General features: G+C 44.7%; 63 protein-coding genes and 4 pseudogenes (1 of these 67 only partly in view). 41 read left to right on the top strand and 26 right to left on the bottom strand.

Annotation, left to right across the window (positions count from 1 at the left end; translation table 11 throughout):
* The 8 genes from urtC to LNN34_RS18820 form a co-directional block, all read left to right on the top strand.
* A protein-coding gene (gene urtC / locus LNN34_RS18855) for an urea ABC transporter permease subunit UrtC (RefSeq protein WP_229044171.1) crosses the window boundary here: on the top strand, nt 1–375 show its final stretch. It extends 696 nt beyond the left edge of the window; only the last 375 of its 1,071 coding nucleotides appear in the window; the start codon falls outside the window, past its left edge; its stop codon occupies nt 373–375.
* Nucleotides 350–1,099, top strand: coding sequence for an urea ABC transporter ATP-binding protein UrtD (gene urtD, locus LNN34_RS18850; RefSeq protein WP_229044169.1), 750 nt, complete (start codon nt 350–352; stop codon nt 1,097–1,099). Before urtC ends, urtD begins: the two co-directional genes overlap by 26 nt.
* A complete protein-coding gene (gene urtE, locus LNN34_RS18845) occupies nt 1,096–1,797 on the top strand; it encodes an urea ABC transporter ATP-binding subunit UrtE (RefSeq protein ID WP_229044167.1) in 702 nt (233 codons plus the stop codon). Before urtD ends, urtE begins: the two co-directional genes overlap by 4 nt.
* A 98-nt stretch (nt 1,798–1,895) precedes the next feature.
* Nucleotides 1,896–2,213, top strand: coding sequence for an urease subunit gamma (gene ureA, locus LNN34_RS18840; protein WP_099043776.1), 318 nt, complete (start codon nt 1,896–1,898; stop codon nt 2,211–2,213).
* Nucleotides 2,210–2,584: an urease subunit beta gene (gene ureB, locus LNN34_RS18835; RefSeq protein WP_024123139.1), complete on the top strand. Its 375-nt coding sequence runs from the start codon at nt 2,210–2,212 to the stop codon at nt 2,582–2,584. The genes ureA and ureB overlap by 4 nt, the downstream gene beginning before the upstream one ends.
* Nucleotides 2,581–4,290, top strand: a complete 1,710-nt coding sequence (gene ureC, locus LNN34_RS18830) for an urease subunit alpha (protein ID WP_229044165.1) — start codon at nt 2,581–2,583, stop codon at nt 4,288–4,290. Before ureB ends, ureC begins: the two co-directional genes overlap by 4 nt.
* A 133-nt stretch (nt 4,291–4,423) precedes the next feature.
* A complete protein-coding gene (locus tag LNN34_RS18825) occupies nt 4,424–4,825 on the top strand; it encodes an Rrf2 family transcriptional regulator (protein WP_106295298.1) in 402 nt (133 codons plus the stop codon).
* 67 nt (nt 4,826–4,892) lie between these two features.
* Nucleotides 4,893–5,534 carry an NAD(P)-dependent oxidoreductase gene (locus LNN34_RS18820; RefSeq protein ID WP_229044163.1) on the top strand — a complete coding sequence of 214 codons (642 nt, stop codon included), beginning with the start codon at nt 4,893–4,895 and terminating at the stop codon, nt 5,532–5,534.
* Between the two features lie 37 nt (nt 5,535–5,571).
* Here LNN34_RS18820 and LNN34_RS18815 read toward each other — a convergent pair whose 3' ends face one another.
* Nucleotides 5,572–5,961, bottom strand: coding sequence for a DUF5362 family protein (locus LNN34_RS18815; RefSeq protein WP_044159693.1), 390 nt, complete (start codon nt 5,959–5,961; stop codon nt 5,572–5,574).
* Nucleotides 5,962–6,245: 284 nt separating this feature from the next.
* Nucleotides 6,246–7,694, bottom strand: a complete 1,449-nt coding sequence (gene cls / locus LNN34_RS18810) for a cardiolipin synthase (RefSeq protein WP_024123134.1) — start codon at nt 7,692–7,694, stop codon at nt 6,246–6,248.
* A gap of 243 nt (nt 7,695–7,937) precedes the next feature.
* Here cls and LNN34_RS18805 point away from each other — a divergent pair, with 243 nt between their 5' ends.
* Complete coding sequence (locus LNN34_RS18805) at nt 7,938–8,375, top strand: DUF5392 family protein (RefSeq protein ID WP_024123133.1); 438 nt, start codon at nt 7,938–7,940, stop codon at nt 8,373–8,375.
* Between the two features lie 27 nt (nt 8,376–8,402).
* Here the strand turns inward: LNN34_RS18805 and LNN34_RS18800 are convergent, their stop codons facing one another.
* Both LNN34_RS18800 and LNN34_RS18795 read right to left on the bottom strand, forming a co-directional pair.
* On the bottom strand, nt 8,403–8,921 hold the full coding sequence (locus tag LNN34_RS18800) for a DUF5362 family protein (RefSeq protein ID WP_229044161.1): 519 nt from the start codon (nt 8,919–8,921) through the stop codon (nt 8,403–8,405).
* Complete coding sequence (locus tag LNN34_RS18795; RefSeq protein ID WP_024123131.1) at nt 8,918–9,415, bottom strand: GNAT family N-acetyltransferase; 498 nt, start codon at nt 9,413–9,415, stop codon at nt 8,918–8,920. Before LNN34_RS18795 ends, LNN34_RS18800 begins: the two co-directional genes overlap by 4 nt.
* Before the next feature lie 133 nt (nt 9,416–9,548).
* Here LNN34_RS18795 and LNN34_RS18790 point away from each other — a divergent pair, with 133 nt between their 5' ends.
* Both LNN34_RS18790 and LNN34_RS18785 read left to right on the top strand, forming a co-directional pair.
* Nucleotides 9,549–10,421 (top strand): M23 family metallopeptidase, encoded by an 873-nt coding sequence (locus tag LNN34_RS18790; protein WP_044159685.1) that lies wholly within the window; start codon nt 9,549–9,551, stop codon nt 10,419–10,421.
* Between the two features lie 110 nt (nt 10,422–10,531).
* Nucleotides 10,532–10,954, top strand: a pseudogene (locus LNN34_RS18785) (VanZ family protein).
* A 36-nt stretch (nt 10,955–10,990) separates the two neighbouring features.
* Here LNN34_RS18785 and bcrC read toward each other — a convergent pair.
* The 3 genes from bcrC to amtB form a co-directional block, all read right to left on the bottom strand.
* On the bottom strand, nt 10,991–11,572 hold the full coding sequence (bcrC, locus tag LNN34_RS18780; protein WP_044159681.1) for an undecaprenyl-diphosphate phosphatase BcrC: 582 nt from the start codon (nt 11,570–11,572) through the stop codon (nt 10,991–10,993).
* A 180-nt stretch (nt 11,573–11,752) separates the two neighbouring features.
* Nucleotides 11,753–12,103 (bottom strand): P-II family nitrogen regulator, encoded by a 351-nt coding sequence (locus LNN34_RS18775; protein WP_010332189.1) that lies wholly within the window; start codon nt 12,101–12,103, stop codon nt 11,753–11,755.
* 11 nt (nt 12,104–12,114) lie between these two features.
* Nucleotides 12,115–13,329, bottom strand: a complete 1,215-nt coding sequence (gene amtB, locus LNN34_RS18770) for an ammonium transporter AmtB (RefSeq protein ID WP_229044159.1) — start codon at nt 13,327–13,329, stop codon at nt 12,115–12,117.
* Nucleotides 13,330–13,610: 281 nt separating this feature from the next.
* Between amtB and LNN34_RS18765 the strand changes: the two genes are divergently transcribed.
* From LNN34_RS18765 to LNN34_RS18745, 5 genes are all read left to right on the top strand, one after another.
* Nucleotides 13,611–14,072: a hypothetical protein gene (locus LNN34_RS18765; RefSeq protein WP_229044157.1), complete on the top strand. Its 462-nt coding sequence runs from the start codon at nt 13,611–13,613 to the stop codon at nt 14,070–14,072.
* A 188-nt stretch (nt 14,073–14,260) separates the two neighbouring features.
* Nucleotides 14,261–14,827, top strand: a complete 567-nt coding sequence (locus LNN34_RS18760) for a hydrolase (RefSeq protein WP_229044155.1) — start codon at nt 14,261–14,263, stop codon at nt 14,825–14,827.
* Entirely contained in the window at nt 14,824–16,185 is a 1,362-nt protein-coding gene (locus LNN34_RS18755; protein ID WP_229044153.1) for an MFS transporter, read from the top strand. Before LNN34_RS18760 ends, LNN34_RS18755 begins: the two co-directional genes overlap by 4 nt.
* 181 nt (nt 16,186–16,366) lie before the next feature.
* Nucleotides 16,367–17,839, top strand: a complete 1,473-nt coding sequence (pucI, locus tag LNN34_RS18750) for an allantoin permease (RefSeq protein WP_193659824.1) — start codon at nt 16,367–16,369, stop codon at nt 17,837–17,839.
* 100 nt (nt 17,840–17,939) lie between these two features.
* Entirely contained in the window at nt 17,940–19,346 is a 1,407-nt protein-coding gene (locus LNN34_RS18745; protein ID WP_229044151.1) for a right-handed parallel beta-helix repeat-containing protein, read from the top strand.
* 98 nt (nt 19,347–19,444) lie between these two features.
* On the opposite strand, the gene LNN34_RS18740 is transcribed toward LNN34_RS18745, so the two are convergent.
* Nucleotides 19,445–20,641: an MFS transporter gene (locus LNN34_RS18740; RefSeq protein WP_044159669.1), complete on the bottom strand. Its 1,197-nt coding sequence runs from the start codon at nt 20,639–20,641 to the stop codon at nt 19,445–19,447.
* 21 nt (nt 20,642–20,662) lie between these two features.
* Entirely contained in the window at nt 20,663–21,076 is a 414-nt protein-coding gene (locus LNN34_RS18735; RefSeq protein ID WP_059292374.1) for a MarR family winged helix-turn-helix transcriptional regulator, read from the bottom strand.
* A gap of 224 nt (nt 21,077–21,300) precedes the next feature.
* Here LNN34_RS18735 and LNN34_RS18730 point away from each other — a divergent pair, with 224 nt between their 5' ends.
* The 5 genes from LNN34_RS18730 (at nt 21,301) to LNN34_RS18710 (ending at nt 24,701) form a co-directional block, all read left to right on the top strand.
* Nucleotides 21,301–21,411 (top strand): protein usd, encoded by a 111-nt coding sequence (locus tag LNN34_RS18730; RefSeq protein WP_082687840.1) that lies wholly within the window; start codon nt 21,301–21,303, stop codon nt 21,409–21,411.
* A gap of 14 nt (nt 21,412–21,425) precedes the next feature.
* Entirely contained in the window at nt 21,426–21,707 is a 282-nt protein-coding gene (spoIIID, locus tag LNN34_RS18725) for a sporulation transcriptional regulator SpoIIID (protein WP_010332180.1), read from the top strand.
* 178 nt (nt 21,708–21,885) lie between these two features.
* A complete protein-coding gene (gene mbl, locus LNN34_RS18720; protein ID WP_010332179.1) occupies nt 21,886–22,887 on the top strand; it encodes a cell shape-determining protein Mbl in 1,002 nt (333 codons plus the stop codon).
* A gap of 159 nt (nt 22,888–23,046) precedes the next feature.
* Entirely contained in the window at nt 23,047–23,859 is an 813-nt protein-coding gene (gene flhO, locus LNN34_RS18715; RefSeq protein WP_024123119.1) for a flagellar hook-basal body complex protein FlhO, read from the top strand.
* A 32-nt stretch (nt 23,860–23,891) separates the two neighbouring features.
* On the top strand, nt 23,892–24,701 hold the full coding sequence (locus LNN34_RS18710; protein ID WP_024123118.1) for a flagellar hook-basal body protein: 810 nt from the start codon (nt 23,892–23,894) through the stop codon (nt 24,699–24,701).
* A gap of 21 nt (nt 24,702–24,722) precedes the next feature.
* On the opposite strand, the gene LNN34_RS18705 is transcribed toward LNN34_RS18710, so the two are convergent.
* On the bottom strand, nt 24,723–25,787 hold the full coding sequence (locus tag LNN34_RS18705) for a tetratricopeptide repeat protein (RefSeq protein ID WP_044159660.1): 1,065 nt from the start codon (nt 25,785–25,787) through the stop codon (nt 24,723–24,725).
* 193 nt (nt 25,788–25,980) lie between these two features.
* On the opposite strand from LNN34_RS18705, the gene fabZ reads away from it, so the two are divergent.
* Nucleotides 25,981–26,406, top strand: coding sequence for a 3-hydroxyacyl-ACP dehydratase FabZ (fabZ, locus tag LNN34_RS18700; RefSeq protein ID WP_024123116.1), 426 nt, complete (start codon nt 25,981–25,983; stop codon nt 26,404–26,406).
* Nucleotides 26,407–26,478: 72 nt separating this feature from the next.
* On the top strand, nt 26,479–26,871 hold the full coding sequence (gene mscL / locus LNN34_RS18695) for a large conductance mechanosensitive channel protein MscL (RefSeq protein WP_044159658.1): 393 nt from the start codon (nt 26,479–26,481) through the stop codon (nt 26,869–26,871).
* Between the two features lie 32 nt (nt 26,872–26,903).
* On the opposite strand, the gene blaOXA is transcribed toward mscL, so the two are convergent.
* The gene (gene blaOXA / locus LNN34_RS18690) at nt 26,904–27,707 is read right to left on the bottom strand and encodes a class D beta-lactamase (RefSeq protein WP_106295320.1); all 804 of its coding nucleotides are present in this window, start codon (nt 27,705–27,707) and stop codon (nt 26,904–26,906) included.
* A gap of 53 nt (nt 27,708–27,760) precedes the next feature.
* On the bottom strand, nt 27,761–28,171 hold the full coding sequence (locus LNN34_RS18685; RefSeq protein WP_044159655.1) for a YwpF-like family protein: 411 nt from the start codon (nt 28,169–28,171) through the stop codon (nt 27,761–27,763).
* A 175-nt stretch (nt 28,172–28,346) separates the two neighbouring features.
* Between LNN34_RS18685 and LNN34_RS18680 the strand changes: the two genes are divergently transcribed.
* The 4 genes from LNN34_RS18680 (at nt 28,347) to LNN34_RS18665 (ending at nt 31,015) form a co-directional block, all read left to right on the top strand.
* Entirely contained in the window at nt 28,347–28,730 is a 384-nt protein-coding gene (locus tag LNN34_RS18680) for a hypothetical protein (RefSeq protein ID WP_044159653.1), read from the top strand.
* 77 nt (nt 28,731–28,807) lie between these two features.
* The gene (ssbB, locus tag LNN34_RS18675; protein WP_044159651.1) at nt 28,808–29,149 is read left to right on the top strand and encodes a single-stranded DNA-binding protein SsbB; all 342 of its coding nucleotides are present in this window, start codon (nt 28,808–28,810) and stop codon (nt 29,147–29,149) included.
* A 226-nt stretch (nt 29,150–29,375) separates the two neighbouring features.
* On the top strand, nt 29,376–30,152 hold the full coding sequence (locus tag LNN34_RS18670; RefSeq protein ID WP_044160375.1) for a DeoR/GlpR family DNA-binding transcription regulator: 777 nt from the start codon (nt 29,376–29,378) through the stop codon (nt 30,150–30,152).
* Nucleotides 30,153–30,157: 5 nt separating this feature from the next.
* Nucleotides 30,158–31,015 (top strand): Cof-type HAD-IIB family hydrolase, encoded by an 858-nt coding sequence (locus tag LNN34_RS18665; protein WP_229044149.1) that lies wholly within the window; start codon nt 30,158–30,160, stop codon nt 31,013–31,015.
* 122 nt (nt 31,016–31,137) lie between these two features.
* Here LNN34_RS18665 and LNN34_RS18660 read toward each other — a convergent pair whose 3' ends face one another.
* Both LNN34_RS18660 and LNN34_RS18655 read right to left on the bottom strand, forming a co-directional pair.
* Nucleotides 31,138–33,912, bottom strand: coding sequence for a DEAD/DEAH box helicase (locus LNN34_RS18660; protein ID WP_229044147.1), 2,775 nt, complete (start codon nt 33,910–33,912; stop codon nt 31,138–31,140).
* The gene (locus LNN34_RS18655; RefSeq protein WP_059292382.1) at nt 33,899–35,509 is read right to left on the bottom strand and encodes an SWIM zinc finger family protein; all 1,611 of its coding nucleotides are present in this window, start codon (nt 35,507–35,509) and stop codon (nt 33,899–33,901) included. The genes LNN34_RS18660 and LNN34_RS18655 overlap by 14 nt, the downstream gene beginning before the upstream one ends.
* A 203-nt stretch (nt 35,510–35,712) precedes the next feature.
* Between LNN34_RS18655 and LNN34_RS18650 the strand changes: the two genes are divergently transcribed.
* From LNN34_RS18650 to LNN34_RS18625, 6 genes and pseudogenes are all read left to right on the top strand, one after another.
* On the top strand, nt 35,713–35,856 hold the full coding sequence (locus LNN34_RS18650; RefSeq protein ID WP_010332161.1) for a hypothetical protein: 144 nt from the start codon (nt 35,713–35,715) through the stop codon (nt 35,854–35,856).
* A gap of 223 nt (nt 35,857–36,079) precedes the next feature.
* Nucleotides 36,080–36,826: a YveK family protein gene (locus tag LNN34_RS18645; protein WP_024123106.1), complete on the top strand. Its 747-nt coding sequence runs from the start codon at nt 36,080–36,082 to the stop codon at nt 36,824–36,826.
* A complete protein-coding gene (locus tag LNN34_RS18640; RefSeq protein ID WP_044159636.1) occupies nt 36,816–37,529 on the top strand; it encodes a CpsD/CapB family tyrosine-protein kinase in 714 nt (237 codons plus the stop codon). The genes LNN34_RS18645 and LNN34_RS18640 overlap by 11 nt, the downstream gene beginning before the upstream one ends.
* 52 nt (nt 37,530–37,581) lie before the next feature.
* The gene (locus tag LNN34_RS18635; RefSeq protein ID WP_229044145.1) at nt 37,582–38,346 is read left to right on the top strand and encodes a tyrosine-protein phosphatase; all 765 of its coding nucleotides are present in this window, start codon (nt 37,582–37,584) and stop codon (nt 38,344–38,346) included.
* Between the two features lie 182 nt (nt 38,347–38,528).
* On the top strand, nt 38,529–39,851 hold the full coding sequence (locus LNN34_RS18630; RefSeq protein ID WP_229044143.1) for a UDP-glucose dehydrogenase family protein: 1,323 nt from the start codon (nt 38,529–38,531) through the stop codon (nt 39,849–39,851).
* Between the two features lie 161 nt (nt 39,852–40,012).
* Nucleotides 40,013–40,177: pseudogene (locus LNN34_RS18625) on the top strand (DUF1963 domain-containing protein); the annotation flags it as partial.
* 13 nt (nt 40,178–40,190) lie between these two features.
* Here LNN34_RS18625 and LNN34_RS18620 read toward each other — a convergent pair.
* Nucleotides 40,191–40,421 (bottom strand): hypothetical protein, encoded by a 231-nt coding sequence (locus tag LNN34_RS18620; RefSeq protein ID WP_229044142.1) that lies wholly within the window; start codon nt 40,419–40,421, stop codon nt 40,191–40,193.
* 329 nt (nt 40,422–40,750) lie between these two features.
* Here LNN34_RS18620 and LNN34_RS18615 point away from each other — a divergent pair, with 329 nt between their 5' ends.
* The 5 genes and pseudogenes from LNN34_RS18615 (at nt 40,751) to LNN34_RS18595 (ending at nt 44,540) form a co-directional block, all read left to right on the top strand.
* Nucleotides 40,751–41,173, top strand: coding sequence for a YwqH-like family protein (locus tag LNN34_RS18615; protein WP_101859834.1), 423 nt, complete (start codon nt 40,751–40,753; stop codon nt 41,171–41,173).
* A gap of 9 nt (nt 41,174–41,182) precedes the next feature.
* Complete coding sequence (locus tag LNN34_RS18610; protein ID WP_044159631.1) at nt 41,183–41,443, top strand: YwqI/YxiC family protein; 261 nt, start codon at nt 41,183–41,185, stop codon at nt 41,441–41,443.
* Nucleotides 41,444–41,461: 18 nt separating this feature from the next.
* The gene (locus LNN34_RS18605) at nt 41,462–43,327 is read left to right on the top strand and encodes a ribonuclease YeeF family protein (RefSeq protein ID WP_229044141.1); all 1,866 of its coding nucleotides are present in this window, start codon (nt 41,462–41,464) and stop codon (nt 43,325–43,327) included.
* A 12-nt stretch (nt 43,328–43,339) separates the two neighbouring features.
* Nucleotides 43,340–43,693: a hypothetical protein gene (locus LNN34_RS18600; protein ID WP_044159626.1), complete on the top strand. Its 354-nt coding sequence runs from the start codon at nt 43,340–43,342 to the stop codon at nt 43,691–43,693.
* Nucleotides 43,694–43,825: 132 nt separating this feature from the next.
* Nucleotides 43,826–44,540: pseudogene (locus LNN34_RS18595) on the top strand (endonuclease V).
* Between the two features lie 88 nt (nt 44,541–44,628).
* Here LNN34_RS18595 and LNN34_RS18590 read toward each other — a convergent pair.
* Complete coding sequence (locus tag LNN34_RS18590) at nt 44,629–45,510, bottom strand: LysR family transcriptional regulator (RefSeq protein WP_059335104.1); 882 nt, start codon at nt 45,508–45,510, stop codon at nt 44,629–44,631.
* 122 nt (nt 45,511–45,632) lie between these two features.
* On the opposite strand from LNN34_RS18590, the gene LNN34_RS18585 reads away from it, so the two are divergent.
* Together LNN34_RS18585 and LNN34_RS18580 are read left to right on the top strand one after the other, a co-directional pair.
* The gene (locus LNN34_RS18585; protein ID WP_106021934.1) at nt 45,633–46,178 is read left to right on the top strand and encodes a flavodoxin family protein; all 546 of its coding nucleotides are present in this window, start codon (nt 45,633–45,635) and stop codon (nt 46,176–46,178) included.
* The gene (locus LNN34_RS18580; protein ID WP_059292391.1) at nt 46,175–46,399 is read left to right on the top strand and encodes a hypothetical protein; all 225 of its coding nucleotides are present in this window, start codon (nt 46,175–46,177) and stop codon (nt 46,397–46,399) included. Before LNN34_RS18585 ends, LNN34_RS18580 begins: the two co-directional genes overlap by 4 nt.
* Nucleotides 46,400–46,424: 25 nt before the next feature.
* Here LNN34_RS18580 and LNN34_RS18575 read toward each other — a convergent pair whose 3' ends face one another.
* From LNN34_RS18575 to chrS, 3 genes are read right to left on the bottom strand one after another with little or no spacing between them, the layout of a single operon-like run.
* A complete protein-coding gene (locus LNN34_RS18575) occupies nt 46,425–46,961 on the bottom strand; it encodes a chromate transporter (RefSeq protein WP_069486818.1) in 537 nt (178 codons plus the stop codon).
* A complete protein-coding gene (gene chrB, locus LNN34_RS18570; protein ID WP_024123093.1) occupies nt 46,958–47,551 on the bottom strand; it encodes a chromate efflux transporter subunit ChrB in 594 nt (197 codons plus the stop codon). The genes LNN34_RS18575 and chrB overlap by 4 nt, the downstream gene beginning before the upstream one ends.
* A gap of 13 nt (nt 47,552–47,564) precedes the next feature.
* Nucleotides 47,565–48,041: a chromate efflux transcriptional regulator ChrS gene (gene chrS / locus LNN34_RS18565; protein WP_024123092.1), complete on the bottom strand. Its 477-nt coding sequence runs from the start codon at nt 48,039–48,041 to the stop codon at nt 47,565–47,567.
* A 213-nt stretch (nt 48,042–48,254) separates the two neighbouring features.
* Between chrS and ggt the strand changes: the two genes are divergently transcribed.
* Complete coding sequence (ggt, locus tag LNN34_RS18560; RefSeq protein WP_229044139.1) at nt 48,255–49,832, top strand: gamma-glutamyltransferase; 1,578 nt, start codon at nt 48,255–48,257, stop codon at nt 49,830–49,832.
* A 4-nt stretch (nt 49,833–49,836) separates the two neighbouring features.
* On the opposite strand, the gene LNN34_RS18555 is transcribed toward ggt, so the two are convergent.
* The 7 genes and pseudogenes from LNN34_RS18555 to LNN34_RS18525 all read right to left on the bottom strand — a co-directional run.
* Complete coding sequence (locus LNN34_RS18555) at nt 49,837–50,178, bottom strand: DUF4181 domain-containing protein (RefSeq protein WP_044159611.1); 342 nt, start codon at nt 50,176–50,178, stop codon at nt 49,837–49,839.
* Nucleotides 50,179–50,251: 73 nt separating this feature from the next.
* Nucleotides 50,252–50,950 carry a D-allulose 6-phosphate 3-epimerase gene (gene alsE, locus LNN34_RS18550; RefSeq protein ID WP_199397872.1) on the bottom strand — a complete coding sequence of 233 codons (699 nt, stop codon included), beginning with the start codon at nt 50,948–50,950 and terminating at the stop codon, nt 50,252–50,254.
* Nucleotides 50,951–50,965: 15 nt separating this feature from the next.
* Nucleotides 50,966–52,228 carry a PTS ascorbate transporter subunit IIC gene (locus LNN34_RS18545; RefSeq protein WP_059353674.1) on the bottom strand — a complete coding sequence of 421 codons (1,263 nt, stop codon included), beginning with the start codon at nt 52,226–52,228 and terminating at the stop codon, nt 50,966–50,968.
* Between the two features lie 33 nt (nt 52,229–52,261).
* Nucleotides 52,262–52,531, bottom strand: coding sequence for a PTS sugar transporter subunit IIB (locus LNN34_RS18540; protein ID WP_044159604.1), 270 nt, complete (start codon nt 52,529–52,531; stop codon nt 52,262–52,264).
* An 11-nt stretch (nt 52,532–52,542) separates the two neighbouring features.
* Nucleotides 52,543–54,630: a BglG family transcription antiterminator gene (locus tag LNN34_RS18535; RefSeq protein WP_229044137.1), complete on the bottom strand. Its 2,088-nt coding sequence runs from the start codon at nt 54,628–54,630 to the stop codon at nt 52,543–52,545.
* A 222-nt stretch (nt 54,631–54,852) separates the two neighbouring features.
* Nucleotides 54,853–55,473 (bottom strand): flavin reductase family protein, encoded by a 621-nt coding sequence (locus LNN34_RS18530; RefSeq protein WP_229044135.1) that lies wholly within the window; start codon nt 55,471–55,473, stop codon nt 54,853–54,855.
* 163 nt (nt 55,474–55,636) lie between these two features.
* A pseudogene (locus LNN34_RS18525) lies at nt 55,637–55,929 on the bottom strand (spore gernimation protein GerQ); the annotation flags it as partial.

Below are 55,929 nucleotides of genomic sequence, written 5' to 3'. Positions count from 1 at the left end.
AAAGTGTTTATTTACTGTGTGTCCGCTGCGATGGCGGGAATTGCCGGGATGCTGTTTGTGCTTCAGGACGGGATGATCTCGCCGGAAATGATGGGCATCATCCCTTCAGTGGAAATGGTGCTGTGGGTGGCGATCGGCGGCAGGCACTCCATTTTCGGAGCTGTGCTGGGCGCGCTGTTAACGAACGGCATGAAAAGCTATTTAAGCGAATATTATCCTGACATTTGGCTGTATTTCCTCGGTGCGCTGTTTATGATCGTCGTGCTTTACTTGCCAAGAGGGATTGTCGGACTGTTTGAAAAGCTTGGAACCCAGCTTTCCTTCTCTAAAAAGAAAGGAGTGGCTGCATATGAAACCGATACTTATCTGCCGTGACGTGAAGGTTCAGTTTGACGGGTTTTGGGCGCTGCAGGGGGCAGATATCAGTGTGCAGGAACGTGATATTCACTTTTTGATTGGGCCGAATGGCGCCGGGAAAACAACCATGCTGGATATCATTTGCGGGAAAACAAAGCCGCATTCGGGCGAGATTGTGTTTCAGGAAACGGCTGAACTGACAAAGGTTCCGGAATATCAGATCGCCAAAATGGGCGTCGCCAGAAAGTTTCAGGCTCCGAATGTCTTTTCGCAGCTGACCGTGTTTGAAAATATAGAGCTTGCCATGAAGCAGAAAAAAACGATTCTCTCTCTGCTGATGGCTCGTATGACAAGAGAGCAGCGTGGCAGGGTGACAGACATCCTGAAGCTGATCGGATTAGAAGAGAAGCGGGATGCAGAAGCCGGCAGCCTGTCACACGGGCAGAAACAATGGCTCGAAATCGGCATGCAGCTCGCCATGGAGCCGAAGCTTTTGCTGCTGGATGAACCGATCGCCGGTATGACAGGAAAAGAGCGTGATAAAACCGGGGCTCTCCTTGAGGAGATTGCCAAAACGTGTTCCGTTTTAATTGTGGAGCACGATATGGAATTTGTCCGCTCGTTTTCCAAAAAAGTCACGGTGATGCATGAAGGGAGAGTGCTTTGTGAAGGATCGATGGATGAGATTACAAGCAATGAAGAGGTGGCAGCGGTGTATCTAGGAAGGAGCGGGGCGTCATGATAGCGGTCAGTAATGTGACATCCGGTTACGATCAATCCATGGTTTTGCATAACCTCAGCATGGAGGTCCGCCCCGGGCAGATCGTCGCTGTATTAGGCCGAAACGGAGTCGGCAAATCCACTTTGCTGAAAACGATCATCGGCCTGATCCCGGCCAAACAGGGGCAGATCCGTTTTCATCAAACGTTTGTTCAAAACGAAAAGACGGAAAAACGGGCAAGAGCTGGAATTGCGTACGTGCCCCAAGGAAGAGACATCTTCCCCGCTTTAACCGTTCGCGACAATCTTTTGCTCGGAGAAGAACCGCTTCCTAAGAAGGAGCGGAGAGGGCGGATCAAGGAAGAGATTTTTCAGTGGTTTCCTGTTTTGAAGGATATGCTCGACCGGAAAGGCGGCGATTTAAGCGGAGGACAGCAGCAGCAGCTTGCGATTGCCAGAGCGCTGATGGGGAATCCGAAAATTATTTTACTTGATGAACCAATGGAAGGAATTCAGCCCTCAATTATCGAACTAATCAGACAAGTTATCGTAGAAATTTCCAGAAAAAAAGACATTTCTGTTGTTTTAGTCGAGCACAGTCTGGAAAACGCGTTAACATGTGCTGACTACCTTTATGTGATCGACAGGGGAACGGTTGTCGACCATGGAAAGGCCGATGAAGAAACGGCTCGCCGTTTTGAAAGGCATCTCACCGTATGATCAGCATCGTGAGAAAGGGAGGTGATGGCCCGCCTGCATGTTCCGCAAATTCGCAGTAACCGCATCCGCTTTATACGACAAAAGAAGGAGGACCTAAGATGAAACTGACACCGGTTGAACAAGAGAAATTGCTCATTTTTGCAGCGGGGGAATTAGCCAAACAGCGAAAGGCGCGCGGCGTTCTGCTGAACTATCCCGAGGCTGCCGCTTATCTCACCTGTTTTATCATGGAAGGCGCGCGTGATGGAAAGGGAGTGGCGGAGCTGATGGAAGCCGGCCGCCATGTATTGACTGAAAAAGATGTCATGGAGGGCGTGCTTGAGATGCTGGACAGCATTCAGGTGGAAGCTACATTCCCTGACGGAGTGAAGCTTGTCACAGTACACCAGCCGATTTCTACGGAGGTGAAGTCATGAAGCCGGGAGCATTTCAGATTGCTGAGGGGACCATTACGATTAACGAAGGCCGCCAGACACGGGAGATAGCGGTGAAAAACACCGGATCACGTTCCATTCAGGTCGGTTCACATTTTCATTTTGCAGAAGCCAATGGCGCGCTATCGTTTGACCGCGAACAAGCCATCGGCATGCGTATCGACATTCCGTCAGGCACATCGGTCCGTTTTGAGCCAGGTGAGGAGAAAACGGTCACGCTTGTTGAATTCAGCGGACGAAAAACAGTAAGAGGACTGAACGGAATGGCCGATACGTATATCGATGAACGCGGGAAAGAAAAAACGTTAGCCAACTTAAAGAAAGCCGGCTGGATGGAGGGTGTGATTCGATGAAAATGTCACGGGAGCAATACGCGGAGCTGTTTGGTCCGACAACGGGCGATAAAATCAGATTGGGCGATACGGACTTATGGATCGAAGTTGAAAAGGACTTCACTGTTTATGGTGAAGAAATGATCTTTGGAGGCGGAAAAACGATCCGTGACGGCATGGGCCAAAACGGCAGCATCACAGGAAAAGACGGCGCTTTGGATTTGGTGATCACCAACGTCGTGTTATTGGATTACACAGGCATTGTTAAAGCGGATGTCGGTGTAAAGGACGGCCGGATCGTGGGTGTCGGAAAAAGCGGCAACCCCGATATCATGGACGGGGTCGATCCGCATATGGTCATTGGTGCGGGTACAGAGGTGATCTCCGGTGAAGGCAAAATTTTAACGGCTGGAGGAGTGGATACGCACATTCACTTTATTTGTCCTCAGCAGATGGAAGTTGCGCTTTCTTCAGGAGTCACGACTCTTCTTGGAGGCGGAACGGGACCTGCTACAGGAAGCAAAGCGACAACATGTACGTCAGGTGCATGGTATATGACAAGGATGCTGGAAGCGGCTGAGGAATTTCCGATCAATGTCGGCTTCTTAGGAAAAGGGAATGCATCTGATAAAGCGCCGCTGATCGAACAGGTGGAAGCCGGCGCCATCGGCCTGAAGCTTCATGAAGACTGGGGCACGACGCCAAGCGCTATCAAAACGTGTATGGAAGTTGTGGACGAAGCCGATATTCAAGTCGCAATCCATACGGATACGATCAATGAAGCGGGCTTTCTGGAAAACACGCTTGACGCAATCGGAGACCGGGTGATTCATACATATCACATTGAAGGAGCAGGCGGGGGCCACGCTCCGGATATTATGAAGCTCGCCTCTTACGCGAACATTCTGCCGTCATCCACAACGCCGACAATTCCTTACACCGTCAATACGATGGATGAGCACCTTGACATGATGATGGTCTGTCACCATTTAGATGCTAAGGTGCCCGAGGACGTGGCGTTCAGCCATTCCAGAATCAGGGCTGCGACGATTGCGGCAGAGGACATTCTCCATGATATCGGCGCGATCAGCATGACATCATCGGATTCCCAAGCGATGGGACGTGTTGGCGAAGTCATTATCCGCACTTGGCAGGTGGCTGACAAAATGAAAAAACAGCGCGGCGCTCTCATTGGAGAAAACGGAAACGATAACGTACGTGCGAAACGCTACATTGCCAAATATACAATTAATCCGGCAATTACTCACGGCCTCAGCCATGAAGTCGGTTCTGTAGAAAAAGGAAAGCTCGCTGACCTTGTCCTGTGGGATCCTGTATTTTTCGGCGTGAAACCGGAATTGGTCTTAAAGGGAGGCATGATAGCACGCGCGCAAATGGGGGATCCCAACGCGTCTATCCCGACTCCGGAACCGGTATTCATGCGCCAAATGTATGCTTCCTATGGTAAAGCCAACCGCTCAACTTCCATCACATTTATGTCCCAGGCGGGCATTGAAAGCGGTGTGGCGGAAAGGTTAGGGCTGGAAAAAAGAATTTCTCCTGTGAAAAACATCCGCAAGCTGAGCAAGCTGGATATGAAATTAAACGCTGCTTTGCCGAAGATTGAAGTCGATCCGAAAACGTATCAGGTCTTTGCAGACGGAGAAGAATTGTCCTGTCAGCCTGTCGATTATGTTCCGCTGGGACAGCGATATTTCTTATTCTGACAAGACACGGCCGGAGTGCATCCGGCCGTTTTATTGACTAAACGGATGCGCAAGGAGCGCAAATTTAGTGTATATTATATGTTGACAAACGAATTTAATGTAACTATTATAGTTACAACGGTGGTGAAAAAACATGATTAACAGCCGTCTTGCTGTCGCCATTCATATTTTATCTCTCATTTCGATGGATGAAAAAGCGTCTTCGGAAATCATCGCTGACAGTGTCAACACCAACCCGGTTGTTGTAAGAAGGATGATCAGCCTGCTGAAAAAGGGCAATATTCTCACATCACGCGCCGGGGTGCCGGGCGCGAGCCTCAAAAAAGATCCGGCTGATATTTCTCTTTTAGAAGTATATCGGGCTGTTCAAAACCAAGAGGAACTATTTGCGGTTCATGAAAACCCGAACCCGAAGTGTCCGGTAGGCAAAAAAATTCAGTGCGCGCTGGATGAGACATTTGAAAGTGTGCAAAAAGCGATGGAAAATGAGCTGGCAAGCAAGTCATTAAAAGATGTAATGAATCATCTCTTTTGATCAAAAGGGATGACTTCTCACCACTAACATGTAACTGAAATTGTTACAAATAAGGAGGAAATCAAAAATGAAAATAGGAATTATCGGTGCAAGCGGAAAAGCGGGAAGCCAGATTTTGAAAGAAGCGAAAACAAGAGGCCATGAAGTGACTGCCATCGTTCGGACCGCTTCAAAAGTACAGGAACAGGACATAGCGATTTTGGAGAAAGATGTGTTTGAACTGGCTGCAGAAGACATTAAGCCTTTCGACGTGGTCGTAAACGCATTTGGAGCAGCACCTGGCCAGGAACATCTTCATGTTGAAGCAGGCAGAGCCCTAATCAGCATCTTAAAGGATGCAAAAAACACAAGATTGCTTGTCGTCGGCGGAGCAGGAAGCCTGTTTGTTGATGAAGCCAAAACAACACGTTTAATGGATACACCGGAATTCCCGAAAGAATATCTTCCGACTGCATCAAATCAAGGAGAGAACCTGAAAGACCTGCAAAAGGCAGACTCTATTTCCTGGACGTTCCTCAGCCCGGCGGCGTTTTTTGATCCGGCAGGAAAGCGGACGGGATCTTACCAAAAAGGAAAAGACAATGTGATCGTAAACGCAAATGGCGACAGTTATATCAGCTATGCCGATTATGCGATTGCTGTTTTGGATGAGCTTGAACATCCGTCACACAAAAATGAACGCTTTACAGTAGTAAGCGAAGCGGAATAACAAGAAAAAACCCGGAGGATGCTCCGGGTTTTTCTGATTAATAGGTGCTGTACGTATCATAATCGCTGAATATGCCGTCGGCAATTCCAAGCATTAGAAAGATGAAGAATGCGATGATCGCCAGAATCGATACAGCGATGCTCACGATTAAATAAATCCCTTGCATCTTTACAAATTTCGCATAGTTCTCCAGCATTAAATCCTCAGATTGCCCGCTATGTTTTTCAGCCATTAAGCCTGCTTCTTTTGCTGACCGCATCAAAAAGATGCCTGAAATGATTTGCAGTACGCCCGGCACTGCGCCGATAAGAAAAACGAACGCGCCTGAAAGCGCAGTAAAAGCGCCCATAATAATAAATAAGATGCCTGTTGCTTTTCCCCATTTTGAAATACTGATGAGGGTTTTGTTGACCGTTTCCGGATTCATTGACACGGATCCCCTTTACAAAAAAATACTCACTTTTCTTTTATACACTATTTGTGAGAAGTTTTGTATACAGAAATAAAAATAGTGAATTGATTTTGCCGCGGTGTGAATGGAGTTTGGCCTGACGGTCCGGAGGTGCAAGCCGCTGTGATCATATTCGTGATTTTTTATTACGGTTGCACGCTATATGAGAAAGGCCACGCGCGTTTTTACGGGGTGCGTGATGATAGATTATGACCATGCTGAAAAACCCCGGCCATAAAGGCCGGGGGGATTGGCGCATCTTATAAAATCGGCGACAATAGCCGTGAGACGGATTCCTTGATGCGGATCCATAAAGATCGCTGCTGATATTCCTCGTAGGTGTATTTTCTGGATACGAGCAAATCTTCTTTAAATGTAGAAACCAGTTTTTTGGCAATGTTGATATCATAAATAAATGCATTCACCTCAAAATTCAGCCTGAAGCTTCGGACGTCAATATTCGCTGTACCGACCGATGCAATTTCGTCATCCACAACAATTGTTTTCGCATGGATAAAGCCATTATCGTAAATGTAGACGGTGGCTCCGGCTTTTAAAAGATCCCCGATATACGAAAGCGTGGCCCAGTATACAAAAGCATGATCAGGCTTGTTCGGTATCATAATGTTGACATCAATGCCTGACAGGCACGCGATTCTCAATGCATCCAGCAGGCTTGCGTCCGGAATAAAATAAGGTGTTTGTATCAAAATGTTCCGCTTGGCGTTTGAAATCATTTTGATGTAGCCGTTTTTAATTTGTTCCCATTCGGAATCGGGCCCGCTCGTAACAATCTGCATCCCGACGTTTCCCTTTGGGCTGCAATCGGGAAAGTGGTTCGGGATATAGGTGAGCGTATGATGATGTGAAGCTTGGTTCCAGTCAAGGATGAAACGTGTCTGAATGGCGTGAACGGCCGTTCCCTGCAATCGAATATGGGTATCGCGCCAATAGCCGAACTTCGGATTGAGGCCAAGATATTCATCCCCGACATTAAACCCTCCGACATAACCGGTTATGCCGTCTATGATAACAAGCTTTCGGTGGTTGCGGTAATTCAGCCGAAGGTTAATCGGCCTGAGCTTTGAAGGGAAAAAGACCTCCACGTGCCCGCCGGCCTCACGCAGTTCTTTAAAAAACTTTTTGCGCAGCGTTCTGGACCCGAGTTCATCATACAAAACCCTGACCTGAACACCTTCTTTCGCTTTTTGAATGAGGGCGTCCCGCAATTTTTTTCCTAATTCATCACCTTTGTAAATATAATATTGTAGATGGATATGATCCTTTGCCTTTGATATGTCATGTAAAAGCCGCTGAAACTTATCACGTCCGTCTGTTATGACATCAACTGAATTATCCTCTGTAAAGACAGCGTGATTATTCATGATGAGCATATATATTAAATCCTTATTATCAAAGGTTGCCCGGTTGTTGAACTGAAATTGCCTGTTTTCTAATTCTTCAAGCTGATGCTGCAGCAGCTTTTCGATTCCGATTTTCTTTCGATCCTCCCATTGAAACAAATGCTTGCGTCTGAGATTATGACCGAATAATAGGTATAAAATAAAGCCTAAAACGGGAATAAAGAAAAGAACAAGCAGCCAAGCCCATGATGCACTGGCATCGCGCCGTTCTTTGAATATGACAATGATGGCCAAAAGAATATTCAAAATGAAAAAAAGTGATAAAAGGATGGAAGAAATACTCACTTTGTAACCCCGCTAATTCATATTTATCAAGAAGATTGCCATTAGTATTCCATGAATAACAGCAATCTGATTCCCATTACAAATTATAACACTGACTTTTTAAAAGAATAAAGTGTGTTGATCCAGATTCTTCGCGAAAAACACGGGCAGATTTCTTTAAAACCAGCTTGCACCTGCGTTAAAATAAACTCATATGATAACGTTCGTGAAGCCTTGCAAAATCAAATAAAGGGGGAGAATTACATGAACTTTTACAGAATTGAACAAATGCCGGGGTTCATTAAAACAGAAATGCAAAAAATTCAAAAGGCTGTACAGCCTTTAATGAAGAAAACTGTCATCTACCGTTTTCTTGCAGTTCCGCTTGCTGCATTCTCTCTCTTTAATTTGGCTGCTTTCCTTTTTCATGCTTCAGCAGACAGAGAGTCTCTGATCAGCGCCGGACTTTTTGCGCTTCTTGCTGCACTTGGATTAGCATTTTTTAAAGAAGCGGGCTATCAGCATAAGCAAATTCAAAAGACCGTTCATATTTATATGCTGAACAGAATCAAAAAGAGCGAAATTCTTTCAGAAGAGCGCAAAAACACGTATACGCGCCAGATCAAGGAAGAACCGTTTGCGATGCGGAGCTTTGTTGAGTTTTTGACTGAAGAAGACAGACGCAAGAAAATGCTGTACTAAAAAAGAGCTGACATGGGTCAGCTCTTTTTATTCAAATACGGGCTCATCTTCATAATAATAGGAATCCGGGTCTTCATACGTATCCATATCCTCAAAAGCGGCGATGCCGACAAATACGAGGAAGAAAATGAGCAAAATGATTCCGATAAGGCCTGCGGCGATACTTGATGCAGCGTAGAATAATTGCATTTTAATAAATTTTCCGTAGTTCTCCAGCATGCTTTCACCCGCACTGCCGGTCAGATTTCCGCTCGCCTCTTTTGCTGATTTTGCTGACCGCATCAGAAATACGCCTGAAATAATGAGCAGAACGCCTGGAATAGCGCCTATGACTGTCATTAAAGCCGACAGGGCAGCCAGCGCGCCCATGACAATCAAAAGAATTCCTGTTATTTTGCCCCACTTTGCAATGTCTGAAAGCGATTTGACAGCAGCAGCGCTCAGCTCCCGTTTTTCGCCCTCTGTGCTGTTGTTCTCCTGCTCGATCACGCTGTTTTCTTCGTGGTGATTATCAATATGGTTTTCATCTTTATCAAGACTAATCATGATAGCTCTCTCCCTAATATTTTTAAGTCATATCGCTTGCCGTCCATTTCGGCAATGCCGGGGAATAACCCCCATTCCTTGAAACCGTGCTTTTCAAACAGCTTCAGGCTAGGCTTGTTATGTCCGAAAATGAAGGCCATAAGCGAGCGGATGCCAAGCTCCGGCGCGATGCGGAGCGCTTCCTGAAGCAAATGCGTTCCGGCGCCTTTGCCGCGGCATGATTCATGAATGTATATGCTGATCTCGGCTGTTTTATTATAAGCAGGCCTGCCGTAAAATCTTTCGAAGCTGATCCAGGCAGCCACGTCCCCGTTTTCATCCTCAGCAACATACAGCGGCCGTTCGTCTGTATGTCCCAAAAACCATGCCATCCGGTCTTCCGGAGTTACCGGTTCAGTATCGGCTGTTACCATTCGTGAGGCAATCGTAGAGTTATAAATCGCTACAACCGCTTCTATATCCTTTTTTTCAGCAAGACGTAATGTTAAGTTCATACGTATTTGGTTCTCCTCTCAAAAAAATGACATACTTTCTTATCAGCCTGCACAAACTATATCTAAAAAAGTTTTTTATATCGGTGTATATATTTTCAGAAAAGTGTTCAGAATGTTGCTGAGGTGATAAACAATGAGAGAGGAAGAAAAGAAAACTTCTCAAGTCAAAAAACTTCAGCAGTTTTTTCGTAAACGCTGGGTGTTCCCTGCAATTTACTTAGTCAGTGCGGCCGTCATTTTAACAGCTGTCCTTTGGTATCAATCTGTATCAAATGATGAGGTAAAGGATCAGTTAGCTGATAACGGCGGAAGCTCCGCGTATGACAACAACGACGATGCAGTTGAAGTAGGAAAGTCTATGGAAAATGTCGCAATGCCGGTTGTTGATTCTGAAAACGTTTCTGTTGTGAAAAAGTTCTATGAAACTGATGCCGCAAAAGAAGAAAAAGAAGCAGCACTCGTTACCTATAATAACACGTACAGCCTAAGCAAAGGAATTGACTTAGCTGAGAAAGACGGAAAAGATTTCGATGTTTCTGCTTCTCTAAGCGGTACGGTTGTGAAAGCTGAAAAAGATCCAGTGCTGGGATATGTTGTGGAAATCGAACATGCGGATGGGTTATCTACTGTGTATCAATCACTTTCTGAAGCAGGTGTTGAGCAAGGCGATAAGGTGAAGCAAAACCAGGTCATCGGAAAGTCTGGCAAGAACCTTTACAGCGAAGAAAGCGGCAACCACGTACACTTTGAAATCCGTAAAGACGGAGTTGCTATGAACCCGCTGAACTTTATGGACAAGCCGGTTTCTTCTATTGAAAAAGCGGCAGCTGCAGAAGAAAAAGCTGCAACTGAGGAAACAGAAGAATCCATTCAGCAATCATCAGAAAAAAAGGATGGTTCGACTGAAAAAGGAACTGACGAAAAATCCGAGGACAAAACGGATGATTCAACTGACAAATCAGGTTCCAAAGAAAGCAGCACAACAGAAGGCACTGAACAGTCCTAATGAAGAAAACGTCTATCGGTGTGATAGGCGTTTTTTTTGTTACTTTTTGTTTCACTGTGCCGTCTATGTATTGACATGCACAAGATGCCGCTGGAAAGGAGGCTGTTTTTATGCATCGTTTATTACTCGCAGGCTGGATCTTCTTCATTTTACTCTCTGTCTGTACAGAAAGCTTCAGTGATATGGTGGTGTCGCAGACATTGGCATTTCACTTTCATCCGCATCCTGATCTAAACCAATTTTTTGACATGGATTTTACTCAGCTGACCACGCCTGAAGCTGTGATTCAAAAAATCGGGCACGCGTTTTCTTTTTTCGTGCTGACATATTTGCTCTGGAAGCAATGGAGCAGTATAAAATGGGCTTCGGCAGGAGCATTCGTGTTTGCCGTTTTTACGGAAATCATTTAGCTTTTCTTCAGCAGAAACGGCTGCATCCGGGATGTGCTCATTGACAGTGTTGGGATTGCCCTGTTTCTTGGATTATTTGTTATCGCAAAGCGGAAAAAACATGAGATGTATGAAAAATATTAAAGCCGGCGCTCTGCATTCAGAGGCCGGCTTTTTTGCTTAGAAATTTTGATCGGTTGGTTTTTTCGTAATCTTGTTGATAATCGCTTCATAGATTCGAACGATGAAATCAACGAACGGGCGAAGAAGATCTGAAAATCTAAAGAACAGGAACCCGATAATGATCGCAACAACAAGGCTGCCCAACACATCTATCGGATAGTGATGTCCTACCCAAATTCGTGAAAAACCGGTCAAAAGCCCGAAGATGACGAGCGGCCAGCCGATTTTACGGTTTCTGAAAAGCATTGCGATCGAAATGGCTAGCGCTCCCGTTGTGTGGTCACTCGGAAAAGAAGCATCCGCATCGTGCGGGATCAGCGTATGAACCGTGTGAGCGACGAAAGGGCGCGGTTCAACATAAACTTGTGTAATCAAGTAATTGATCACAAGACCCGCAATTCCCGTAATTCCTGCGTAAAGCACGTTCTTTCTGCTTTGTGTGTTCCCGAACAGCCACATCACCAATAAGATAAGCGCATAGGCAACGATCGCGTATTCCGTTATGAAAACCATAATGGAATCGAGAACAGAATTGTGATGAGATAATCCATGGATAGCTTTAAATATTTCGTAATTCAAATAATCACCTTTTACATTTTTATATTAAGTAGACTCATCTTACTCAGAAAAAGTTTCAAATAAAAATAGATTGTCTGAAATCATGGCGCTTGAAGAGGATTCGAATGGGCGTCACGGTTTCTGGGGGTTTTTTCCCGCGCGAAAAAAAGAGATCCGGAGTGTCCGAATCTCTTAACGATATTACAGCGCTTCAGGTCCTTCTTCGCCGGTGCGGATATTAATTGTATTGCCGATTTCATAGACAAAGATTTTACCGTCACCCGGTGATCCCGTTTTCAGAACCCTCTTAGCGGTCTCAGTTACTTGATCAACAGGAACCTTGCTGACCACGATTTCGATTTTTAAACGTTCATATACATTGCTTTCTATTTTTACCCCTCGATAAAGCTCCGTATGTGCTTTTTGAAGCCCGCAGCCGTGAACATTGGAGAAGGTCAGAGAGGTGACTCCGATTTTTCCGAGTTCCTGCTTCAGCTTTTCAAAATTTGCCGGACGCGTTACAATTTCTACCTTGAACATTTGACCGCTCATAACGTCACTCCTCACATAGAATCTTGATATGCTTTTTCCCCGTGCATTGTTAAGTCAAGCCCAAGGGATTCTTCTTCTTCGGTTGCGCGAAGGGGAAGGAAGAGGCCTACTATTTTAATAATAACGAAAGTGACAATAAATACAAAAACATAAGTGGCAGCGATCGCTACGATTTGTTTCCAGATTAAACTTGCATCCCCGTAGAATAAACCGTCTGCACCAGCGGAGTTGACTGAAGTTGTTGCGAACAATCCTGTCGCGATGCCGCCCCATGTGCCGCCGATGCCGTGCAGGCCAAAGGCGTCAAGCGCGTCATCATACCCGAATTTCTGTTTAAGCGAGAAGACCCCCCAGAAGCAAACCGCTCCGCCGATGATGCCAATGATAATAGAAGAAAATGGTGTGACAAACCCGGCCGCCGGCGTGATGGCCACAAGCCCTGCGATTGCTCCTGATACCGCGCCGAGCATCGTCGGTTTTTTATTGATGATCCATTCAACCAATATCCAGCCGGCAATCCCCGCTGCAGCTGCCGTGTTTGTATTAATAAAGGCGTACATGGCCACATCGTTTAATGTCAGGGCGCTGCCGACATTAAAACCGAACCAGCCGAACCAAATCAGGGCGCCTCCTAAGAAGGTGTAAATGAGGTTATGCGGAGAAGACGTTGTGCCGTCTTTCCGTTTGCCGAGCACGATAGCCAGAGCAAGGCCGGCCACCCCGGAAGAAATATGAACAACGTTTCCGCCCGCGAAATCAAGTGCGCCAAGCTGGCCGATCCAGCCGCCGCCCCATACCCAGTGAGCAACCGGTGTGTAAACCAATGAAGCCCATAAAACCGAGAATAAAAGAAAAGCGCCGAAACGCATCCGTTCTGCGAAAGCCCCGGAAATGATGGCGGTTGTCAGAACCGCGAACGTCATTTGAAACATCATAAATAATGAATGGGGAATCGTGTCGCTGTAATCACCCGGATCAAATCCGACCCCCTTCAGGCCTGCCCACTCCAGGCCGCCAATGATTGAATTGCCTGGTGCGAAGGCAAGTGTATATCCGAACAGCACCCAAACGATGGAAACGATGGCAATGGAGGAGAAACTGTGCATTGCTGTACTCAGCACATTTTTGCTTTTTACCATTCCTCCATAAAATAACGCTAACCCCGGGGTCATCAGCCACACGAGTAAAGCGCAAAAGAACATAAATACTGTATCGCCCATTTGCATGTCTCATTCCTCCGTATCTTTCAGAATAAAAGCAATTATTATATTTCTTCATTATAGAGAAAAAAGAATGATAAAACATTTTCATGTGAGATTTCCTAACATGTTTTTTTAGTGTGTGTTATGGATGCGGGCGAAGAAAGAAAAACGGTATGTGCCATACAAGACTTTATGTCTATAAAATAATTCTGTTTTTATGAGAAAAAAGGGAATTGACAATAAATAGAATTATATATAGTGTATTAAGTGTACTAGTTATTGTAATACACTAAGGGGGATGCGAGATGAATAAAGGCAGCAGGCTGCTGAGAGCGTTAAGAAAGTCCATTCCGGCGACATTCCGGTTGTTTTTGGCCTTTAATTTTGTTGTGTACGGCCTGGCGAAAGTGGTCATAGGCCAGTTTGGGGAAGTAACACCTGAAATTGCAGCTGCAGCGGGAAAGGGATTTACAATTGCGTGGACATTTTTCGGTTATTCCCATGTCTATGAAGTATTTATAGGCTTTGGAGAAATCATTGCTGCGGTTTTGCTGTTGATTCCAAGAACATCTGCGTTAGGCGCGGTTGTATTTATGCCGATTATTGTGAACGTCGTCATGATTAACTATTGTTTTGATATTGGCGTGCAGGATCTCAGTACGATATTAATGATCATGTGTTTGATTCTGCTTTGGATTGACCGCCGCAAATTCATGGGCATGTTTAATCAGCAGCCGATTAACGGCAGGCAGGTGACGAAGTTATGACAACTTTTATGATCGCAGTGCTTGCCGGTATGTTTGTATGCACCACCTTTTATTTTTATATAAAAGAAAAATCGTGAGATAAGCGCTTCTCCTGAGAACTTCACAAGCGTCATGCAAGAATTCATGTGAAGTGAAGAGTAGAATATGGGATGTGAGAAACACTAACCAGCATCAGGAGGAAACGCAAAATGAACACACTTACCATTGATTTTCAAAACACAGCATTGGTTATCATTGATCTGCAAAAAGGAATTGTGCCAATAGACAAAAGCGGACAGGTTGTCCCGAATGCGAAAAAACTTGTTGACGAATTCCGAAAGCATAACGGCTTTATCAGCTTTGTGAATGTAGCCTTCCATGACGGAGCAGATGCGCTAAAGCCGGAAACGGATGAACAGGCGCAGGAAGGTTCAGGTGAAATGCCGGCGGACTGGGCGGAATTTGTTCCGGAAATCGGTGTGCAGGACGGAGATTACACAGTGACCAAACGCCAGTGGGGCGCGTTTTTCGGCACGGACTTAGATTTGCAGCTGAGACGCCGCGGCATTGATACCATTGTACTATGCGGCATTGCCACGAATATCGGAGTGGAAAGTACGGCTCGCGAGGCCTTTCAGCTTGGCTATCAGCAGATTTTTATTACTGACGCGATGTCCGCGTTCAGTGAGGAAGAGCATGAAGCGACACTGCGCTTTATTTTCCCGAGAATCGGTAAATCGCGGACGACAGAAGAATTTTTATCACAAGTGAAATGAAAATATCAAAAAAGAGCCGTGCTGTCTTTTTAACGGCGGTAGCTTCAGGAACGATGCTGAATCCGCTGAATTCGTCTATGATTTCTCTGGCGCTCCACAGCATCCAGCATGAGTTTCACCTGTCATTTACAACGGTTTCCTGGCTGATCTCCTCGTTCTATTTGGCGAGTGCTGTGGCCCAGCCCGTGACGGGAAAGCTTGGCGATTTGATTGGGCGCAAAAGTTTGTTTTTATTCGGGCTTATTCTTGTGGCGGTTTCTGCCATCGGGGCGCCGTTTGCGCCAACCTTTATGACATTATTGGTCATGCGGCTGTTTCAATCGGTGGGGAGCAGTGCGATTTATCCGTCGGGAGTCGGGCTGATACGAAGTCACATACATGAGCGTCAGGCTTCAGCCTTGGCGGTGCTGTCTATATTTGCGTCTGCAATGACGGCGCTGGGGCCGACAGTCGGCGGCTTTTTGATTGTCTGGGGCGGCTGGCCGGCGATTTTTATCGTCAATCTGCCGTTTATTATCCTCAGCTTCCTATTAGGGATGTATATGTTCCCGAAGGATCAGAAAAAAGGGGTGGGGATCAGAGCGGTTATCCGGCAGCTAGATGTTCCGGGAATCCTTTTGTTTGCCGGCGGGATCATTTTGCTCCTGTCCTTTTTGCTTTCATTCAGCACATCCCTGCATGCGTCAGAAGGTGTGATTGGTGTCATTCTGCTTGTGTCATTTGTCTGGCGTGAGCTGAAAACGGAGAAGCCGTTTATTGATGTCCGTCTGTTTAAAACGCAGCGAAGCCTGTCAGCGGTATACGTTCAGTTTATTTTACTCAATGTATTCTTCTACTGTTTATTTTTCGGCCTGCCGAGTTATTTTCAGGATGAAATGCATCTTTCTGTCCAAACGAGCGGTCTGTTTATGCTGTTCATGTCAGGAATGAGCATCGCTGTATCGCCCATTACAGGCAAGTGGATTGACCGATCGGGAGTCATCAAGCCGATTTTGGCGGGGGCGCTTCTGATGACGGCTGGCGCTGTACTCTTAACGGTCTTTTTTATCAGCGTTCCTGTCATCGGGAAAGGCTTGATCCTGTCGCTGCTCGGCATCGGTTACGGACTTGGAAACGTGGCGCTTCAGGCGGCGATGCTGAAAACGAGCCCTTCAGACATGGTGGGAACGACCTCGGGCCTGTTCCAAACGTGCCGTTACCTCGGCTCGATTTTATCCTCCGTGATTCTGGGCCTTCTGTTCGGTAAAGAGATAACAGCGGCTCATTTTGATATCATGGGAATGATCCTTATTGCTGTAGGCGCATTGAGTCTATTCATGGCTTTGAGATTCGACACCTTAATGAAAACAAGATCATGAGAAAAGAGACAGATATGCGAGTCTGTCTCTTTTTCTTGTTTAGGATGCTCAAAAATGAATAAAAGGATTGTGTATCATAGCCAATGTATTTGTCTGATTTTTCAGTTATATTACGTAACATATGATGTTAGAAAATAATACATATAACGGAAGATAGACAATGCTGAAAGGGGAGCCGGCTATGGAGCTAAAAGAGAGTCAGCAGCAATCAAACAGGCTGAGCAATGAGGATCTGCTGCCTTTAGGGCAGGAAAAACGCACTTGGAAAGCAATGAACTTTGCCTCGATTTGGATGGGGTGCATACATAATATACCAACCTACGCGACAGTGGGCGGATTAATTGCGATCGGGCTTTCACCGTGGCAGGTGATGGCGATCATTATTACGGCCTCGCTTATTTTGTTTGGCGCACTCGCCTTAAACGGGCATGCAGGGACAAAATACGGGCTGCCGTTTCCTGTGATTATCCGGGCTTCATATGGAATTTACGGCGCAAACATTCCGGCGCTTCTGAGGGCTTTTACAGCCATTATGTGGCTTGGCATTCAAACCTTTGCCGGAAGCACGGCGCTGAACATTTTGCTGTTAAATATGTGGCCCGGCTGGGGAGAGATTGGCGGGGAGTGGAATCTTCTGGGCATTCACTTGTCTGGTTTCCTCTCTTTCGTATTCTTTTGGGCTGTGCATTTACTCGTATTGCATCACGGCATGGAATCGATTAAGCGTTTCGAGGTATGGGCAGGTCCTTTAGTATATGTGGTGTTTGGCGGCATGGTATGGTGGGCGGTCGATATAGCCGGAGGACTCGGGCCCATCTATTCGCAGCCTGGAAAATTTCATACGTTTTCAGAAACATTTTGGCCGTTTGCTGCCGGAGTCACCGGCATTATCGGCATTTGGGCGACGTTAATTTTAAACATACCTGACTTTACACGGTTTGCTGAAACGCAAAAAGAGCAGATTAAAGGCCAGTTTTACGGCTTGCCGGGAACCTTCGCATTATTTGCGTTTGCCAGTATTACGGTGACCTCCGGTTCGCAGGTTGCTTTCGGCGAGCCGATTTGGGACGTGGTTGATATTTTGGCGAGGTTTGATAATCCTTATGTCATCGTATTATCTGTGATTACGCTCTGTATTGCCACCATATCAGTTAATGTCGCAGCAAACATTGTGTCTCCGGCCTATGATATTGCGAATGCGTTGCCGAAATATATTAATTTTAAACGAGGCAGCTTTATTACAGCCCTGCTCGCTTTATTTACGGTTCCGTGGAAGCTCATGGAGAGCGCAACCAGTGTTTATGCGTTTCTCGGTTTAATCGGCGGCATGCTCGGTCCGGTGGCGGGCGTCATGATGGCTGATTACTTTATTATTCGCAAGCGGGAGCTTTCGGTTGATGACCTTTATTCCGAAACCGGACGGTATGTGTATTTTAAAGGGTATAACTACCGGGCATTCGCAGCTACGCTTTTAGGCGCACTGATCTCATTAATCGGAATGTATGTCCCCGCATTAAAAGGCTTATATGACATCTCATGGTTTGTAGGTGTGCTGACATCATTTCTTGTCTATATTGCTCTGATGCGGATTCACCCGCCGGTATCATCGGTTATTGGAAAGTATGATTCTGGGCAGGTGCGTCGAGCTGAATAAGAGCTTTATGCAGATGAAAAGAATTTGAGATGGTTTTCCATAAATGGATAACTTATAATGATATAAGAAAGTCCATTCTAAATAGAAATGAGAATCCAATATGAAAATATCATTTTTTATTTCTGCGGCAGCCGTTTTAACTGCTGTTATTATCGCTTTAACCTATGATAAGACGGCAGCAAATGAACAAGACTCAGTGAACTGCTTATATGTTTCTCCTGACGGCAATGATCAAAATGAAGGGACGAAAACAAAGCCATTTCGTACACTGGCGCATGCCGCTAAGGAAGCTGTTGCCGGAACAACTGTAATCATCCGGGAAGGCACGTATGATGAACCGCTTGATGTGAAGCATAGCGGCGCGGACGGGAAGCCTATCACGTTTCGAAACTATCAGGACGAGAAAGCAGTCATTACCGGGAAATCGATGACGAGCGCAGAATATGAAACGCCGTTAATCCGCATAGACAATAAACATTACATCACAATCAGCGGTTTAACGATTGAGAATCTCTCTGTTTCATCTGAAGAAGCAACCGCCATGGGAATTTATGTGACTGGGTCCAGCAGCCATATCACGATTAAGGATAATCATGTTCGGAATATAAAAACAACGGCGGATGAGGGCAATGCCCACGGAATTGCGGTTTATGGGACGGGAAGCATGAAAGATATTAAGATTACGGATAATACCGTTGAAAAGCTGACACTCGGAGCGAGTGAAGCGGTTGTGCTGAACGGAAACATTGACGGCTTTACGGTTGCAGGCAATCTGGTCCGTGATAATAATAATATTGGCATCGATCTTATCGGATATGAAGGAACGGCAGATCAAAACGATTATGTTCGAAATGGCGTCGTAGAAAACAATACTGTCTATCATCATTCAACTTTCGGAAATCCCGCTTATGGAGATGAGTACTCAGCAGGCGGAATATATGTCGACGGAGGACGCAATATTGACATAAGGAAAAACACGGTTTACAGAAACGATATCGGTATTGAAGCAACCTCTGAGCACAAAGGAAAATATGCTGAGGATATAAAGATTACCGATAACAAAGTGTACCAGAATGCGTACACGGGTATTTCAATCGGCGGATATGACAAAGAGCGTGGCGGCACCATCGGTTCTGTGATTGCTCACAACATTATTTTCCGCAACGATACAAAAGAGCTGTATGGCGGACAGCTATTGCTGCAGCACGATACAAAAAACAACGTAATAGAAAAGAACATCATGACGGCAAGTGATTCAAGGCTGTTTATTGCCAACGATTTTAAAACCAATGAAGGAAATACAGTCAATCATAACGTTTACCATAAGGAAGCAGGTCAGGACGGCTTATGGATGTGGAAAAAGACTGAATACGACTCGTTTTCATCTTATCAAAAAGCAACGAAAAATGATGTCGGTTCTATTTATGCAGATCCGATGTATCGTGACGAAGAGTCTTTTGATTTTACATTAGACCCGGATTCACCTGCGCGTCCGATTATTAAATGAATCATGAAAGAAGCGGCATTCTATTCCGTTCAACGGAGCAGAATGCCGTTTTTTTTATGCTAAAAAAGACTGCCGGCAAACTCCGGCAGTCTGACAAGCTATTCTGCAATCGACACTTTTCCTTCAGGTTCGGCGACAGCCGTTTTTTTCTGGCTCCATGCATAGAGGAGAAGGGAAATCAGAACAAATAGACCCGCTGTTAAGTAAATAGATGAGAAGCCTGCGGAAGCAACGAATAATCCGAACACATACGATCCAGCGGCAATTCCGCTGTCAAAGAACGTAAAGAACGTCGCTGTCGCAAATCCTGAACGGTGTGCCGGTGAATTTTGTATCGCCAGCGTTTGCATGCACGGCACGATTGAGCCGTATCCGAGTCCGATCACCGCTCCGGATAATAGCAGCATCCAGCTGCTGTGCGTAAAGGCAAGCATGCAAAGTCCGACAGAGAAAATCAGGATTGAAGGGTAAATCACAATCCCCGGTCCGACTTTGTCGAACAGTTTGCCTGTAAACGGACGTGCGACCATCATCGTAACGGCAAAGCATACAAAGAAGTAGCCGCTGACATTTAATAGATCAATAGACTTAGCAAAAACGGACAAAAATGCCGTAACTGTTGAATAACAGAATGATATAAACAACCCTACAATCGCAATCTTAAGCGCGCCTTTTTCAAACATATCCGACAGAGAGAAGCGGAATACAGTCGTTCCGCTGCTGATGCTGTTTGGCACTTTAATGAGTAATGTAACAAACAGCCCGACAATCATAAACACCGCAAAAATTGTAAAGAAGACAGAGAAAGGCACAATTTTCACCAGGCTCAATCCGAGAAACGGACCGATAGCCATTGCGAGGTTCATAGACATGGCGAAGTATCCAAGCCCTTCGCCGCGGCGTTTAACCGGAATGATATCAGCTGCGATCGCACCGGTTACAGTGGTTAAAATACTGAACCAGATCCCTTGGAAGAACCGCAATCCAAGCAGCAGATAGAAGTTATGGATTGGCAGGTAAAGAAAAGACGAAAGGGCAAAAATCGCCATCGATACAATCGCCATTCTCTTTTTCCCAAACCGTTCTATAATAGCTCCTGAAAAAGGACGTGTGAAAATGGCGGATAACAGGAACAGACTGATCAACAGCCCTCCCTGAGATTCAGTACCTCCCAGCTCCTGCATCATATAGATAGGCAGAACAGTTAAAAATGTATAAAAGAACACAAAAACAAACAAGTTCACGAGAACGACCATAATAAAATCTTTGGTCCAAATCGGTTCAGACTTTTTCAAATGTATGTCACTTCCTTATTTTCATTGTTGTAAAAACAAACGAAATAAATGAGAAAACGCTTCTTTATCTTCATCACGGAAATCTGCAAGCAGTTCTTTCTCAAATTTAAGCATTTTCACATTGATTTCTTCGTATTTTTTCTCTGCTTCTTTTGTGAGGACAACGAGTTTTTCCCGTTTGTCTTCACCTTGCCGTCTCTGTACCCAGCCGTTTTCTTCAAGGCGTTTGATCGTCCGGGTCACCGTTGGCGCTTCCACATTTAAATAGGACCAAATCTCCTTTTGAGTCATTGGTCCGATCGTACGCAAACAATATAAAATTGACCATTGAGATGAGTAAAGGCCGAATGGCTCCAGCTGTTCATTGGCTTTTTTGGCAATCAGGCGGGCGCTTTGGTTGATTTGATGAATGAGGTGTCTGTTGACGTAGGTCATTTCGGTCTCCTTCTAAAAAAACTTACCTAAGTAACTAATTGCTTTTTTCATTTTACAGGAGCGATGAAAGGATGTAAAGATATAAATTTAGTGACGCGAAATAATTAGCCGAAGTCGAAAAGTTCGTTTCACCCCTTGTCCTTATTGAGTTTTTAGCATATTCCCGCAAGAATGCTAATACACTGTTACAAACCTAACAAAGAGAGTGTTTGAGGTGAGGGATCGTGGGCATATTTCACAAACTTACTTTTAAAACCATACAACAAAGAAGCTGCATAATGAATGACTCTTTACAGAATACGGATCTCATTTCACACTTCTCACATCCATTTTAGGGAGGTCGAGTGGTGTGCACGATTACATCAAAGAGCGAACAATCAAGATAGGAAAGTACATCGTGGAGACAAAGAAAACCGTTCGTGTCATTGCGAAGGAATTTGGTGTTTCCAAAAGTACAGTACACAAGGATTTAACAGAGCGTCTGCCTGAAATCAATCCTGACTTGGCAAACGAAGTGAAAGAAATACTCGATTATCATAAATCCATCAGGCATTTAAGAGGAGGAGAAGCAACAAAACTCAAGTATAAAAAGGATGAAATTCTTGAAGGAGAGCCCGTTCGCCAGCCATAATCACTTAGGACAAATCAACTGCATTGTCTTCCGGAAATCGTTTGTAGATCATCCGCAAAAATTTGTAAAGAACTTAATGTGCTTCCAACTTTTTTTCTATATTTTATGATAATATATATAATTAGGGCACAATGTGGATATTTACTGTGAAACAGATTTTCAAGGAGGATATAAATAGATGTTTGCAAGGGATATTGGTATTGACCTCGGTACTGCAAATGTACTGATCCATGTTAAAGGTAAAGGAATTGTTCTGAATGAACCTTCCGTAGTTGCACTTGATAAAAACAGCGGCAAAGTGCTGGCGGTTGGCGAAGAGGCAAGACGAATGGTTGGACGTACACCTGGGAATATTGTTGCGATTCGCCCGCTGAAAGACGGAGTTATTGCTGACTTTGAAGTAACAGAAGCAATGCTGAAACATTTTATTAACAAGCTGAACGTAAAAGGCCTGTTCTCAAAACCGCGCATGCTTATTTGCTGCCCGACGAATATTACATCAGTTGAGCAAAAAGCAATCAAAGAAGCTGCTGAAAAAAGCGGCGGTAAACATGTGTACCTTGAAGAAGAACCGAAAGTTGCCGCTATTGGCGCGGGTATGGAAATATTCCAGCCGAGCGGTAACATGGTTGTAGACATCGGAGGCGGGACGACGGATATCGCAGTTATCTCAATGGGCGATATTGTCACCTCCTCTTCTATTAAAATGGCTGGGGACAAGTTTGACATGGAAATCTTAAATTACATCAAACGCGAGTACAAGCTGCTGATCGGCGAACGTACTGCGGAAGATATTAAGATTAAAGTCGCAACAGTTTTCCCAGACGCACGTCACGAAGAAATTTCCATTCGCGGACGGGACATGGTTTCCGGTCTTCCAAGAACAATTACAGTAAACAGCAAAGAAGTAGAAGAAGCCCTTCGTGAATCTGTAGCTGTTATTGTGCAGGCAGCGAAACAAGTGCTTGAAAGAACACCGCCTGAACTGTCCGCTGATATCATTGACCGCGGCGTTATCATTACCGGCGGAGGCGCGCTCTTAAACGGCCTCGACCAGCTGCTCGCTGAAGAGCTGAAGGTTCCGGTGCTTGTCGCTGAAAATCCAATGGATTGTGTGGCGGTCGGCACAGGTGTTATGCTTGATAATATGGACAAGCTTCCTAAACGCAAACTAAGCTGATCACTCAAACCTCATTCTGAAAAAGAATGGGGTTTTTTTATGAAAACTCTTCACGAATTGATGGGAAATGCCGATAATAGGATAAAATACTTATTTGTATTATAGAACGAATGTTCCTACATGACAACTGGAAAAAATGCCATTTTAGAGGTGGAAAACTTGTTAAAAGGATTATATACCGCAACTTCCGCAATGATTGCCCAGCAGCGCAGAACGGAAATGCTTTCAAATAATATCGCAAACGCAAATACATCCGGATATAAAGCAGAACAAGGCTCGATGCGCGCGTTCCCTGAGATGCTTCTCAGCAGAATTGAAGCAAAATCTCCGGCCGGCACATCGAAAACAGAAATCGGTTCCGTTAATACCGGTGTATATATGCAGGAGCTTAAGCCTCTTTTCACACAGGGAAGCCTTAAGTCGACGGATCAGCCTACAGACATCACATTGATTGAAAATCAAGTTCCGGTAAATGCAGAAACAAATGAAAATGCGGCCCTTTTTTATCCGGTTCAAACGGCGAATGGGGTCCGTTATTCCAAAAGCAGCACGTTTTCTTTAAATGAGAACAATCAGCTGACAATCAACGGAAATACCATTTTATCAACGACAGGACAGCCGATTACGGTTGATAATGAAAATTTCACTGTGTCTGAAAACGGTACTGTTACTGCGAACGGACGGACAGCCGGACAGATTGATGTCAGAATGGCAGAGGACGTCAGAAATCTAAAAAAAGATGGCAATGATTTGTACAGCACGGCTGACGGAAATGACCTGCCGAGTGCGGCTGGCAATAACCAAGTATCCTATTCATTAAAACAAGGCGTTTCTGAGCTTTCGAATGTTGATGTAACGAGCGCCTATACAGAAATGACTGAAGCGTACAGATCGTTTGAAGCAAACCAGAAGGTCATTCAAGCGTATGACAAAAGTATGGACAAAGCAGCCAATGAAATCGGAAAAATATAAGATAACGGAAGAAAAAACGGGGGACATCAACTATGCTCAGGTCAATGCTAACGGCATCAACAACCTTAAACCAGCTGCAGCAGCAGATTGACACAATCAGCAGCAACCTTTCCAACAGCAACACAACCGGCTATAAGGCTAAGGATACGAATTTCTCTGAGCTCGTCAGACAGCAATTCGATCAGGTTGATGAAAAAAATGAAGAAGTGGCACAATCCCGAAAAACGCCGCCCGGCTTGCGCCTTGGCGTCGGAGCGATGATGAATTCACGGCTCGTATCCGATCAAGGAAGCATTAAGAAGACGGAGCGCGATCTGGATATCGCTTTTACGTCTCCTTACCAATACCTCCAGGTGAACGTGAATGGCAATCGCCAGTATACGAGGGACGGAGCGCTTTATTTATCGCCTTCCGCTGATAATGCCAACCAGCTTCAGCTCGTGACAGGCAACGGTCATCCCGTGCTTGATGAAAACGGCAATGCAGTAAACATAGACAGCTCAATGAAAAAAATCACGATCAATGAAAACGGGACCTTAACCGCATCTAACGGGAATACGGTGCAGCGGTTTAATCTCGGGGTTGTCCAAGTGAACAATCCTCAAGAGCTGAAATCCGAAGGAAATAATCTTTTCTCCATTGATAATGCAGCAGCCTTTGAAGAGCTGAATGGCGCAAACAGACAAAACATCGGCATGCAGCAGGGTGCGCTTGAGATGTCTAATGTGGATATTTCTAAGCAAATGACAGATTTGATTGCGTCTCAGCGTTCTTATCAGCTGAACAGCAGAACGATCACAATGGGTGATCAGATGCTCGGTTTGATTAATTCCGTCAGATAATAGAGAGATAGGCGTTTTCAATCAGCCGCGCATAATAAAAAAGGCGGCTTTTTCGAAATCGTCCTTTTTTTTGTAGTATTCCGTGATGTCCTCCAAAAGCACCTCTAAATCCACCCAAGCTTCGATTTTTTCTAGTTCAAGCACATATTCAAGCAAGGTATCATAAGGATCTTCAGCAGACGTATAGAGCGCTTCAAGTGTTTTTAGTTTCAATTGAATTGTTTGAATGTTTACCTTTTCAGATAATTCTTTCCCTTTTTGCAAAACCGCTTTTCCTTCTGAGATCTTTTCTGTTTTAAAAAGAGCCCTGACGGATTCATACACGCAGTGCAGATAGGATACTGGAGAATTGGTTTCAAATTCATGATTCTTCAATACCTTTTTAAAGTAGAGAAGCGCTTCATGGTCTTTCTTTTCGGTTGCTTTTAAAAAGCCCAAATTATAATAAGCGTGGCACAGCAGATTATCGTCATTTACTTGTTGGGTTTTCCTGATGATTTCTTTGAAAAGCTGTTCAGCCTCATCATAGCGCTCTTGATCAATATAGTTTACAGCGAGGAGCAGTTTGCAGCTGATCACCTTTTTGACATAGCCGAATTGATGCAAGTAGATATTTAATGCTTTTTCAACATATTGGATGGAAAGCGGCGGTGACTTCATCAAGTAATAGGCGCCGGCGGTTTGATAATAAAAGTCAGCGGCTTCAAATGCGTTTTGAATCGCGTGCAGGTGCTGCTCAGCTTTTTTAAAACCATTCACCGCATGCTTCGGAGCGGTTTTGACCATTTCATATAATCCTGAGAAAAAATGCAGATAATATTTCAATTCATCATCCATTTTGTCTTCCTGTTCATATAATTCATGGAATAATGGATCCAGCCCGTCCTGGTTTTCAAAAAGGAGCTGGTGGCGTGCGAGGAACAATTGATAACGCATCCAAAGTTTTGTGTTCTTTTTAAGTTTCGGAAGGTGCTGGTCGATTTTCTCTTTAAGCGCTGCTGCGTCATCCATTTTACGTTTGCCAATAGCGGTATACCACTCGTTTAACATTTTTTGAATTCTTTTTTCAATAAACTTCGAAATCATTTTCCTACCTCTTTGCTAATGGTAAAATCTATAATTATCATATCACAACTTTTGACGGTCCTCATTGACAGTTGGTTACACTTTGGGCGCCGGTTGAAAAAGAGGTTCATTCATAATATACTTTTCAAATGTACAGATTAGATCATACATGATTGCTATACATACTAACGCAGATGAAGGAGATGTCAAGAGAATGCTTGATACTCAGCAAATTAAAGAAATTATTCCTCACCGCTATCCGTTTTTGCTCGTAGACCGGATTACGGAAGTTGAAGAGGGCAAACGGGCAAAAGGCTATAAAAATGTAACTGCTAACGAAGAGTTCTTTAACGGACATTTTCCACAGTATCCGGTGATGCCAGGTGTATTAATTGTAGAAGCGCTTGCTCAAGTCGGGGCTGTTGCAATGCTGATTAAAGAAGAAAACCGCGGCAGATTGGCGTTTTTTGCAGGCATTGACAATTGCCGGTTTAAAAAACAAGTGAAACCTGGTGACCAGCTTCACCTTGAGGTGGAAATCACTCGTGCGAGAGGCACAATCGGGCGCGGAAAAGGCGTTGCCAAAGTTGACGGCGAAGTGGTTTGCGAAGTTGAACTGACTTTTGCCCTCGGCGAGTAAGTGAAAAGAGACAGATGGGCAGCGGCACATTTGTCTTTTTTTCTTTTAAAACAAAAAAAGCAGGTGATTTGTATGTGGAAAGAGTTTAAGACCTTTGCCATGCGCGGGAACATTGTTGACCTTGCGATTGGTGTTGTAATAGGGGGCGCGTTCGGTAAGATCGTCACATCGCTCGTTAATGATATCATTATGCCTTTAGTTGGCTTGCTTCTGGGCGGGCTTGATTTTTCGGGGCTGTCCTTTACATTCGGTGATGCGGTCGTCAAATACGGCAGCTTCATTCAAACCATTGTGAATTTCTTAATCATATCGTTCTCTATTTTTATTGTGATTCGGACTTTGAATCAATTGAAGCGCAAGAAAGAAGCGGAAGAAGAGACTGAGGCGGAAGCGGCGGATGCGCAAGAGGAGCTGCTGAAAGAAATCAGAGATCTGCTGAAGCAGCAAACAAGGTCACCGGAATAAAAAAAGACTGCCGTCTGAGACGGCGGTCTTTTTTATGGCAGAACATATTCCTTCAAAATGTCCATTGTCATGCTTTTCGCGTCTGTGCCGGTGCCGTCAATGTTCGTCACGAAACTGTACACTCCGTTTTCGGTTTTGACAAAGCCTGCATACCAGCCGATGCCTGAGCCTGAACCGGTTTTTCCATAAAGCGTATAATGATCCTCATCTTCCTGAATCATCATCCGCTTCACTGTCTTCATTACGCTTTTATCAAATGGCAGTTTTTCTTTGTATAAGGCTTCCATAAAGTCCGTTTGTTCCAGAGGAGAAATCTTAAGCGTGCTGCTCAGCCAAAATTGGTCAATACCGCCGCTGATATCTTGATTGCCGTACGCTATTTTATCAATCCATTCCTTCATTCGCTCTTCTCCGATGTCTCGGGCCATCGCTTGATAGTACCAAACAACGGAGTATCTCATGGCAGATCCTAGCGTGTGATCCTGATTCCATACGTCGAGCTCACGTTTTACACCGTCCCAGTATTTGATGTCATATTCATCTTTAACGGCGCCTGTTTGTAATCCAATCAGCGCGTTTGGGACTTTAAAAGTCGATTGCGGCGCAAATCTTTGTGTCGCGCGTTGATCGCCGTAGACGAATGTTTTTTCGTTTTTCAGATCACGTAAGATAAAAGTTCCGTCGTGATCAGTGAAAAATTCATCGACATTCATCTTCTTTAGATTGGGACGCTTCTCGGCAGCAACAGCTTCTCTAGGTGTTTGCAAACTTGATGTCAAAAGGACAGCTGCGCCGATAAGTGATAAAACAACCGCTTGAATTTTTCGCTTATTCATACGTGTCACCTCAGCAAATGTAAAATAAGAGAGGGGATGATTTCCACTCTCTTTTATATCTTCTGCTTAAACGCTTCAATCAGCCTCGCTCCTGTATAGCCCTCTTTTACAAGAGATTCCAGAATGGTTTCAGTGCCTTGCTGTTTTCTTGTCACCATTTGTCCGTAAATTAAAACCGAGATGCTTTCTTCCAGTTCAGCAATATTCTTCACAGCTGCAGTCAGCTGGGCGGGGCGGTTGCTTTTTTTCGTAATCGTCACAAACACTTTGACTTCAGCTTGTTTTTTTTGAAGCTGGTCAAAAAAAGACAAGTGCTCCTTCGGAACAAGCGCTTCAATCAGCCAGTGATTTTCGCCGTCTTCTTTATTGATAATCAGTCCGTCAATAAGGGGAAACTGTTCAATTGACTTTTCTTCCTTGTCCACCCGTTCCACGTTCAGGTCAACCAGTTTAAAGGTTTTCATTTTTATCTCACCCCATTTACTTACAAAGAATTCTTAAAATGAATTATAACATATATTCATTTTTCCGTGAAAACGCTGTAATGCTGAGGATAATTTATTTTGTACTGGTACAACATTTAATAATTTCTATTTTTTCATTATACTGTAACTGACTATGGATTACGGAGAGGTGTGTATGAATCGATTTCATTTAAAGGAAATTTATATTGACGGCACTTCGGCGGATCAGCGTTTGATTCAAACGAACGAAGCTTATATGTTAAGCCGTAAAGATATTTTTGAGGTTCATCTATATAGGAAAGAGAGGATGATTTTTTTATACGAAACTTATGATGGGATGGAACAGTACAAAATCCAGCTGTCGCTCCCGGAAAGGAAGCTCAGCTTTCAGTGGTTTGCATGGGACGGCTCTTCTTATGTCTGTATGAATACGCAGCATTGGCTGACATCTAAATTGTTTTTCCGGTTTTTAAAAAATACATATTTCTTTAGAGGGAAAAAACAAAAGCTGTTTTTAGCTGAGGGAAAAATGAAAACGAAAGATAAAAACAGAGGCTGAAATGAGATTTTGAGCGTTTTTCTTTTCTCGTTGCATCGTCTACAATACGTGTAACCGCAAGGAGAGGAGGAATCGCAATGTTCAATCAGGTCATGCTTGTCGGACGTTTAACAAAAGACCCTGAGCTTCGGTACACTTCCGCGGGCGCGGCAGTTACACACATTACGATTGCAGTTAACCGCAGCTTCAAAAATGCTTCAGGAGAAGTTGAAGCGGATTACGTCAATTGCACGCTTTGGAGAAAAACGGCCGAAAACACGGCGTTATATTGCCAAAAAGGCTCTCTCGTCGGCCTAAGCGGACGTATTCAGACAAGGAGCTATGAAAATGCGGAAGGTGTCAAAGTGTACGTAACTGAAGTGATGGCTGATACTGTTCGTTTTATGGACCCTAAACCTCGGGAAAAAGCTGCCGATTGACATCTCCCTGTTCCTCCCGCTTTAAATCCCATTCACGATTACTTTTCTTCGCATCATCCCCTCAGAATTGACCAGTCGACCAGACTGGTTTTTTCTTTCTGTTTGAGATAAGGAAAATTGGTTCTTATGATGCATTTTTACTTAATTTCACTTAATAATATTGATTGTTAATATACAAAAACTTATAATTACTTAAAGATAACGTCATATGAAAAGGAATGAGGGCGTGTACCAAGAAGAAAGATTAGTAGCGATTGTGGATTATCTAAAGGAGCATAACCGCATTACAACCGAGCAGATCTGTACGCTCCTTCAGGTGTCCAGAGATACAGCACGGCGGGATCTTGTGAAGCTGGAGGAACAGAATGCCATTATTCGCACAAGAGGCGGCGCCATTCTGCCGTCTGTGCACCAGAAAATTCAGGGGTATTCCGGCCGGCTGAAAACAGTGTCCGAGGAAAAAAACAAGATTGGCAAACTCGCCGCATCACTGATCCAAAATGGCGACCGGGTTATTTTAGATGCGTCTACAACTGTTCAGGCGTGCGCCAAGCACTTGAATGCAGACGACTGTACGGTTATCACTAACTCCATCAATCTCGCGGAAGTGCTCTCAGACAAAGAGGGTATTGAGATCTATCTTCTCGGAGGCAAGCTTGAAAAGGAGCACCGTTTCTTGTACGGCGCCTCTGTGATTGAAAAGCTTTCAAGCTATCACGTCGATAAAGCGCTGATCGGTGTTGTCGGCATTTCGGAACACGGCATTACGATCGCGCATGAAGAAGATGGGCTGGTGAAGCGAAAAATGATTCAGCAGGCCAAGCAGGTGATCGCCCTTGCGGATTATTCGAAGCTGGGAAGCACCAGTTTTTATCAGTACGCTGAGCTAAGTGAAATTGATCTCTTGATCACAGACCGGCTGCCCGATCAGGCGTTTTGCGACTTGCTTGATCTTAATGGGGTCGAACTTCTCGTGACAGAGCAGGATGAAAGAAAGGGCTGATAAACGTGAAATTGATTGCGATCGACTTAGACGGAACCTTGCTGAACAGCAAGCATCAAGTAAGCTCAGAAAATGAAAATGCTCTGCGGCAGGCGCAGCGGGACGGGATTGAGGTTGTTGTATCAACGGGACGCGCTTATTTTGATGTCGTGTCAATTTTTGAACCGCTCGGGATCAAAACGTGGGTCATCAGTGCGAACGGCGCTGTCATTCACGACCCTGACGGCAGGCTTTATCATTCGGAAACAATCGGTAAAAAACGGGCGTATGACATCCTCTCGTGGCTTGAGTCAGAAAACTATTATTATGAGGTTTTTACAGACTCAGCTATTTATACACCGCAAAACGGCAGGCAGCTCCTTGATGTTGAGCTTGACCGGGTCAAAAGTGCGAATCCAGAGGCTGACCTTTCTGTTCTGATGCAGGCAGCCGAGGTGCAATACAGTCAATCGGGCTTCGCTTATATCGACACGTTTCTAGAGCTTTTTGAGGAGGATAAGCAGATTGATTTTTACAACATTCTTGGCTTTTCTTTCTTCAAAGAAAAGCTGGAGGCCGGCTGGCAGAGATACCAGGGTGATAAAGGTCTGACACTTGTCAGCTCTGCTGATCATAACTTTGAGCTTTCCTCCAAAAAGGCATCCAAGGGGCAGGCGCTGGAAAGGCTGGCAAAGCGGCTTAACATCCCAATGAAGGAAACAGCAGCCGTGGGCGACAGCTTAAATGACAGATCCATGCTGGAGGCTGCCGGAAAAGGCGTAGCGATGGGCAATGCGCGGGAGGACATCAAAGCGATAGCCGACGCTGTAACCCTGACCAATGATGAACATGGCGTTGCCCATATGATTCGGCACTTGCTGTAAGGTTTATCTTTTGAAAAAAAGTGCATCCTGAACATAACCGGCGTAACGGATTCTGTGAAATTCGGCGTGACGGCGATGAACGGAAAAAAGCTGGCTCTTTTAAGGAGCCAGCTTTTTTGTGGTTATTGTGCCTGCGCTGAGGCGCTTAATGTAAATAATTCTTCAAGCTCATCTGTGGACAGCTCGGTAATCCAGTTTTCACTTTGGATAATTTGGTCGTTCAGCGTTTGCTTCGTTTCAAGCATCATATCAATTTTTTCTTCAATTGTTCCCGTTGTAATCATTTTATGGACGTGGACAAACCGCTCCTGCCCGATGCGGTATGCCCGGTCAGTGGCTTGGTTTTCAACAGCAGGATTCCACCATCTGTCATAATGAATGACGTGATTGGCGGCTGTCAGATTCAGACCGGTGCCGCCCGCTTTCAGCGAAAGAATCAGTGTCGGGTATTCTTTCTTCTGAAATTTCTCAACGAGTGCATCGCGGTCTTGCTTAGAAAGACTCCCGTTCAAAAACTGCACAGGTTCGCCGAAGGTTTTTTCAAGCAATCGCTTCATCATGTTCCCCATTTGAATATATTGCGTGAAAATGAGACAGCTTTCGTTTTGGGCGCGGATCGCTGTCATCAGCTCAAGCAATTTTTCAAGCTTGACCGAACGTCCGGCCAGCAGCTCGGTTTGATCTTCCTTCAAATAAAGCGCGGGATGATCGCATATTTGTTTAAGCCGTCCGAGCATGCTGAGGATCAGTGCTTTTCGCTGCATGCCTGTCAGTGATGTCATATGTTCAAAAGTGTCTTTCACCAGCTGCTCATAGAGAGACGCCTGTTCGGCTGACAGCGGAATAAATTCTTTTTGCTCCAGCTTGTCGGGAAGGTTTAATGCGACGTCCTCATCCCGTTTTGTCCGCCGCAGCAAAAACGGCCGGATTAATTGCTGAAGCTGTCCGATTCTTTTTTCGTCCCGGTCCTTTTCGATCGGCAATACATAGCGTTTATGGAAACCGGTCAGACTGCCAAGGTAGCCTTTATTCATGAAGTCGAAAATCGACCATAGCTCAGTCAAGCGGTTTTCCATCGGAGTTCCGCTCAGCGCGATATGGTGAATGCCCTTCAGCTTTCTGATTGCGCGTGATTGCTTCGTGTGCGCGTTTTTAATATTTTGTGCTTCGTCAAGACAAATTGTGTTCCATGTCACCGAAGAAAGCTCTTCAGAATCGGCATGCGACAGCCCGTAGGAGGTTAAGACAACATCCGCGTTATCATAATAGCCGGAGAAGTCTTCTCCCTTCGGACGGCGCGGGCCGTAATGGAGAGCGACCGACAGATTGGGCGCGAAGGTTTGAAGCTCCCGCTGCCAGTTGCCAAGTACGGATGTCGGCGCGATGATCAGATTCGGCGTGTTTTGCCGTCCGCTTTCCTTCACATGAAGAAAATATGCGATCATCTGAATGGTTTTCCCAAGCCCCATATCATCGGCCAGACAGGCGCCAAAACCGCTTTGCCGCAGAAACAGCAGCCAGTTCATGCCGTATTTCTGATACGGGCGGAGCGTGCCTTGAAAGGAGGGGCTGACCTCATGCTCCGGCAGATTTTCCGCTGTTGTCAGCTTTCGAATCAGTGATCTGAGCTGTTTTGACAGGTCGAATTGAATACCGGCAAAAGCGGATGTATCCATGATGTCCGAGTCCTCAAGCCCGCCTTCCTGCTGATCCATCAGCTCTCGTGCCAGAATATCAGACATATGGAGCCCTTCTGATTCCGCTTTCTCCATCAGCCGTTTCATCTGTTTGATAAACTGCGGATCTATTTTCACCCATTGCCCGCGAATATTAACGAGGCGCCTGTTGCTCGCGACAAGCTCGTTAAATTCATCCTCTGTCAGCTCAATGCCGTTTGTCGCAAACCGCCAGTTAAAATCAAGCAGCGCATTCATGCCGACAAATGACTCGCCGCGCGGGGCGGAAGATACTTTTGCTTTAAGCATCATACTGCTGTCTCTGACAATCTGCCACCAGGATGGCAGGAGGATTTCAACACCCATATCGACAAGCGTCTCACTTGCCTCTGACAGGAAAATCCAGGCTTCTTCCTCTGAAATCAACGTGGTGCCGGAATCAAATGACAGCCACGGAACCGTTCGATGAAAGCGGTCCTGCTCGCGTGCGATTTTATCGCTGTAGGCCTGCCACGATTTTTTGAGGCTCTTCAGCCCGTCAAAAAATACAACCGCGCCGCTCTTTTTATCGCGTAAAAACATTTCGATTTTCCAGTCATCACCGTCAAAGTCTGGTTCATTCAAGCGGAGGCCGACCGTAAACGGGGTTTGATCGTCAACCCAGCCGATGCCTTCGAGAAAATCCTCTTCATCCAGAAAATGTCCGCGAAATGTTGTGACCGCAGGTGATTTTTCTTTGATATTTTCCCATTTTTCACGCAGTTCGTCGTCATATTGAATATAATCCTGCACCGCGGCTGAAAACCATTCCGCAGTAAAGCCATCCAGCATGCCGTCCCGATCCTTCCAGCGGAAAACACCGTTTGTCCATGCTTCGTAGTCAGGCAGGAAATCGCCGTCCGCGATAAATTCGTAAATGGTGGACGCTGCCTCAATCAGCGGTTCCGTTTCTTCTGTGAGCTGCACGGAGCTGAATGAGTTGAACGAGTTTTTGCCGAGAAGCTCTACAGTCATCCATGGAGAAAGCAAAACCGCGGTTGTCCCGATGAAGCTGACATCCTCAAGGAAGGTTCCGTAAAATGAGGATTCGTGCCATTGAAACAAATGCTTTTTCATGTGGCTGTAGGGAAGGGGCTGCTCATTCTCATCAAAGGCTGAGAGCGTGAATGACCCGTCTTCCATTTGTTCGACGTGAATAAGTATTTCTTTAAGACTCGCCATCAATCAACTTTCCTTTCTGCAGTTCTTCTTGAAGGGCGCGCAGGCGCTTGTAATGTGAACTCAGCTGCTGAATATAGCGTTCCCATACCTTCAGTTTTTTCGCTTTTTTGTAGAGCGTCCGCAGTTTTTTCAAATACCGGGCCGCTTCCTTGTAAGAGCTGCGGTTTTTCTGGTCGATAAAAAAGGCCACTTCTCTGTGGTAAGCGGGTATAAGGGCCTCGGGATCGCTCGCCGCGATTTCTTTGAGCATCGTTTTATCTATTTCATAAATTGAAAAGCCAACAAGGCTGTGGATTTCGATCCACTCGGCGTAACGCTTTTTCTCATACAAATGATGGCTGTATTCTGTGAAAGTATATGGCAGACAGCCTGCCGCATAGCGTTCAAACAGCGCCTGGTCATTGGTTTGCTTCACATACGCGTTCAGCAGAAGAAACAGCTCGCCAATTACGTCGCGAATTTCTTTAAACGGCTTATCCAGCTTCGTATAACCAATCGCAATCGATTCAATCCGGAGGTACCATGCTTTGAGCCGTTTCCAATCCTTTTTCGCGGTGATTTCACTCAGCCATTGGAACGTATACGGCAGCGCTTCCGGCGGAAATTGGTCGGTTTCCGCAAAAATCGCGTCATCATGTTTCTGCAAAAATTCTAAATGCAGACGCCCGAATTGCAATTCAGGAGAAAACCGCCGCCCGGCTTCTTTTTGCAGGATCTCTTGCTCACGCGCCACCCATTTCGGCCGCGGCAGCAGCGCGCTCCAAACTTCACCGAAAATGCGGATGCGTTCATATTGAAAAATATCTTCCTTCAATAAGAGATCCCGAATGACATCCGGCGTTTTCTCCAGAAAGGGATCGAGTGCAAACGACAGCGCGTACGTTTTTAATTTATCAATTGAGCTGTAGATCGTGTCCATCAGCTGTTCGACATAAGGATTGAGTGAATAAAAATCATGCTCGGGGTCCAGTTTTCCTTCTTCAATCAATGTAAACATGCGAAGCCACACCGCGATCGCTGAATGAATCTGATACAGGCTTTTCAGCTCCGGCTTGTTCGGCGCATGCTTTTTCAAAGCGGACAGATAGCCGTAATAGAGACCCTGCATGTTTTGGCTGCCTTCAGCCGTGCGTGCCTGCCAAAGAGAAAACTCTGAATCGAAAAAAGCAAGCCAGCTTGAAAGCGACTCTTCATTAGGCAGCACCTTCTCTTGGAATTGACGCCGGACGAGCTCTTTGCTTTCTTCGAGCTTTTCCCTCTCCAGCCAGTGCTCTGTAAAAGTTCCCACTCGTTCAAACATTGCATATACATATAAAAAAACAGCCAGCTTATGGCGGCAGATTCTCCCAGACGGACATGAACAGCCGCTTTTGGCTATGACAAATAAGTTCAATGTGACCCGCACAGGCACAACATCCTGCACGTAAGCCGTAACTTCCGTCGGACTCACTGCTTGTAAACGATAGACTGAATCCTGCCGATATAAAATAAGGGCTTTTTTGATCAGCTGAACATTTTCCTCGCTGTAAGGAAGAAGCTCTTTTAATTGTTCAGCCGATGCCAGCACATCGTCTTTAGAAATCATATTCTGAAGCATGATTATCGCTCCTAACCGAGTCACGTAATAAAAAGATCCAATTTCTCTATTATATCGCAACACAGCGGCATGAAAAAGTTTTTCCTAAAATAGGACATAAAAAATGGGAAGTGTCGAATGATGTATTAGAGATTGCAAAACGAGAGCCGGCATCATATAATAATCGTGTTTTCAACTTAATGGAAGCTGAAAGGAATAAAATGATGAGTGAAAAGAAATTAAATCAAGAAGAATTTCTGAAAATTTTGATGCATGCACATGATATTGGTGAGCAGTCATCTGAGATGACCACAAAGGAAATGCTTGAAAATTTGATTTCTCATATTAAAAATGGATACGCAACATAAAAATCCCGCAGGTTTTTGGCGGGATTTTTTTCTGAATAATGACCGGAAGGAGAAAAAGATTCAGCTCTGGCAAGACAATAAATAGAGCGCTTACATGGTAGAAGCCGAAAAACTGTTTTTGTAAATTTTTGTCGAATATTGTCACGTGAAAAGATGGAGAAATGCTGTTTTAACGTTGTATAATCGTATGGAAAAGGATGTTATAAGCCGATTTGGAGGTATCATGGGAGAATCTACTAGTTTAAAAGACATACTATCAACGTTAAGGAAACGCATACTTTTGATTATGATTGTAACCGCAGCTGCGACTGCTGCCGGCGGATTCATCAGTTTCTTCGCACTTACACCCATCTATGAAAATTCAACTCAGATCTTGGTCAATCAATCGAAAAACGACCAAAAAGAAGTCCAATTTAACGATGTCCAAACCAATCTTCAATTAATCAATACGTACAATGTCATCATTAAGAGCCCTGCTATTTTAGACGAAGTGATTAAAGAGATGGGCTTGTCGATGACATCCCAGGAGCTGAATGAAAAAATTACTGTTTCCAGCGAGCAGGATTCCCAAGTGGTCAATATTTCTGTCAGAGACGGGAGCGCGGAAACAGCGGCTCACATTGCCAACACTGTCGCATCTGTCTTTAAAGACAAAATCACTTCGATTATGAATGTTGATAACGTAAGCATTCTGTCAAAAGCTGAGGTTTCTGGACATCCGTCGCCTGTATCGCCAAAACCGCTGCTGAACATCGCCATCGCGTTTGCGGCAGGATTGGCAGGAAGCATCGGACTGGCCTTCCTGCTTGAGCATTTGGATAATACGATCAAATCGGAAGAGCAGCTCGAAACGTTGCTGGACATACCGGTATTAGGGACGGTTTCCACCATTGCGAATGAACAGAAAACAGCGAAGAGCTTAAAAGGCATTCAATCTGATAAAGCGGGGAGTGGACATTTTGGCGCTTAGAAAAAGCAAGGGCTCATGGAGTCGCAAAAATGTCATTGCGCTGACAGAGCCGAAATCCTTAAATTCAGAACAATATCGAACGATTCGAACAAATATAGAGTTTTCTTCAGTGGACCGCCAAATGAAATCTGTGATGATCACTTCGGCGTGCCCTGGAGAAGGGAAGTCTACCACAGCTGCTAACCTTGCTGTCGTATTTGCACAGCAGGGAAAAAAGGTTTTGCTCATCGATGCAGATTTGCGAAAACCTACAGTACATACCACTTTTCAACTAGAAAATATGACAGGCTTAACATCCGTTTTACTGAAAAAATCCTCACTGAAACAGGCTGTGCAAACGTCTCAGGAACAAAATCTTGATGTGCTGACGAGCGGCCCGATCCCGCCGAATCCGGCCGAGCTGCTTTCCTCCAAGTGGATGGAGGAGCTTGCGGATGAAGCGTGTGCGGCCTATGACATGGTGATTTTCGATACGCCGCCTATTCTTCCTGTAGCAGACGCGCAAATTTTAGGGAATGTCGCAGACGGTTCCGTTTTGGTTATTTCAAGCGGAAAGACGGAAAAAGAAAAAGCCGCAAAAGCAAAAGAGGCGCTCGATTCGTGCAACAGCAAGCTCCTCGGAGCCATTATGAACGGCAAGAAACGCTCGAAGCACTCTGACTACGGATACTACGGACATGAAGACAATTTCATACAAAAATAAATAACGTGCATACTGCCCGTTATTTATTTTTGCGAAAAAAGGAGGCTTAGAAATGATTGATATTCACTGCCACATCCTCCCGTCAATGGATGACGGGGCAAGGCACTTGGACGACAGCATCGAAATGGCCAGGGCGGCTGTTCGTGAGGGAATCAGTACCATCATTGCAACCCCGCATCATAAGAATGGTTCATATGAAAACGAGCAAATCGCTGTCAGAGAAGCGGCAGACCTGTTAAACAAACGTTTATTGAAAGAGGAAATTCCGCTCACCGTACTGCCGGGACAGGAAATCAGAATCTTCGGGGACTTGAAACGGGATTTGGATGAAGGGCGGCTGCTGTCACTGAATGACACAAAATATATCCTGATTGAGTTTCCGTTTGATCATGTTCCGCGATATGCCGAGCAGCTTTTTTATGATTTGCAGCTGAAAGGATACGTTCCGGTTGTCGCGCATCCCGAACGCAATAGCGAAATTCGCGAAAATCCGTCCTTGCTGTATCATCTTATAGAAAAAGGAGCGGCATCTCAGTTGACAACCGGAAGCCTCGCAGGAGTTTTCGGGAAACAGATGAAAGCATTTTCGCTGCGGCTGGCTGAAGCCAATCTGATACACTTCTTAGCCTCAGATGCTCATAATCTGAAAACAAGAGACTTTCGCTATCAGGAGGCTCTCCGTGTTCTTGAGAAAGAATTCGGTACGGAATATTCTTATATGATGACGGAAAATGCTGAGCTTCTTCTGCAAAATCATGCGATTTACAGGCAGGCACCGAAGCCGGTCAAAAGAAGAAAACGATTTGGGCTCTTTTGATCTGCAATTCTCATTTCCCCACTTTCTTTGTGAGAACGATATAATAGTATATTGTATGATTGAATCATATTTCAGAAATCTGTACAGGCTGTTTCCGGGAGATCATCCGCATTCATGTCAGGATATTCTCATACGATAATACGGAAGCTGTAAAGCAGCAATTTAACTGTTGGAGGGAAACAATGAATATAACAGTCATCGGAACAGGCTATGTCGGTCTTGTGACAGGTGTTTCTCTTTCTGAGATTGGCCATCATGTAACTTGCATTGATATTAACGCTCACAAGATTGAAGAAATGAGAAAAGGGATTTCCCCTATATATGAACCGGGTCTTGAAGAGCTGATGAGAAAAAATATAGCTGATGGGCGGCTGAGCTTTGAAACGAGCTACGAGAAAGGCTTAGACCAGGCAGAGATTATTTTTATAGCGGTCGGCACACCGCAAAAAAACGACGGACATGCGAATCTGGAGCATATTACAGATGTGGCCAAGCGTATTGCCCGGCACGTGACGCGAGATGCGATCGTCGTAACGAAAAGCACAGTGCCTGTCGGAACAAATGATTGGATTTACGAGCTGATTACCAAACATCTTGCGGAGCCTGTCAGCATATCGATCGCATCCAACCCGGAATTTTTACGTGAAGGGTCAGCCATCCATGACACGTTTCATGGAGACAGGATTGTGATCGGAACAGCCGATCAGGACACCGCCAGAAAACTGGAAGAGCTCTTTCTTCCGCTCGATATCCCGGTTTACCAAACGGATATCAGAAGCGCCGAGATGATCAAATATGCCTCAAATGCCTTTCTGGCCACTAAGATCAGTTTTATAAATGAAATTTCGAATATATGTGAAAAGGTCGGCGCTGATATTGAATCTGTCGCGTACGGCATGGGACAGGATAAGCGGATCGGGAGCCAGTTTTTAAAAGCGGGCATTGGCTACGGCGGTTCTTGTTTCCCAAAGGATACGAACGCCCTCGTGCAAATTGCGGGCAATGTCGAGCATGATTTTGAGCTGCTGAAATCGGTCATCAGGGTCAACAACAATCAGCAGGCGATGCTGGTTGATAAAGCGCTGAACAGGCTTGGCGGAGTGACGGGAAAAACGATCACCCTTTTGGGGCTGTCATTTAAACCGAACACGGACGATATGAGAGACGCGCCGTCGATTGTCATCGCTAACCGCCTCGCCGCACTAGACGCCCATATCAAAGCCTTCGATCCCATTGCCGTCAGCCACGCGAAGCATATTTTGCCGCAGGCTGTGGAATACAAAAAAACGATTGCGGAAGCCGTTAAGGGGGCAGACGCCGTCATGATTTTAACGGACTGGGATGAGATTAAACAATTTTCATTAGCAGATTATCAAGATTTGATGGAGCAGCCGCTGATTTTTGACGGCCGAAATTGCTATTCATTAGAAGAGGCTGCCGCCGCCGGAGTGGAATACTATTCTGTAGGCCGGAAAGCGGTTGTTCCGGCAGGTGCAATGTCATAAAGGAAAGACTGGCGGGATGCCGGTCTTTTTTTGTATCCATCTTTTATTGTATACGATGGATGTATTCGCTAAGGTTTACCTATTGTTTGAAACTAGAGGGTGCTGCCTACAGATTTTCAGTTTGAGCATAGGAAAATGGAATTCTTTGATTATTTCGGTTGGAATACGCGTATAAAGAACATCTCATCATGCTTTTACAAATTGATTCAGACGATGATATTGATTTGTTGTGGGGAGACGCCGGCATCGCAAATTTTTTCATCACACCTGATGACTTAAGGAGAAAAGACTTTTCAAACGTTCTGTACAATGGGGACTGCACCTAATACAAGCTTTTGATCAAAGGGTCATCCCTGCCGCCAATAGGGTCAGAAGCGGAAATGAAATAAGCCAAACAATAAAATCAGGCGCGGCTGAGTCAATACAGAACATAAATATGACCAATAAGCAGAGCACTGTAAGAGGCATTGACCAAAGGCCGTGTTTTCTAAACAATAAAGTGCCTGCCATTCCAAATGGACAGAAAAGGAAAATCACGAAAAATAACATCATCGGACTGAAAAAACTCATTGTCATCCCTCCGTTTCACCTCTTAATCTTACAAGATTTTACCACATGAGAAAATGAACAGATCATCAAAATCTGCCTCTTTCAAGTGTCTTTTTGACTAAGACTTTAGAATTTCTCACCATATAAAACGCTCGATTTGATCTTATAACGAACAAAAAAGAGGCTTTAGACCTCCGTGTTCAGAGCGTTATAAGCCTAAATTAAGCCGTTTACCCTATTTAAGCCGCCTTCCGGCTATTTTAAAATATAATATATGGAAATAAAGTATGGAAAAGTCTATCTTCATCAGCCCCTCCATACGACTTTTTGAGTATTAAGAGGTGATACAGATGGGTTATGAAAGTGTATTAGCAAATATCAAAAGTTCACTTAACGGAAAAATTTCAGACGTTGAAGACAAGATTGAAAAGCTGAAAAAAGCAAAAAAGGATATAGACACACTGCAAGAAGAGGCAATTACTGAAATCAAAGAAATCGTAAAACCGGAATTGGGCAAGCACTGGACAGGAACAAAAGCGGATGATTTTGATAAAGGAAGAGAAGAGGCAAAATCGGAAGCATCCAAGATTGTGAATGATAAATATAACGAGTATATGGCTTCGATTAACGGAAAAATTTTTGATCTTGAATGGGATAAAGCTCAATATGCATCGGAATTGTTTGTAGCAAATGGTGCAGCAGATCTTCTTAAAAAGGGAGAAGAGTTCGCGGAAGAAGTCGGAAATACAATTAGTAAACTAAAATGGTGGTGATCTTTTTTTATGTCAGAAATTAAGCTGAAGTACGACACAGTCATCAAAACATTAGAGTCCGTCAAAGATGCGCTTGCTGACGTATCAATCGGCGCCGCGGGGTCCAATGGAAAAAACAAACTCGATTATACGAAAAAATATCATGAGCGTGAGGAGAACATCAAAACCATGCTTGGAGATTACAAAAAAGCGGTACAGAAAAATATCGAGGATACAAAGGATAACGTAGATTCACTGAAAGAGCAGGATGAGGCGATCGCAGTAAAATAGAAGAGAAAGGGCAGTGCGATGAGTAAAGTATTTGAATCACAATCTTTAATCGATGAAGCGAAAAATAGAAAAAAGCAATATGAGACGCTGGAAGAGCAGCTGAACACGCTCAAAAAGGCGTTTCAGGAAGTTGCTGATTTAGGTGACGATTTTAAAGGAAAAGGCGCGGACAATATTAAGGACTTCTTTCAGGGACAGGCGGAAATCGCCGACAGCTGGCTGACGCTTGTTTCTGCTCAAATTGCGTTTTTAAACGGCATTTCCGGTGATATTAAAGATCAAGAACTCAGTGATTCATATGTGGAGACGTCATTTTTGGATCATGAGCTCCCCAATGGAGACTTAAAAGCCTCAGAAATTGTCTCCGCTCATAAAGCAGAAATCGATTCTATTTTGTCAGGCATCAGCGATATTATTGATCTCGACATGTACACGCTTGACAACTATGCAGATAAGATGGGAGATGCCCAAAAAATCAGGCGTGACACGATTACGGCAGTCGATAAGCTTGATGAATCCCTGACCACTGAATATCAAAATTTGGAGTCTCTGGACAACGCAGTGCTCAGCAAATATTCTGTTCTCATGCAGGCCACCAGCAACGGGAAAAGCGCATCCCCTATGTACTATGACAAAAAAGCCTTCCACAGCAATGAAGTCTACAAAAGCGCCATTGAAGTGGAAAAACAGGGAACAACATATATCGATGCAAAAACCGAACAAGCAGAAGCAAGGCGTCTCCAGGAAAAAGCCGAGGAAGAAGCAAACAAACCATGGTACGAAAAAACATGGGATGGAGTTTGCACCTTTACTGGAGAAGTCACTGGCTATTATGATTATAAAAGAGCAACTGAAGGCGTTGACCCGGTTACCGGAGAAAAACTCTCCGCCGCAGAGCGTGTGACAGCAGGAGCAATGGCTGCAGCCGGATTCATACCGGTCGTCGGCTGGGCAGGCCGCGCCTTCAAAGGCGGAAAAGCCATCTACAAAACAGGAAAAGCTGCGATCGCGGCAGAGCACGCTTTGGATGCCTACAAAACAGGAAAATCCCTAGACATTCTCAAAATGTCAGAAATGGGCGCATACGGCCTTGTTGCTTCTAACGGATTCTCAGAAGCTGTTACTGGACGGGATATGTTTGGTAACGAAGTGTCTGAGGAGAAGCGGAAGCAGGGGGCGTTGGAAGCGGCGTTGAGTTTAGTTGGTGCAGGGACACTGGCGAAACATGTAGATAAAGGCATACCGCTTGCAACTCATTCAAAAGTTCAAAAAGCTAACAAGACACTAGAAAAAGTAAAACAATTCAAAGTCCCAACCAACGTCCGCGTGTATGCAGAACGCCCAGTAACAACGAATGGCTTTACGTACGGAATTCCGACAGTTCGTGTAGATGTGGAAAAGACGGCTGTGAAGGACCTTGGGATTGTGAAGATGGTTAGTGATGGCGTCCGTAAGGGAAGATCTCATAGTCCTAACATTTCTAAAAATCACGATAAAGTAGCGCATGATGGATATTATGGTCGTAAAGAATTTAGAACCATGCTTAATAATGCTTCGTTTACTCCACATGGACATAAACATGTTAAGGCTAAAACACCTGAAGAAGCAAAACGTTTTAGTATGACAGGTAAAAAAGCTGCTCAGTACTTACCAGATGTGAATAACAAAGCTTTAGAAAAAGAGGCACTTCTAAAAGGTCATATTATTGATAATGGAAATAACAACTATTATTTCTTTTATGATGCAGGAAAAACAGTCGGTTATGATCTAGGTACACCAACAAGCTGGATTAGAGCGGAGTTTTCTGGTGGTGAATATCATGGTCATCCGATTGCTGGAAGTCGATTAGATAAGTATTTAAAACAACTTGGTATTGATAAGTAATAGGAGGCTTTTATGAGAAAGATAAAAAAAATGCCAGAAATAAGTTTACAATCCTTAAGGATTCCAAAAGGATGGACCATAAATCAAAACAGTTTTAGAGAAATTGATCCGAAAAACCTAGCACCAGACGATGAAAAGTGGTTATTTTTTTCACAAGATTTATTGCAATTAACATACGCTCGTAAAAATTACTTACTTGATTTAGGTTGGTATCCAGATGCGGATGCTAATGGATTTTATCAACTAGTTATGATACAAAATGAGGATTGGGATCAACCCATGTATGAATTTCAATCAAATAGCCATATTGAAATAGTTAAAAATATAGAATTTATATTAAACAAAGTTACGAATAATGAAATGTAGTTAAACATTTAATTAAAATTATTAAAAAAGTTTGCAGAACCTGAGTTGTAAGTTTTTAAACTGGAATTTTTAAAGAGAAATGAATACAACAAAAAACAGATACTAGTTAACAAGAGGTAGGATTGATTTTAGATGCATGTTAAACAAATACATCTTTTCAACCTAAACAGAGAAGAATTTGTAAAAACACAGCAATCCCTTAAAACATAAAATCAACCTATCACCCTCCATCACCCCAGACTCCATCAAAACCTGCGCAGGCGTCGACCTTGCCTATTGGGAACAGGACGGAGAAGCATACGGAGTGTGCAGTATCATCGTCATTGACGCTGATACAAAAGAAGTCATTGAAAAAGTGCACAGCATGGGGAAAATCAGCGTGCCGTATGTGTCTGGTTTTCTTGCGTTTCGTGAGCTGCCGCTGATCATCGAGGCAGCCAAAAAGCTGGAGACGGAACCGGATGTGTTTTTGTTTGATGGCAACGGGTATCTGCATTACAACCATATGGGCGTTGCCACCCATGCGGCTTTTTTTCTCAATAAGCCGACAATTGGGATTGCGAAAACCTATCTCAAAATCAGAAGCTGTGATTTCGTAATGCCTGAAAATGAAGTCGGTTCATACACAGATATTATCATTGACGGCGAGGTATATGGCCGGGCGCTGCGGACGCGGCGGGACGTGAAGCCTATTTTCTTGTCTTGCGGAAATAACATTGATTTAGAAAGCAGCTATCAAATCACGATGAGCCTGCTTAATAAAGAAAGCAGGCTGCCGATTCCTGTCCGCCTGGCTGACCTTGAAACACATGTCTTACGAACGTTTTATCAGAAAAATCACGGGTAACACTTGGGCTCTAAGCCATCAAGTGTTTTTTTGTATGCTGTGTGCTTTCCTGCTTTATCAAAAACCTTGTCGTCCTTGCAGAGAGGTTTTATTTGAATGTTTTCCGCGTCAAATCGATAAAAGCCTTCAATGGCGCAGACATCCACTTGTCCTTATGCCATGCTAGTTGAGTAAAAACGAGGCAGTCGTTTTGCCAGTGGAGTTCTTTCATCCGACCTTCGGCAATATCGTCTTTTACTGTCATTTCAGGCAATAGTCCAATTCCAAGTCCGGCCATCACGCATTGTTTGATGGCTTCTATGCTGACAAATTCTAATTTGTTAGGGTAGACACCGGCGTCGTGTAAGGCGTCCTCAAAGAGCGTGCGGTATGAGCAGCCGTCCTCTGTCAGGAGAAGGGTTTCGTTTTGAAGATTCTTCAATGTTACTGGTGAGTCTGCTGGAAAAGGATGGTCATTGGCGGCTACCATTTTGATCTCATCCTGAATCAGAGATTCAACGTGCAGTGCGTCTTCCATCCGGTTCACATCCAAAATGAAGGTAATATCAAGCTGGCCCTGTAAGAGCTGTTCTTTCGCTTGTTCGTTGGAAATATACGGTTTGAATATGAGCTTTACTTGAGGAAAAGTCTGTTTAAATTCTTTTATGATAGGGGGAAGGCGATATGTGCACTGGCTTTCCGTCGCCCCGATTTTCAAGGTTCCGGTTGTTTCTCTTACTTGATTTGCGGCCATTTTTGCTTCTTCTGTTAACGCAATAATCTTCTCCGCATAGGATTTGAATGTTTTGCCGGCTTCTGTCAGGATGAGCCGCTTGCCGAGCCGTTCAAATAAAGGAGTCCCGATTTCTTCTTCAAGTGATTTGATCTGAGAGGTAACGCTTGATTGTGCATAATTAAGCATTTTGGCGGTTAGGGTGAAGTTTACATGTTCTGCCGCCGTAATAAAGGTGATCAGCTGCTTCAATTCCATATGTTCTCGTCCTTTCTAAATCGGCTATATCGATTGGAGTAATCGAAATAATCATCTGTATTGATTAATGAATCCATTATATGATGGAGAAAATCATTCGTAAACAAAGGAGCAGATGCATCATGAAAATTGCGGTCATTAATGGCGGAACGAGGCCTGGCGGAAATACGGATATTCTTGCGGAGAAGGCTGTTCAAGGATTCGGTGCGGAGCACATTCATTTGCGGACATATCAGATCCAGCCGATTGAGGATCTGCGTCACGCTCAAGGCGGCTTTCGTCCTGTTCAAGATGACTACGATTCTATCATTGAGCGGGTATTGGTGTGCGATATTCTTGTATTCGCCACCCCCATTTATTGGTTCGGTATGTCAGGAACGTTAAAGCTGTTCATTGATCGTTGGTCACAGACCATGAGAGATCCGCGATTTCCTGATTTTAAAGAGCAAATGTCGGCAAAACAGGCATATGTGATAGCAGCCGGAGGAGATAATCCAAAGATAAAGGGGCTGCCGCTGATAGAACAGTTTGGTCACATTTTTGATTTTATGGGAATGTCATTTGAAGGCTATGTGCTGGGAGAAGGCAATCGTCCCGGCGATATTATATTTGATCAGCAGGCAATAGAAACTGCGGGCAGGCTATTGAAAAGAAGTGATGCCGTGTGAAGCTGCTGTTGTCCGTCATTGTTGGAATGCTTATTCTAGGATTCTTTTTATCTTGGAAAATGCCGCGATCTGAGGAATGGATACACGTCAAAACAAACTCATCTCAAGAGAAGCAATTTGCCAGAATGTCAGGAAACACGCTGCAAATCAAAAACGTGATCAAAAATGATGCAGGCAAAGAAACAATTTATATGACAAATGGCATTTCTGGCCCAAAATAAAAGCACCCTTTGAGGGTGCTTTTTTCTATAAATGAGGAACTACAAGCCCTCCATATAAAAATGCCGCGATAATCAGGAAAGCCGGATGCAGTTTGAATTTTGTCATGCAAAGGAGGGAAATGCCCGCAATCACTAAGGATTGAATCCAGCCGATGGCTTTGATGCCGTCTGCGCCGATTTGCCAAGTGAGAATAAGCATCATGACAGCGATAACTGGCTGAACAGACAGCGTCATGCCTTTGATCACGGGTGATTGGCGAAAGCGCTGAATGATACGCAGCAGGACGATCAGTGCGAACGCGGACGGCACAACAGTTGCAATCAGCGCAATCAGAAAGCCGGGCCAGCCGCCTGCACTGTAGCCGACATAAGCGGCGATTTTGGTTGCGATCGGGCCCGGCAATGCATTCGCAAGTGCGAGCATGTTAGAGAATTGGTCGTTTGACAGCCAGCCGTATCTGTTTACGACTTCTTCAAACATCAGCGGGATAGAGGCTGGGCCGCCGCCATATCCCAGAACGTTTGCGATAAAAAATGCTGTGAATAAAAACATAATGATCATGAGGCGGACATTCCTTTATCTTTTGAATGTTTATTTGTGATTTTGTCTTTCAGTTTAAAATGAAATGCTCCGTATGCTAAGAATATGATAATGACAATGCCGGGGTTGATCTGTAACAATTGCAGTCCGATAAAAGCGATGATAAAAAACAGGATTCCGGTGACCCAGCCAAATCCTTTGAGCGCTTTTTGTCCAAACTCATATGCCATAATACCGAGCATAACGGCGATAACCGGCGTCACGGCGCCAATCATGCCGGCGACAACCGCCGAGTGGCTTAAGACGTTTACTGCTGCAAATAAGGCAACCATCGCAAGGCATGTAGGCAGAATGTGGGCAAGAGTAGCGACAATTGCGCCTAGCGTGCCTTTAAGTTTGAATCCCAGATATGCCGCCATCTTGGTGGCGATCGGTCCGGGGAGTGCATTGGCAATGGCTAATATTTCTCCAAATTCATCATCATCTATCCATTTATATTTATTCACCGCTTCATGGCGGATCAGCGGAATCACCGATGGCCCGCCCCCGAAGCCTAAGATTCCGGTGCGCACCATTGCGGCCGTCATATCCCGATAAGGGTGGTTTTTCATTAGTTTCTCTCCTTTACAGCTTCATTCCCATACGGCTTTTGTACCGTTTGATCAGCATTTGGCAATCAACGCTGACGACACCCTGAAGCGGATACAGCCGTTTCGTTAAAAATTCTTCCATTTCCTGATCATTCGCGAAGATTCCGTGCATGTGCAGCTTGCTCGGGCCAGTCATGTGATAAAGGCTGGTGACCGCGGGTTCTTCTTCAAGCTTTAGAGCGACTTCTTCCAGGAATTGCGGCTCTACCTCGACATTAAAAAACACGGATACATGAATGCCGATTTTAGCTGGATTGATCACCGCTGTGAATTTTTCAATAACGCCTGCTTCAATCAGCTGATTAATACGTGATTGAACTGCAACCCGTGATAAATCGACTCTTTTGCCAAGATCCGTATAAGAAATCCTTCCTTCCTCATGCAAAATGGTAAGGATCTGTTTGTCTATCTCATCCAGAACAAGGTTGGGGATTTGATATTCATTGCCCATTTGTTCCACCTGCTTTCGTTTGACTTTTAGTCAATATTTTATCATATAAGTTTCATTTCGTAAGAGATAATTTAAATTTATTTTCACAATGAACGATAAAATATTTTTATGTTTACGAAAAGGAGAAAGTTCGTCAGCTTTTCTTCCGGGTCAGTAGATGCGAAAACTCAGGCTCTCTATACTGAAGAAAATCTCTTGCAAAGGAGACTTGTGATGAACAGATCTATTATCGGCACTAAGCAAATGGTCGTCAGTCCGCATTACCTCGCATCACAAGCGGGAAACCGCATTCTGGAGAAGGGAGGAAACGCATTTGACGCCGCTGTCGCCGTGAGCGCTTGTCTGGCGGTTGTCTATCCGCATATGACGGGGCTTGGAGGAGATTCCTTTTGGCTGACCTTTCATCAAAAAACAAAGGCGGTAAGAGTGTACAATGGCAGCGGCCGTTCAGGAAAAAATGTAACAAGAGACGTGTATAAGGGGAAAAATGAGATCCCGCTGCGGGGGATCGACAGCGCAATTACCGTGCCGGGAATGGTCGATAGCTGGGATGCCGTCCTGAAGACATACGGACGGATGTCGCTTTCTGACGTATTGGAGCCTGCGCTCAATTATGCTGAAAATGGTTTTCCTGTATCAGCAGATCAGTGCCGGCATACAGCGGCGAATCTTGAACTGCTGGCGTCAACACCTTACACTGCTGATATTTTCACCAAAAACGGCAAAGCACCGATCACCGGTGAACGGTTTGTGCAAAAAGAGCTTGGGAACAGCCTGAACATGATTGCTGAAAGAGGAAGAAGCGCATTTTATGAAGGTGATATCGCTCAGCGGATTGTCTCGTATTTACAGCATAATGGCAGCTATATGACGCTTGATGACTTTACAGCACACAGGGGTGAGTGGATGGAGCCTATATCCTGTGATTACCGGGGGTGCGCCGTCTATCAGGCGCCCCCAAATTCTCAAGGTTTTACGGGTTTACTGACGCTGAATATTCTGGAAAACTATGATTTCAGCCAAATTGAACATGGTTCATTTACCTATTATCATGTGCTCGTGGAGGCACTGAAAAAGAGTTTTCTGGATCGGAATGCCGTTCTGACTGATCCGGCGTTTGCTGATATTCCGCTGGAAAGGCTTTTGGACAAAAGCTACGCCAAGCAGCTGGCGGAAGAAATCGGTTATATAGCTGAACCGGCGGAAAGCAGACCGATTGGCAGTGATACCGCCTATGCGGCGGTGATGGATTCGGATGGCAACGCGGTGTCGTTCATTCAAAGCCTTTACTTTGAATTTGGCTCGGCTGTTACTGCTGGGGATACAGGCATTCTCATGCAGAATCGCGGCTCATTTTTCTCATTGGATGAAAATCATGTCAACACACTTGAGCCGAGAAAGCGCAGCTTCCATACGCTGATGCCGGCTATGGTCTGTAAGAACAGGAAACCGAAGATTCTGTACGGTACGCAAGGGGGCGAAGGCCAGCCGCAGACTCAGACCGCGATTATCACCCGAATGCTGGACTATGGAATGCATCCTCAGCAGGCAATCAGCGAACCGCGCTGGGTATGGGGCAGAACGTGGGGCGAGGATCATGAAGGTCTCAGAGTTGAGAACAGAATCGCAGAGGAGACGGTCGACATGCTAAAAGAAAGCGGCCATCTCGTGGAGACAGTCAGTGATTATGACCCGCTGATGGGTCACGCCGCAGCAATCGCAGTGGATGAGGAGGGCTTTCTCCAAGGAGGAGCCGATCCAAGGGGAGATGGGGCGGCTGTTGGGATTTGACAAGCTAAAAAAATATACTTATGTATATTAAGAGAGCAAGAAATAGGCCAGCATCAATCAGGTGGTACATATACTGTTTATCTTCAGGTCTATACCTCCATTCTATAAAAAAGCGTAGAGAATCAATCAAAATAAAAAATAAAAGAAGCATATATCCCACAGGGAAAAAGATCATAGAAAAAACAAACAAAATCAGTAAAAAGATTTCTATTAATCTCTGTGTGCTGCTGACTGGCTTGTACAGCCAGCCGGATTTATGGATACCGAACTTTTTCTTGATAAGAAATTGCAGTGCTGTGCTGAACGATACTATGACCAGAAATAACAGCCAAAAATGATTACTCATACCGATCCCTCCTAAACTCATCTCTTTATACGTTCGTGGGAGAGAAAATGTTTCATAGAAAAACACCCGGGGATTATTCCGGGTGTTGCATTTTTACAGGATGTGTCTGCTGCTGAAAAATGGTTTTCATTTTATCCCATGCAATTTCTGTGTTTTCATCGAGATCAAAGAGGCCTGAATTGCCGATGATAAAAATGTCATTCCCAGCCTCCGCGAGCATGCGGAAGGTTTTTTCATTACAGGAGCCGTCAACTTCAATGGCATACGTATAATGATTTGTTTCTCTCCACTCTTTAGCCGCACGGATTTTTCCAGTCATTTCTGCGATAAACGGCTGCCCGGCAAAACCCGGATCAACGGTCATAATCGTCAGTTTATCAATCAAATGCACATAAGGGCTGATCCACTCTAGCGGAGTGGCCGGGTTCAATACTATCCCGACCTTTGCGCCATGATCTTTGATGTTGTGTATCAGCCGAAACGCCGCACGGTTAATGGTTTCGGCATGAACGCTAATGTAATCAGCGCCGGCCTCTGCTGTCATATCGATAAAATCCTCCGGCCTTTCAACCATCAGGTGGGCATCAATCGGGAGAGCTGTTATCGTTCTGAGCTGGCTGATGAAAAATGGAGACAGCGTAATGTTTTTGACAAAATGGCCGTCCATGATGTCAACATGATACATATCGGCACGGCTGTTTAGAATGGTGATCTGCTCGTTGAATTTTGTTAAATCCATACACATCAGAGAAGGTGAAAATAAATGGTTCATGACGCATACCTCACTTTAATTGAAGAATTGTATGATCCAGCCAAGAAGAATCCCGATAATGCCAAAGTCTGAATCGCCGTAAGTGGTGCCTTCAAATCCGAGCGAGCCAAGAACCGGCAGAAGAAGCGCAGGCAGAAAAGAAATGAGAATGCCATTGGCAAACGCTCCGAGTACAGCCCCCCGCACTCCGCCGGTTGCATTTCCGTAAACTCCCGCCGCCGCTCCTGTAAAGAAATGCGGTACAAGTCCCGGGACAATAACACTGAGACCGAAGACCGGAAGAAGAAAAATGGACACAATACCCGCCAGGAAGCTGGATAAAAATCCGATAATCACAGCGTTGGGCGCAAAAGGAAAAACCGTCGGACAGTCAAGGGCGGGTTTGGCGCCTTTCACTAGCTTCTCAGCGATGCCTTTAAAAGCAGGGACAATTTCCGCGATTACCATCCGAACCCCCGCCAAAATGACATATACCCCAGCAGCGAACGTAATGGCCTGCATAAAGGAATAAACGAGAAAATGGCTTCCGCCGCTTAACGATGATTCAATATAATCCCTTCCGGCGAAAGGAGCGACAATAAAGAAAAGGAGTGCCATCGTTAAAGAAATCGAGACTGACGTATCCCGCAGAAATCCTAATGATTTCGGAACTTTGATATCCTCAGTCGAGTGAGATGGATTGCCCGCATGTTTGCCGATGAATCCAGCAATAAAATAGCCGACAGAACCGAAATGGCCGAGTGCGAGATCATTGCTTCCTGTAATTTTTTTTGTATACGGCTGAAGGATGGCGGGTGACAGCACCATCAGCCCCCCAAGAATTATGGCGCCCGCAGCAATGAGAGGAACACCGCTGATGCCGCCGGTAATCAGCACGGCGGAGATCAATGAAGCCATGTAGAGAATATGATGGCCGGTTAAGAAAATATATTTAAATGGCGTAAGACGCGCCAGCAATATGTTCACAATCATTCCGAAAATCATAATGAGTGCCGTTTCCGTACCAAACGTTTTTTGAGCAATGGCTGATATTGCATCTGTATTTGGTACGACGCCTTTAATGTGGAATGCTTTTTCGAACATGCTGCCGAACACGGCTAGTGAATCTGAGACAATCGCCGCCCCGGCGCTGAGAATGACGAATCCCATTGCCGTTTTCAGTGTGCCCGATACGGTATCCGCTGCGTTTTTCTTTTGCAGAAGCAGACCGGCTAAGGCAAAAAGTCCAATTAAAATAGCAGGAGTTCCCAGGAAATCGTTAATTAAAAAATCAAGCATCAGATGCACCCCCGTCGTCTATGTTTTTGTGTGTTACAAGTTGGTAAGGATGGCTTCTTTGATTTCTTTCTGGTCCAGCAGGTTTTTGAGTCCGACAACGTTACGCGTTCCATCGTCAAGACCTGACACAATATCGGCTGATCCTAGATACAGATCCGCTTGCTCCGTTTTGCTTGAAGTGAGGTCTGTATGTGTAACGTCAGCGCTGATGTTCAGTTCATCAATGATTTTTTTTACATTCATTTCAACAATAAAGCTTGATCCGAGTCCGTTTCCGCAAACAATCAATATTTTTTTTTTCATTCGAATCACTCCTAGTTTGAGTATTTTTGAATCATTGGCAGCACATCTTCTGCCGATTGAGCGTTAATCAGCAATTGAATGTTTTCCGGATCACCCAGCATATTCGTGAGCTGGGAGAGGGCTTTCAAATGGGTGTCATTGTCGATTGCCGCGAGCACGATAATCAGCTGGACTGAATGCTCGGGCCGGTCTGAAAAGGAAACGGCTTGGTTCAGTCTCAGAAAGCTCATGCCGATTTGATTCACACCGTCTTCAGGCCTCGCGTGCGGGATGGCTACATTCGGCGTAATGACGATATATGGGCCCAGTGTCTGAATCGTGGCAATCATGGCATCGACGTATTGCGGGGTAACAGACCCGTCATCCAAAAGCGGCTTTGCCGCCATGCGGACGGCATCCTCCCAACAGGGGGCAGAGTCGGCCATCGTTATATGGTTAGGTGTCATTAATTCAGCAAGCATTGGTTTGCGGTTCGCCTCCTTTTCATGTTTGTGCGGCTGTCCTAAATACTCGGTCAGTTCTAGCATCAGCTCTGTTTTATGAATGCCTTCTGCATGTTTTTCGATGATGCCCATGATGTCATGAACACTTGGGTGGAAATGGGAAGCGCTGTTTGAGAGAGCATCTACTTTTTTCAGCAGGCTGATCTTTTCCTTGCTGTTCAGTATGGGATTAACGATGAGCACAGGCACCCCTCTGTCTGGCAGCGGAACAGTTGAGATCAGGACATCCGTTTCAAGCGTCATTGTTTCATAGACACGGCTTGATACGGTTTTCAGAATATCGACATTCGGCAGAAGATCTTCAATTTGGCTCTGCAAAATTTTTGAAGTGCCGATGCCGCCCGGACAGACAATAACCGCTGTTTTTCTAAGTGAGGGCGCAACCCCTTCACGTTTCATCCAGCCTCCGAAATGCATGGCGATAAAAGCTGTTTCTTCACTGCTGACAGGTTTTCTTAATGCTTTTTGAAGGTGATGAACGACTTTTTTCGTTAAGCAGAAAATATCACTGTATTTCGTTTTGATGGAGGCAGCTACATCACTCTCATGAGGGGTGATATCATATTTAATCCTGTAATAAGCTGATTTCAAATGAAGCACCAGATGTTTTTTTAGATGTTCCGGGTCCTGAAAAAGCACGCAGGCGTAACGCTGGAAATCGACAATCATTTTGTCCGCGATATCATGTACCGCATCCAGCTCATCTGCAATGAGACTTGAAGCGGGGAACTGACTGATTTTAGCCCCTAACAGATGGATCGTGAAGTAGCACATCTCTTGATCAGAAATAAAGACATTTTCCGGCAGTTCCGCGGCCGCCGCCCGAACGGCTGCTTCATATTCCTTCGTTTGCCTGATGGCGTATTGCTCTTCTTGTTCTAGAGTGATTTTTTTTCCCGCCTTTAATCTGATCAGAAATAACGTAAAGTGCACACTTAAGCCCGCGAGAACATGATCAGCAAATTTAATGTGAAGAAGCTTTTCGAAAGTCAGCAGCATAGACCGCATGGTTTGGATCTGCTGTTCACAAGCAGCCGGATCGGGACAAAGATCGGTAACGGCCGCAGTGCTGCTGCTTTTTTGCATGAGCTGATTTGCGTATTCTGCCAGCAGTTTTCGTTTTTGCTGCTCTATTCCTGAGAAGAAATACCCCTTTTCTTTGGTAAAGGAAAGAACGATGCCGAATGTCTTCAGCTTTTCGCGTATATGCTTCATATCCTGAATAGCGGTGTTGCGGCTGACATGATTTTCGTCAATGAAGTTCTGCAAAAGTAACCGTCTGTTTCTCGTTAAAATGCGCAGGATCACTCTTGCCTGCCTTTCTGAGGGAGAATATTCATAGCTTGAATTTGTCAGCGTTTTCATTTCTGATGTCAGCATTTTTTTCGTTTGGTCTTCTAAATAAAATCCTGCTGAACGCCTTCTTTTGATCGGTGTCAGTCCGGTCTCTTTCAGCCAGCTGTTAATTTTTTCAATGTCATAATACAGTGTTCTCCTTGAAATGTTTAATTGCTCCGTTAATTCGCCGCAAGTAACATAGCTGGTTGTGTTGAGAACCTGATGAAGAATGGCTGATCTTCTTTGGTCTAAAGGCATGCCCATCAGCTCCTTATGTGCAGGTGATATCAGTCTGCCGTCCTTCTCTTCGTGCGGGCTTATTTCAATTGTAATGGGGAGTATCTGAATTTATAAGACCAAATCAGTGCAAACGGTTTGTGCAAATATGATTCTTACAAACAAAAAAAGCCAGGCACATGCTGTGCCGGCTTTTTAATAACAGTGTCTTTTTGACTAGTTTCTTCTATATAAATAGTCCTTTCATGAACTCGGACGAATCAATGTAAATTCTTCACCGAGTTTTGCATAATGGTTTCCGGCTAATCTGGAAGCCGGCTTTAATTCGTCCGTCAAAATATACCCTTTTTCTGCGTCATACACCTTCTCATCGAGGTGAAAACAGACAACTCTGCCAATAAGCAGATCAGCTGTGGTCACACCATGATCATTATCGAACGTGATATGCCGTTCGAGCTTGCATTCAAAACGAATGCGGGCTTCTTGAATGCCGGGCACCGAAACAGCTGTGCTCTCTACAGAATGGAGAGAGGTGCGTGTCATTTCACTTTCGTCCGGCCCTAAACTTGCCGCCGTTTCATTAATGTCTTCAATGATGGCTTCATCACTGACATGGACGACAAATTCACCGTTTTTTATCGCGTTTCTGGCTGTATCTTTTTGCCGGCCTTCTGATCGGTTAACAGAAATACTGAGTAGCGGAGGATCTGAGCTGACCACGTTATAGAAACTGAAAGGTGCCGCATTGATTGCCCCGCCTGAAGAAAGTGTTGTAACAAATGCGATCGGGCGCGGAATGACGGCTCCTGACAGCAGCTTATACGTCTCTTTGGCACTAAGCTCTTCTGCTTGAAATATGTACACAACAACACCGCCTTTATTGTAAGAGTACCATGATTATAACGAAATCCATTCAAGGAAACCAAATGATGCGGGTTGCATATGCTATGTCATGACATATAACTGATATAGGGGAATTAGAAAATAGGCTACCGTACGTATGCCGGAGCCTATGATGACAGTTTCATTATCTATATTTCTTTTTGACTACCCAGCAATTGCCGTCTTTCCAGAACTCTTTTTTGCTGTCGTAATCATTTTTTTTGCGGTGATGGTCATTTTTGCAGTGTTTTTTGTAAGGTTTTTTCTTAAAAGAACAATCAGATTTTTTGTGAGAACGGTACGACTTTTTGTAGCTGCGAGATCTTTTCTTGTGCGAACAGAATGATTTTTTGTAGCTGCGAGATTTCTTGTGAGAACAGTAAGATTTTTTGTAGCTGCGAGATTTCTTGTGAGAACAGTAAGATTTTTTGTAGCTGC

This window comes from Bacillus sp. AF23, from assembly GCF_020861455.1.
GTDB lineage: Bacteria > Bacillota > Bacilli > Bacillales > Bacillaceae > Bacillus > Bacillus halotolerans.
The sequence above is the reverse complement of the archived record's forward strand: the minus strand, read 5'-3'. Positions and strand labels throughout refer to the sequence as shown.

Coding starts and splice junctions, on each gene's coding strand:
- urtD (WP_229044169.1), top strand. CDS start 350: ATGAAACCGATACTTATCTGCCGTGACGTGAAGGTTCAGTTTGACGGG.
- urtE (WP_229044167.1), top strand. CDS start 1,096: ATGATAGCGGTCAGTAATGTGACATCCGGTTACGATCAATCCATGGTT.
- ureA (WP_099043776.1), top strand. CDS start 1,896: ATGAAACTGACACCGGTTGAACAAGAGAAATTGCTCATTTTTGCAGCG.
- ureB (WP_024123139.1), top strand. CDS start 2,210: ATGAAGCCGGGAGCATTTCAGATTGCTGAGGGGACCATTACGATTAAC.
- ureC (WP_229044165.1), top strand. CDS start 2,581: ATGAAAATGTCACGGGAGCAATACGCGGAGCTGTTTGGTCCGACAACG.
- LNN34_RS18825 (WP_106295298.1), top strand. CDS start 4,424: ATGATTAACAGCCGTCTTGCTGTCGCCATTCATATTTTATCTCTCATT.
- LNN34_RS18820 (WP_229044163.1), top strand. CDS start 4,893: ATGAAAATAGGAATTATCGGTGCAAGCGGAAAAGCGGGAAGCCAGATT.
- LNN34_RS18815 (WP_044159693.1), bottom strand. CDS start 5,961: ATGAATCCGGAAACGGTCAACAAAACCCTCATCAGTATTTCAAAATGG.
- LNN34_RS18805 (WP_024123133.1), top strand. CDS start 7,938: ATGAACTTTTACAGAATTGAACAAATGCCGGGGTTCATTAAAACAGAA.
- LNN34_RS18800 (WP_229044161.1), bottom strand. CDS start 8,921: ATGATTAGTCTTGATAAAGATGAAAACCATATTGATAATCACCACGAA.
- LNN34_RS18795 (WP_024123131.1), bottom strand. CDS start 9,415: ATGAACTTAACATTACGTCTTGCTGAAAAAAAGGATATAGAAGCGGTT.
- LNN34_RS18790 (WP_044159685.1), top strand. CDS start 9,549: ATGAGAGAGGAAGAAAAGAAAACTTCTCAAGTCAAAAAACTTCAGCAG.
- LNN34_RS18775 (WP_010332189.1), bottom strand. CDS start 12,103: ATGAGCGGTCAAATGTTCAAGGTAGAAATTGTAACGCGTCCGGCAAAT.
- amtB (WP_229044159.1), bottom strand. CDS start 13,329: ATGCAAATGGGCGATACAGTATTTATGTTCTTTTGCGCTTTACTCGTG.
- LNN34_RS18765 (WP_229044157.1), top strand. CDS start 13,611: ATGAATAAAGGCAGCAGGCTGCTGAGAGCGTTAAGAAAGTCCATTCCG.
- LNN34_RS18760 (WP_229044155.1), top strand. CDS start 14,261: ATGAACACACTTACCATTGATTTTCAAAACACAGCATTGGTTATCATT.
- LNN34_RS18755 (WP_229044153.1), top strand. CDS start 14,824: ATGAAAATATCAAAAAAGAGCCGTGCTGTCTTTTTAACGGCGGTAGCT.
- pucI (WP_193659824.1), top strand. CDS start 16,367: ATGGAGCTAAAAGAGAGTCAGCAGCAATCAAACAGGCTGAGCAATGAG.
- LNN34_RS18745 (WP_229044151.1), top strand. CDS start 17,940: ATGAAAATATCATTTTTTATTTCTGCGGCAGCCGTTTTAACTGCTGTT.
- LNN34_RS18735 (WP_059292374.1), bottom strand. CDS start 21,076: ATGACCTACGTCAACAGACACCTCATTCATCAAATCAACCAAAGCGCC.
- mbl (WP_010332179.1), top strand. CDS start 21,886: ATGTTTGCAAGGGATATTGGTATTGACCTCGGTACTGCAAATGTACTG.
- LNN34_RS18710 (WP_024123118.1), top strand. CDS start 23,892: ATGCTCAGGTCAATGCTAACGGCATCAACAACCTTAAACCAGCTGCAG.
- LNN34_RS18705 (WP_044159660.1), bottom strand. CDS start 25,787: ATGATTTCGAAGTTTATTGAAAAAAGAATTCAAAAAATGTTAAACGAG.
- fabZ (WP_024123116.1), top strand. CDS start 25,981: ATGCTTGATACTCAGCAAATTAAAGAAATTATTCCTCACCGCTATCCG.
- mscL (WP_044159658.1), top strand. CDS start 26,479: ATGTGGAAAGAGTTTAAGACCTTTGCCATGCGCGGGAACATTGTTGAC.
- blaOXA (WP_106295320.1), bottom strand. CDS start 27,707: ATGAATAAGCGAAAAATTCAAGCGGTTGTTTTATCACTTATCGGCGCA.
- LNN34_RS18685 (WP_044159655.1), bottom strand. CDS start 28,171: ATGAAAACCTTTAAACTGGTTGACCTGAACGTGGAACGGGTGGACAAG.
- LNN34_RS18680 (WP_044159653.1), top strand. CDS start 28,347: ATGAATCGATTTCATTTAAAGGAAATTTATATTGACGGCACTTCGGCG.
- ssbB (WP_044159651.1), top strand. CDS start 28,808: ATGTTCAATCAGGTCATGCTTGTCGGACGTTTAACAAAAGACCCTGAG.
- LNN34_RS18660 (WP_229044147.1), bottom strand. CDS start 33,912: ATGGCGAGTCTTAAAGAAATACTTATTCACGTCGAACAAATGGAAGAC.
- LNN34_RS18655 (WP_059292382.1), bottom strand. CDS start 35,509: ATGCTTCAGAATATGATTTCTAAAGACGATGTGCTGGCATCGGCTGAA.
- LNN34_RS18650 (WP_010332161.1), top strand. CDS start 35,713: ATGAGTGAAAAGAAATTAAATCAAGAAGAATTTCTGAAAATTTTGATG.
- LNN34_RS18645 (WP_024123106.1), top strand. CDS start 36,080: ATGGGAGAATCTACTAGTTTAAAAGACATACTATCAACGTTAAGGAAA.
- LNN34_RS18635 (WP_229044145.1), top strand. CDS start 37,582: ATGATTGATATTCACTGCCACATCCTCCCGTCAATGGATGACGGGGCA.
- LNN34_RS18630 (WP_229044143.1), top strand. CDS start 38,529: ATGAATATAACAGTCATCGGAACAGGCTATGTCGGTCTTGTGACAGGT.
- LNN34_RS18620 (WP_229044142.1), bottom strand. CDS start 40,421: ATGAGTTTTTTCAGTCCGATGATGTTATTTTTCGTGATTTTCCTTTTC.
- LNN34_RS18615 (WP_101859834.1), top strand. CDS start 40,751: ATGGGTTATGAAAGTGTATTAGCAAATATCAAAAGTTCACTTAACGGA.
- LNN34_RS18610 (WP_044159631.1), top strand. CDS start 41,183: ATGTCAGAAATTAAGCTGAAGTACGACACAGTCATCAAAACATTAGAG.
- LNN34_RS18605 (WP_229044141.1), top strand. CDS start 41,462: ATGAGTAAAGTATTTGAATCACAATCTTTAATCGATGAAGCGAAAAAT.
- LNN34_RS18600 (WP_044159626.1), top strand. CDS start 43,340: ATGAGAAAGATAAAAAAAATGCCAGAAATAAGTTTACAATCCTTAAGG.
- LNN34_RS18590 (WP_059335104.1), bottom strand. CDS start 45,510: ATGGAATTGAAGCAGCTGATCACCTTTATTACGGCGGCAGAACATGTA.
- LNN34_RS18585 (WP_106021934.1), top strand. CDS start 45,633: ATGAAAATTGCGGTCATTAATGGCGGAACGAGGCCTGGCGGAAATACG.
- LNN34_RS18575 (WP_069486818.1), bottom strand. CDS start 46,961: ATGATCATTATGTTTTTATTCACAGCATTTTTTATCGCAAACGTTCTG.
- chrB (WP_024123093.1), bottom strand. CDS start 47,551: ATGAAAAACCACCCTTATCGGGATATGACGGCCGCAATGGTGCGCACC.
- chrS (WP_024123092.1), bottom strand. CDS start 48,041: ATGGGCAATGAATATCAAATCCCCAACCTTGTTCTGGATGAGATAGAC.
- ggt (WP_229044139.1), top strand. CDS start 48,255: ATGAACAGATCTATTATCGGCACTAAGCAAATGGTCGTCAGTCCGCAT.
- LNN34_RS18555 (WP_044159611.1), bottom strand. CDS start 50,178: ATGAGTAATCATTTTTGGCTGTTATTTCTGGTCATAGTATCGTTCAGC.
- alsE (WP_199397872.1), bottom strand. CDS start 50,950: ATGAACCATTTATTTTCACCTTCTCTGATGTGTATGGATTTAACAAAA.
- LNN34_RS18545 (WP_059353674.1), bottom strand. CDS start 52,228: ATGCTTGATTTTTTAATTAACGATTTCCTGGGAACTCCTGCTATTTTA.
- LNN34_RS18540 (WP_044159604.1), bottom strand. CDS start 52,531: ATGAAAAAAAAAATATTGATTGTTTGCGGAAACGGACTCGGATCAAGC.
- LNN34_RS18535 (WP_229044137.1), bottom strand. CDS start 54,630: ATGCCTTTAGACCAAAGAAGATCAGCCATTCTTCATCAGGTTCTCAAC.